This window comes from Sagittula marina (assembly GCF_014196795.1).
GTDB lineage: Bacteria > Pseudomonadota > Alphaproteobacteria > Rhodobacterales > Rhodobacteraceae > Sagittula > Sagittula marina.
In genome coordinates this window covers 111,889-167,207 of sequence record NZ_JACIEJ010000009.1, presented here as the reverse complement: position 1 = coordinate 167,207, position 55,319 = coordinate 111,889, and the positions used below count along the sequence as shown (strand labels likewise).

The following is a 55,319-nucleotide window of genomic DNA, read 5'->3' as shown; positions in this document are numbered from 1 at the left end:
ACGCGAACTTCCGGCCGTGCCAGCGCGATGCCGGAAGGCGAGACCTTGACCAACTTTGCGGCCACCGGCGCGACGCTTGCGATCCATCTGTCGATTCAGAACCTCGAGCGCGTGGTGACCGAGCTGACCCCAGCCTATGGCACCGATTGCCCCGTTGCCGTGGTCTATCGCGCCAGTTGGCCGGATCAGGTCATCCTGCGCGGCCAGTTGTCTACGATAGCAGTGCAAGTGACCGGGGATATCCAGCGCACCGCGTTGATCCTTGTGGGCCCCGCCCTCGCTGGCGAGGGGTTCGACGAAAGCTGCCTGTATGCCGTGGACTATGATCGGCGCTACAGGCCGCAAAGCAGCGACAGCCCTTGGGCCAGCTGGACCGAAGAGACCGAGGCCAACGCATGAAGGGGCTGCTGATCTCTGCGCCGTCTTCGGGCACGGGCAAGACGACGGTGATGTTGGGGTTGTTGCGCGCGCTGAGCGATGATGGTCTCCGCGTCCAACCGTTCAAGTCCGGGCCGGATTATATCGACCCGGCGTTTCACAAGGTGGCCTGTGGCCGCGCGAGCTTCAACCTCGATGGCTGGGCGATGGGGACAGACCTTTGGCAATCCATCGCGGCACGTGGGCGGGACGCCGACATCTGCATCGCCGAAGGGTCGATGGGGTTGTTCGACGGTGTCGCCACGCGTGGTCAACAAGGCTTCGGAAGCAGTGCGGAAACCGCTCAGGCCATGGGCTGGCCTGTAGTTCTGGTGCTGGACGTCAGCGGACAGGCGCAATCGGCAGCCGCCACCGCGCTCGGGTTTCGCAGCTACCTGCCCGATTTGCCATTTGCCGGCGTGATCCTGAACCGCGTGGCCTCGCCGCGCCACGAACGGCTGGCGCGCCTGGGGATGGAGCGCGCAGGCCTGCCGGTGCTTGGCGTTCTGCCACGGCGGGGGGATCTGTCGCTGCCCGAGCGGCATCTGGGATTGATACAAGCCGTTGAGCATCCCGCTCTTGACGCGGCAATCGCCGATTACGCCGCCTTTGTTCGGGAACATCTCGACCTCGATCTGATCCGCGATGCCGCGAATGGGCACGATCTGCCGCATCGCGAGAAAATGCCCCATCGCCCGCCGGCCCAACGCATCGCACTGGCCCAGGACGCCGCGTTTTCCTTCACCTATCCTCATATCCTCGAAGGCTGGAGGGACGCCGGGGCGGAAGTCCTTCCGTTCTCTCCGCTGAACGACGAAGCGCCGGACATAAATGCCGATCTTGCATGGTTGCCCGGCGGCTATCCGGAGCTGCACGCCGGAACACTTGCCGCTGCCGAGACCTTTCGCGACGGGCTGCGCCGATTTGCCGAAGCGCGCCCCGTTCATGGCGAGTGCGGCGGCTACATGGCTTTAGGAGAAGCACTGATCGACGCCTCCGGCACCCGACACCGAATGGCTGGGCTTCTCGGTCTCGTCACCAGCTACGAGAAACGCAAATTTCATCTGGGGTATCGCCGCGCGGTCCTGCAAGCCTCCCTGCCCGGTTTTTCCATCGGTGCCGCGTTGCGTGGGCATGAGTTCCACTATTCCAGCATCATCGAGCAACCGGACGCCGCGCTGGCCGAGGTCCGCGACGCGGACGGGACGCTTGTCCCGGAAACCGGGTCCTGGCGCGGCCATGTATCCGGCACTTTTTTTCACCTCGTCGCGCAGGAGGAACCGGCATGACCGGCTTCGTCAGTTTCGTCAGTTCAGGCCCCGGAGATCCGGAGCTTTTGACGCTCAAGGCGGTGAACCGTCTCGGGCGGGCGGATGCCGTCCTGTTCGACGACCTGTCGTCGGGCCCGATCCTCAGCCATGCGCGGGCGGGGGCCGATCTGGTCGGCGTCGGCAAACGGGCAGGACGCCCCTCCCCTCGTCAGGACCATGTCAGCCGCCTGCTGGTGGAATATGCACAGCTGGATCAACGGGTGGTGCGGCTGAAGTCCGGGGACAGCGGCATCTTTGGTCGGCTCGAAGAGGAAATCACCGCGCTGAAGGCCGCCGGCATCGGTTACGAGATCATTCCCGGTGTGCCATCGGCCTGTGCCGCCGCCGCCGCCGCTGGCATTCCGCTGACCCGGCGGCTGACGGCACGTCGCGTGCAATTCGTCACGGGACACGATGTGTCCGGCCAACTGCCGGAAGACATGAACCTGAGCGCGCTGGCGGACCCGACGGCCTCGACCGTCTTGTTCATGGCCAAACGGACGTTCCCGAAACTTCTCGCCATGCTCAGCGACGCTGGGCTGCCGGGCGATACATCTGCGATCCTCGCAGAGGCGATCAGCACGCCCGAGCAGACCATCCAACGCCACACGGTCACGTCCCTGTCAGAGGCGCTCGAAAAGGGGCTTTCCGACAAACCCGCCCTGATCCTTTACGGACCACTGGCAGAGACATGAAACGAGAACCACGAGAGGAGACCGACACACCGACCGCCTCGTACGGTGTCACGACCCGTGACGAATAGGGAACCGGGTGAAACACCTGGACTGCCCCCGCAACTGTAAGCGGTGAGCGTGAAGGACTGCCACTGGCCCATTGGCTGGGAAGGCCCGGAACGCCGCGACCCGCAAGTCAGGAGACCTGCCGTACTCATTACCCCCCCCGCCAGTCCGGCGGGTATCCCCGCTGCCGGAGGGGCAGCACCATATATGAGGGACTAGACCATGCATATTGAACCCGGCGTCGTGGACGGCGCCAAAATGGCATTTGCCTACGCAACAGCGGCAGGCGCGGCAGGTTACACGGCCAAACTGGTGCGCGATGAACTGCGCGCAAGCAATGTTGTGTCACTGGCCACCCGCACCGTTTTGGCGGCTGTTGGAACCTTCGTCTTTTTTGAAGTCATGCCGCATTTCGCGGTGGGCGTGTCAGAGGTGCATTTCATCCTCGGGACCACCCTGTTGCTGCTTCTCGGCGCGGCCCCGGCGGCGCTTGGCCTCGCGCTCGGCCTGCTGGTGCAGGGGATGTTCTTTGCCCCGACCGACATGCCGATGTATTTCGTCAATGTCACGACCCTGCTGGTGCCGCTCTTTGCGATCACCGAATTGGCGCGTCGGATCATTCCACGACAGACGGCTTACGTCGACCTCGGGTACGGCGAAGTGCTCAAACTCTCCGCCCTCTATCAGGGGGGTGTCGTGGCCTGGGTCGCGTTCTGGGCAATCTACGGCCAAGGCGTCGGTGCCGAAAACCTGAGCTCAGTACTCAGCTTCGGCGCAGCCTATATGCTGGTCGTCATCGTCGAGCCGGTCGCCGACCTTGCCGTATTGGCCGGGGCAAAAGCGCTGCGCAATAAGAACACGTCCGGCATTTTCACGGAACGGCTGTTTAACGCGGCCTGACCCCAACATTCGCTTCCGGGCCGCACCTTCAGCGGTCCGGAGCTTTGTGACCGAAAGACGACCATGATACGCGCACCCAAAGACATCTGGCTGATCGGCATCGGCACCGGCAGCCTGTCGCATATCACGCTGGAGGGGGTGGCCGCCTTGCGGGATGCCGCCCTCATCCTTGTGCCCCGCAAGGGTGCTGGCAAGGACGATCTGGCAGAGGTGCGTCATCAAATCATCGCGGCCAGCGAAACCCGGGCCAAAGTGGTGCATTTCGACTATCCCGAACGCGATCCCGCTTTGCCTTATCAGGAGCGTGTGGCGCTCTGGCATGACGAGATCGCAAACCGCTGGGCGGCTGCGCTGGATACCGCCCAGGTCGAAGGCCCCGTGGCGCTTTTGGTCTGGGGGGACCCGTCGCTGTATGACAGCACGTTGCGTATTGCCGCGCGGCTGACACCCGAACCCAACGTGCGCGTGATCCCCGGCATCACTGCGATACAGGCGCTGACGGCAGCGCACGCGATCCCGCTGAACACCGTCAACGGCGCAGTGCATGTCACCACCGGGCGCCGTTTGCGCACGCACGGGCTGCCTCAGGGCGATACGACAGTGGTGATGCTCGACGGGGAGTGTACCTTTAAGGACCTCCCACCGGATGGGCTACACATCTGGTGGGGCGCCTACCTGGGAACAAGGAACCAGATCCTCATTCACGGCCTGCTCGACGAGGTTTGCGACGAAATCATTCAAACCCGAAGCGACGCTCGCGCTCAATACGGATGGATCATGGACAGCTACCTTTTGCGCCGCACGTCCCGCTGAGAGAGCCAAGGACGCCCAGTCCCAAGGCCCGGCCGCAGTTTGGGGACGTGCAATATGCATCCCTGGCCGGAGGCAGAGGAAGGAACCGGTAAAGTACCCCTCTCGCGACATTGCTGCGCAATACCCTGCCGGGCGAGCGACAAGCGCCGATACAAACGCCGGAACCGCACCTCTCGGGACATCACGTACCGTGATGCCCTGCCGGGCAGCGATACGAGATCATGTTCGGCAGGTTGAAGTATTGGCCCCGTGTGGCAACCCGCTACGGCAGATGCCCGAAGGTCTGCCTGTCAGCCATCGCCCTCGCAGCACGCGTCATCTGCTGGCTATGAGTCCTGACCCCAAGGCATGTCCTTCCCAGGCGAAATGCTGCCCGAACGTGGATGCACGTAAGATCACCCGCGAGGAACATGAAGACGTCCGTCAGGTCGCCCGCGACATTGCCCAAACCGACCAATACGTCATCTCGATGAAGTTGCGAAAGTAGGTCGAGATGCTCTTTGCCCACCTCAAATGGATCCGCTGCCTCAACCGGCTCCCGTTCCTCGGCCCATGCGACGCAAATGACGACTTCCTCCTCGCAGCAACCGCCCGGAACCTCCGCAAGCTGGCCAAGATCCTTCCCGCACCGCAGCAACCGCGAACCACCCGACAGGAAAGCCTCTCCTGCCCAACTCAAGCGACGAAATTCCGTGCTCGCGAACGGGTGTGTTTTCCACGGAACCGGTGAAAATCGGTCATGCGGCGGCGGGCAGCCTTCCAAGCCGGTGTCGTGACGCACGCGGCCCTCTGCGAACCCGCTCCGAGGTGGGGCTCGATGCGGTGCAACTTCGCCGAACCGGGCATCGGTCGCGTCGTGCAGCATGCTCTGGCGGGTCAAGGTCAGCTTTGCGGGAAGAAAGCTGGCGTTCAGCTTACAAGTTCGAACGGCTGCTCTCCTACATTGCGGTCTAATTTCGTCCACTTCGAATCAGTCGAAACTCCGTCTCGGAAACAACAGCCACGCCCTCCATAGAAATCTGATATGTCTCCCATATTTGGTCCAGCAATTCAGTGGCAACACAGTCATTGAAGAAGATCGGTTTCTCACAATTAATTTGCGGACACATCAGAAGCCCAAATCTGGCGTGCGGAAAGTGCATCGCCACACCATGCCGCTTAGTCGACAGTGAACGAAAATAGCTGACTCCATAAGCGCCGTAAGGAGCGCATCCCATCGAAATAGCTGTAGGTTCATTCGCCTTAATGTGGAAAACCTGATTTCCAGTATCCCATTCGCTCTTGATTTCGTAGGTGAACACACTGTCAGGACCGCCGCCAATCAGCCCTGTATTGGCGAAGTGATGCTCCAGATAGACCTCGATATGGAAATGCCCAACTTCAGAAATGACCTCGTCATCAATAACTTCACGGAATGCATGGCGCATTCTCTGATTCAAAGGAAATGAGTCTTCAAGTTCGTGGAATGCTGTCTGATACTTGTTGAAGGCTGGTTGACTCCCAATCCACGCACTCGGCTGATCCTCACGGACACTTCCGCCTTTTATCAAGGTGATGCGTGGTGATCTTTCGACTGACTCACAAAGGATGAAGTCGCACGCCATATCGGATTCATTGTGAACGTTCCAAAGTTCTGAGATTAGGCGAGGCGTGTTCCATTCTCGTATGTTGCTCGCCATAAATCTCTTGAGAAAACTCGTGGCGTGGAGAGAGGCTCCAGCGAAAGAAAGACAAATATGCGGATGAAGTATTACAGTCTTCAGAAGACCATCGAGCATATTGTTCTGACGGAGGGAACGCTCATCCAGAACGCCAAAACAGTCGATGACTTTGGAGTCTGACTGGACGAAGACTTCATGATCTTCCTTTCGACAAACGACAAGCGTCATGCCTGCTCTCCCGCATGGAAAGTTGTGGTGCTTTCATCATGCACCCCACATCAATCGACTCACAAGTTCGAAACCTAAAGCTCCGCAAAAGTTGGTGTCGCTCTTGCAGCTGCGGACCTGCCTTTTATCCAAAGCCGACATTCGCTGTCACGCAGCAATTCGGTAGGGAGGGCTCGAGGACCGGACCTTCGCTGCACGGAAGGGTCAAGCGCTTGATCGCGCCGCTCCCGGCATGTCTGCGAGCAAAACGACCGCTGACCTCGTCGAAATGTCGGGAATGCTGGCAAGATCTCGAAACGATCGGCCAGTCTGAGAACAGAGCGCACGATCGCCTTCACGGCGGCAGCCACTCGCGCCAACTGCGGTTCGATTTGGCCCAATCACTGGATGAGCAGACGTCGCAGCATCGCATGCATTTCGATCTTCGGACGTGTCTTGGCAGCGGTCCGACCCCTGATCACACCGCTGCGCAAAAAAATTAACTCGCGAAGGTTGCCTAGGGCGGCGGAATGCGTTTGCGTGGCCTTGTTACAGGGCGCTTCCCTTTCTCGCCAGCATCTCGATGTCCAGACGATCCACCTTGGCGGCACGGCCCATGGCTTCGGCGCATCATCGCGCCTGCCGTGGATTGACAACATGCGCTTCAAATAAACAGTCAGGAGTCATTCGGTTGGGCAAGAATCCCTCGGATCGTCGCCTTATCCGCCTTACCTTCGAACACGATGAACGCCCGGTCATGGAAACGCGATCGAAGAGTGAAGCCAACCCGTAGGTCGCTTTCACGCCCTGTCGACGCTTGTTTCTTGTCAGACAATACGCATCCAGAGTTGCCTTGGACACGTCGATCCCAATCACATTATGCATGGAACTCCTCTACATTGTCTTGTCATGCCTAACCAACGCCTGTCATTCGGGCGATTGACCTGCCGGATTATTTGCGGGCCCTTTGGAACTTCGTTCAGGATCGAAGAAAGCCCGGGGCACCTCTCGGGCTCTTTTTTACGCAAGACCCTGCCGGTCAGCGGTCCATACTCGGGAGCGGTCCATCCTGACCCAAAGGCGTACAATCCTTGCCCCGCCATCATGCAACAAGAACTGCTAAAATCGTAAAACAAGAGGGATGATCTGCCCGCGCACGGAATGAAATCCGCCTGGTGAGCGGCTTGATCGAGTTCCCGGAACAACGCGTCGAGAGCTTCGGCTTTGGTCAGCGCCGCGCGGAAACCCCACAGGGCATTCGCGCTCACTTCCGGGCAGTGCATGACGCAATGATGTCACGAGAGGGAGGCACGGTGTCCGCGATTTCGAGCCAACAGACCCTCATCCAGCTAAGCCGGTCCCGAACCATGCACTCGGTTGCCTCAAAGCTCAATCCATGCCGGCTCTGCGGCACCGCCATCCGAAACTTCAGCACAATATTCAGAGCGGGGCGGCCCCCTTCAGCCTCACCAGACTGCCCGCCTCACGCTTCAATCCAGACATCGATCTCATTCCCTCCGGTGAGATGCCGTTTTGACCCATATATTAAAGGAGACTGCTATGTCCGCCATCGACAGCCGTTTGCCAGTCACCGTCGTCAGCGGCTTTCTTGGCGCCGGGAGAATCACGCTTCTGAACCGCGTGCTGAACAACCGCTAAGGCCGCCGCGTTGCGGCTATCGTCAATAACATGTCCTAGCCGCTGCCCGTCTCCTCTCCGTGACCTTCGATTTCCGCGACGAGCGGGGCGAGAGCCTGTCCGATGTGGTTATCCGCTGGACGCGGGCTTCGCTATCCAGAGCTGGCGGTCGATGGAGAGCGAAACCGGAGCCGAGTTCATTCAGGGCGATATTGCGCTATGGATGGGCTGGGAGAGCCTCACGGGCCAGACCGGCACGGTGACCAAGAACGATAAGGGCTTTGGCTGCAAACGCGACGATGCGGGGGTGCTGCGCATCATTCTTCGTCAATCCTCGCTGCCCTGTCAGCCTTGATCGGACGACGACACGATGACCCATGCGCCAGCCGCCACGATGGCGTGCCCCGGCCTCGACGACTGCGTGACACAGGGCGACCACCAACGCCTGCCGCAAAATCTGTATCGCCGCGGTGACGGCGCGTTTGGTATGCATCTATGGCGACACCGGCACGCGCAGGCCCAAGGCTCCGCTGTCGGGGCTGCTGCAGCGCTCTCCGCCGATTGCCGATCCCGAGGAAGAAATCGCCGCGGACTACGTGAACCGAGACAGCGCATCCCCGCACCGGGGTCGCCGCCTTATCGCCGCGCCAAAACCTGACCGACAGTCACCGACAGGGCAAAGACTCCAGCCACGACGCAGACGATTGTCGGGCCGGTCGGCGTGTCGAAGACCCAGGCCGCGCGAATGCCTCCCACCACGGAGGCAGAGGCCAGCCCTCCGGCCAACAGGGCCATGGTCTCGGGCGTGCGGGTCAGCGGGCGTGCGGCGGCGGCGGGGATGATCAGCATCGCGGTTATAAGCAAGGCGCCCACTACCTTGATCGCGACGGCCACCACGATAGCCAAGGCCACGTTCAGCACCATCTGCTCGCGCCGGGGATCCACCCCCTCGGCATAGGCCAGATCGGGGTTGAGCGTCGATGTCAGCAGGGCCGACCAACGCCAGATCAGCAGACCAACGACCAGCGCGCCGCCGCCCCAGATCACACCCAGATCGCGCGGCATCACCGCGAGAATGTCGCCGAAAAGATAAGCCATCAGATCGATCCGGATGCCCGACAGAAAGGACGCGGCAACGAGGCCGAAGGCCAGCGCAGAATGCGCCAGCACGCCCAGTATCGTATCCATTGCAAAGCCGCGTCCGCCGAGTGTGGAGACGGTGAAGGCCATCACCAACGCCACCCCCATCACCCCCATGAAGATCGACACGGAAAATGTCAGCGACAGCGCCACGCCAAGGATCGCAGCATGCGCCGTGGCATCGCCGAAATAGGCCATGTGTCGCCAGACCACGAAACACCCCAGAGGCGCCGCTGCGAACGCCAGCCCGATACCGGCGAGAATGGCGCGCAAAACGAAATCGTCGAGTATTGCGTTTGCCCAACTCATTGCGCACCTTCCTTGTGGTCATGCCGGTGGTCATGATGGTGCGAGTAGAGCGCCAGCGCGCCGCCGGTGCCTTCACCAAACAGGGCGCGATACTCCGGGGCGGAGACCACATGCTGCGGCGTGCCTTGGCAGCAGATATGCCCGTTCAGGCAGATCACCCGATCAGAGGCGCTCATGACCACATGAAGATCATGGCTGACCATCAAGATACCGCAGCCATGCTCTTGCCGTACCGCTTCGATCTGACGGTAGAAGGCCGCCACGCCCGGTTGATCCAGGCCTTGGGTTGCCTCATCCAGAACCAGCAGATCGGGTTCACCCAGCAGCGCGCGCGCCAGCATCACGCGCTGCAATTGTCCCCCGGACAAGGCGCTGATCTGGCGGCGCTCAAACCCCGGAACGCCGGCCTCCTGAAGCGCTTGCGCGACCCGCGCGCGGCTCGCGCGCCGTCGCAAGCTCAACAATCGGTCGACAGTCATCGGCAAGGTCGGATCGAGCGCCAGCTTCTGCGGGACATACCCGATGCGAAGACCTGCCTGACAGGTGATCCGCCCGGTGCTCGGCGCGATGGAGCCGATCAACAGCCGCAGCAACGTCGATTTGCCGGAGCCGTTCGGCCCGACGATGGTAACGATTTCGCCTGCGCCCATTTCGAAGGACACGGATTTGAGGATCGCGCTGTCTCCGAAGGACAGCCCAACGCTGCCAAATGTAAAAAGGGTCATGTGTTCCTTTTGGATCCTGCGTCGTCGAGGCAACCGGGGCAGATCCCGACGGCTTTCAATATTGTTGCCGCGACCACGAAGCCAGTCTCCTGCGCCGGCCTTTGCATCGTGTCGCCGGAGGCCGGAGAGGGCGCTTCCGTGGCTTCGTCGTACATCCGGCAGATCCTGAAGGCCGGCGTGTGATGCGCGTGCGGCCGGGTGCAGGCGACATAGGTGTTCAGGTGTTCGTTCTTGTGCGCAAAGCCGAACTCCACGAGGAACTCCCGCGCCCGGTAGGCGACCTGTGTGTGCGGCGCCTTGCCGTCGGTCTTCAGCTGATCGAGGATCTTCGAGGCGCTCATTGCACTGCGCCGCACCGAAAGAGTCTCTAGCACCCGGCGACGGATCGGCGTCAGCCGCTTGCGCTTGCCTTCAAAGAAATGCTCGGCGCGCGCAAAACGGGCAGAGACCGCGCTTTCCGCGGGATGCGGTCCAAATTGATAAGGCTTCATCTGCATGCGTCCGGGCTCATGTCTTCGATTTTTCACTTGATAGGTTATAACATACTTAATACACCTCAGGCAAAATAGATCAAGGAGTTCTCCATGTCCCGCACCCTGCTTTTCGGAACCGTCTCGGTCATCGGCATCGCCACCTCCGCTGCGGCGGATGTTCCGAAAGTCGCTGTCGATATTGCGCCCGTGCACTCGCTTGTCTCGATGGTGATGGGGGATCTAGGCAGCCCAGACCTGCTGGTGCAGCCCGGCGCGTCGCCGCACGGCTATTCCATGCGGCCCTCAGAAGCGAAAGCTCTGGTGGCGGCCAATCTGGTCTTCTGGATCGGCGAGGATCTGGAGCCTTGGCTCGAAGGTCCTCTGGAGGCGCTGGCCTCGGATGCGCATGTCGTCGAGCTGATCGAAGCCGATGGGGTGACCGAACTCGAGGTGCGCGAAGGCGCGACTTTTGAGAAGCACAGCCACGGTGACGAGGATCATGCGGAAGAACACGGGCATGACGAACATGTCGAGGAAGAGCACGCCGAGCCTCATGAGGACCACGATCATGAAAAAGCGCATGACGACGACCACCATCACCACGGTGGCCACGACCCGCACGCCTGGCTCGACCCGGAAAACGCGCGTGTCTGGCTGGACGTGATTGCCGCTGAACTCTCCGAGCTGGACCCGGAGAATTCCGAAACCTACAGCGCGAATGCCGCAAGAGGTCAGCAGCAGGTCGACGCAACGATCAACGATGTGATGGCCCGCCTTGGACCAGTGCGGGGACAGGCCTTCGTTGTCTTCCACGATGCCTACCAGTATTTCGAAAACCGGTTCGACTTTCCGGCGGCGGGCTCGATCCGTGTGGGCGACAGCTCCGACCCCAGCCCGGCCCGCATTCAGGAAATCCACGACAAGGTTCAGGAACTGGGCATCACCTGCGCCTTCTCGGAGCCGCAATACAATGCCAGCATGATCGACACCGTGTTCCGGGGCACCGAGGCAACCGTCGGTGTCCTTGATCCGCTGGGCGCTGATCTGGCACCGGGGGCTGAGCTTTATCCGCAACTGATCCGGAACCTCGGATCAAATCTTGCCGATTGTCTTGGCACGTCCTGAGCGTGACTTGACGGGGGCGCGAAAGCGCCCCCGTCTGGCGTCCATGCGTATCCTCATTACCCTCCTCGCCGCGGTGACCCTCGTGACCAGTCTCCCCTCCAGAACAGAGGCCCATCCGCATGTCTTTGTGGATGTGACCGGCAGCTTCGTCTTGAATGACAGCGGCCAGTTGGAGGCAGTGCGTATCCACTGGCTCTACGATGCCTTCACGACCCTGATGGTCATCCAGAACCTGGGGCTTGATCCCGACCGGGACGGCACCCTCTACGAGGCCGATCTGAACCGCATCATCGAAGGCGAGACGGACTGGGCACCGGATTACGAAGGTGACACATACCTCCACATCGACGGGGAAAAGGTCCGTTTGTCACGTCCGCAGAAGGCCTGGGCGGAGGCACCCGGCGACCAGATCGGCGTTGGCTTCACACTCTCTTTAGGCAAACCCATTGATATGACCGGACGCACTGCGACGCTCGAACTCTACGATCCGATCTACTATTACGCTTACACCGTGACCGATAAAAGCGCGGTCGAGGGTCCGGCAGGCGCGTGTCGCTTTGAGATAATCCACTTCGATCCTGATGAGGAAATCGCCAAGCTGCAAGACCAGCTGCGGGCACTGTCACGAGAAGAAATCCCCGACGACCCCAATGTCGGCGGGCTGTTTGCCGAAACGCTCGAGCTGACATGTCCCTGACACGCATCACCTTGATCTTGCTCGCCGTTGTCGCGGTGACTGTGCTCCTGGCGACGCTGTTGGATACCACGCGGCTGACGTGGTGGGCGGCACAGGCGCAGCGGGAGATCCAGAACACAATGGCCACCGGCGTCCGCGCCGTGCAACGCGGCGAAGCGGGCGCTTTGTTGTCCTTGTGTGGCCTGACGTTTGCTTACGGTGTGGTCCACGCCATAGGCCCTGGGCACGGCAAGATTCTGCTGGGCGGCACGGCGCTGGCCAGCCGTGCGCGGATGCGGCGGCTGACGGTGTTGACCCTGCTGTCGAGCCTGGGACAGTCGCTCACCGCGATCCTGTTGGTGCTGATTGGCATCGGCCTGATCCGCGTGACCAGCGAGCAATTGGTTGGCCTGACCGAGGAGGCACTTGCCCCGCTCAGCTACCTGTTCATCGGGCTGATTGGCCTGTGGCTTGCCTTGCGCGGCGCGCGCGCGCTGTGGCGGCAACGTCCGGTTCAGGCGCATCATGACCATGGCCACGATCATGCCCATGGAGCCTGCGGCTGTGGCCACGCGCATGGCCCGGAAATGTCCGACATCCGCGAGGAAATGAGCCTGCGCGAGATGAGCGCCCTCGTGATCAGCATCGCCATGCGGCCCTGTTCCGGTGCGCTCTTCCTTCTTGTGATCTGCTGGCACTTCGGCATCCTGTCTGCCGGGGTCATCGCGACCTTTGCAATGGGCCTTGGCACTGCGGCCTTCAACCTCGGCGTCGCTGGCGCGGGGCTTGGCCTCGGACGGCTGGCGGTACGCCTCGATCCCAATGGCAAGCTAAGCCTCGCCGCGCCCGTGATGCAGGTGTTTGCCGGTCTGCTGATCGTGACGGCGGTTGCGGCGCTGCTGCGGCCCTTCGTTTAGGCCGGTTCCGAGCCAGCGGTCGCGAAGCGTGCGCGGTAGTCGCGTGGCGACAATGAGAAGCGGCGGCGGAAGGCTTTGCGCATCTGCTCGTCCGACTGGAATCCGGCGCGGAAGGCCACCGTCTTCAAGGGTAAGTCGGTATCAAGCAAAAGCGTCTTGGCCCGGTCACAGCGCAGCCGCTCCAGCGTGGCCATGGGGGAAGCCCCGAACTCGGCAGTGAACCCGCGCGTCAGGCTGCGCACGCTCATACATGCGGCGCGGGCGATGTCTTCGAGGGTCAGCGCCTGATCCAGCCGAGCGCTCATCCACGTTAGCACATCGCCCATGCCCGTCGCCCCGGCAGACTGGCCGGTGAGCAGGGTACTGAACTGCGACTGCCCGCCCGGACGCTTGAGATACATCACCATGTCGCGCGCCACGGCCAGCGCGATATCGCGTCCGTAGTCCTGTTCGACAAAAGCAAGGGCCAGATCAATCGCCGCTGTCACCCCCGCCGATGTCCAGAAATTGCCTGCCTGAACAAAGATCGCATCCGCATCGACACTGACATCGGGAAAACGCAGGCGCATCCGCGCGGCGTAGTTCCAGTGGGTCGCCGCTCTCTGGCCATCGAGCAAGCCCGCCTCTGCCAGAAAAAACGATCCGGTGCAGAGCGCCGCACAGCGCGTTGTCTCGCGCCCGTGTTGGCGACACCACCGCACCACCTCTGGCTCGGCGTCAAGCACCTTTTCGATGCGTGGCGCGCCCGCGATCATCACCGTGTCGCAGGCGCCGAGATCGCGCAGGGCCACCTCCGCCTCCAGCGACATCACCGTATCCGACGGGATCAACCCGGTGCGCGGCGCGGCAATGGTCACTTCGTAACCGCCCTTGTGGCCCGCCGCCTGCAAATGTTGCGAGGCATAGCCCAGCACGCTGATCGGGCCGGTGGCTTCCAGCGTCTTGAAGCCGGGATAGACGATCAGGGTGACCTCGCGCCGGTAATCCGGGGTCATGGGTCCTGCGGTGGGTGTCGGCATCGGGGGTGTCCTTGGCCTGAAAGACAGGGTGCTTGACCCGATCCGCCCGGTAAAGGCGTCACGGATTAATATGTTATACTATTACACACACTCCCGGACACATGACAAGGAGACAGCCATGAAAACCCGTGCCGCCATTGCCTGGGAAGCGAACCGCCCGCTGGAAATCGAAGAGATCGATCTCGACGGTCCCAAAGAGGGCGAAGTCCTCATTCGCATCGTCACCACTAGCCTGTGCCACACCGACATGTTCACCCTGTCCGGTGCTGATCCAGAGGGTCTGTTTCCGGCTGTGCTCGGCCACGAAGCCGTGGGCATCGTCGAGGAGTTGGGGCGCGGCGTGACCTCGCTGAAGCCCGGCGATCACGTGATCCCGCTCTACACGCCTGAAGACCCGAACTGCCCCTACATCAAGTCCGGCAAGACCAACCTCTGCCAGACCATCCGCAAGACCCAAGGCCAAGGCCTGATGCCCGACGGCACCTCGCGGTTCAGCTACAAGGGCCGGATGATCCATCACTACATGGGGACCTCGACCTTCAGCGAATACACCGTGCTGCCCGAAATCGCGCTGGCGAAGATCTCCAAGGAAGCACCGCTGGCGAAGGCCTCCGTCATGGGCTGCGCCATCCCGACAGGCATGGGCGCCGTGCGCAACACTGCCAAGGTGGAACCGGGTGCAACGGTCGCGGCCTTCGGCCTCGGCGCGGTGGGCATGGCGGTGATCCAGGGGGCAAAGATGCAAGGCGCGTCCCGCATCATCGGCATCGACACGAACCCCAACAAGTTCGCGCTGGCGCAGTCACTTGGCGCACATGAGTGCATCAACCCGAAGAATTTCGCGCGACCCATTCAGGATGTCATCGTCGAGATGACGGACGGCGGCGTCGATTATTCCTTTGAATGCATCGGCAACGTCAACGTCATGCGCTCGGCGCTGGAATGCTGTCACAAGGGCTGGGGCGAATGCACCGTGATCGGCGTGGCGGGCGCGGGCGAAGAGATCGCGACGCGGCCCTTTCAGCTGGTGACGGGCCGTGTCTGGCGCGGGTCGGCCTTTGGCGGCGTGCTCGGGCGCAGCCAGCTGCCCGGCATGGTGGATGAATGGCTCCGGGGCGACTTCGACGTCGATCCCTACATCACCCACAACATGACGCATGAGCAGATCAACACCGCCTTCGATCTGCTGCACGCTGGGCAGTCGATCCGCTCGGTCATCCACTTCCAGCCGTCCGAGACGATGCTGGTCAATGACCTGCCCGGGGTGATCGTCCCTGCCTGATCGAAGACGCCCCGGGTTGGCCTGTCTTCACAAAGGACAGGCCGCTTCAGCAGCAGCTACAGGAGACACCGTGCGTGAAATCGAAATCCGCGTCGGTCAGCGGTTCCGTGCCAGAGAAGGCCTCCGGTCGCACACGCAGCGTGTCGGACAGCTTCGTCAGCATGTCCGCGCTCGGCGCGTCCTTCATCGGCAAGGCTCCTTCGAGCCGTGCAAGCTGGCGTTCCGACAGGCCCGACAGCTTTGCCAGCTTCGGGCGACCAAGGCCACGCAGCTTGCGGATTTCGGTCAGTCGTTCGGGGGAAATGGCAGTCATGTCTGCTCCGCGGTCCGTGAAAGCGAGACGACGGGATACCGTAGGTTGCCACTGAAAATCAATCTTGGATCGCATGGCCTTTCGTCCTTGCAATCCACCGCGCGCATGCCTCATCTAGGGGCAGATGGTTCCCGAACGTCCGCGCTCTGCGCTGGCGGCAGGGATGAAAAGGGAACGTGGTGCGGTGCCTGTCAGGGTGCCAAGTCCGCGACTGCCCCCGCAACTGTAAGCGGTGAGCGACCCCGAAAGGCCACTGGACGTCCGCGTCCGGGAAGGTTCGGGAGAGCGTTGACCCGCAAGTCAGGAGACCTGCCATCACCGCCCGTGATCCCACGGGTGGAATTCCAACCCATCAGGCGGGGTGCCTGGTCAGGAGATCATGATGACACAGCGGCTTTTCCCGCAACGACATGGTTTTGCACGCGCCCCCCGCATTCCGGGCGGAGGGCCCCATGGCACCCAGCACAACATTTTCGACACGCCACAGGATCACGGTCTGCACCTCTTGCAAGCACAAGGGCAGCCATTGCCGCCCCGGCTATGAGCTGATCGACAAACTGCGCCGCGCCATCGCGGAGGCAGACGATGCGGTCCCCGAAGACTTCGAGATTTCCGGCGTGGCCTGCATGGCCGGATGCGACCGCCCCTGCACCGTGGCCTATCACGGCACGCGCAAGGCGACCTATCTTTTCGGCGACATCGATCCGGCCACGGACATCGCAGACCTCGTCGCCTTCGCGCGCCAGTACGCATATCTGCAGGACGGATGGTGCTCCTCGGTGGATCGCCCCGGCAAGCTGCGGCGCTCGACACTCGCAAGGGTGCCTGCGGCGATGATGGTGATTGAGGAGAGCGAGGCGCAGGTCTCATGAGCGCCGCTTCCCTGACGGTGGATGGCGTGTCCTGGGCGACGCGCACCGGCAAGACCCTCGTACATCCCCTGAGTTTCGCGCTTGAACCGGGCCGTGTGCTGGGCATCGTTGGCCCGAATGGCGCAGGCAAGACGACGCTGTTGCGGCTGCTTTATCGCTATCATCGCCCGGCAAGCGGGCGCGTTGCGGTGAATGGTGACGACATCTGGCAGCTGTCTGCCCGTGTAGCGGCACAGCGCATCGCCGCCGTTCTGCAGGAGCAGCCCAGTGACTTTGCCCTGACTGTGGGCGAGATCGTGGCGCTGGGACGCACGCCGCATCGCCGGGGCTTCGGCGGCAGCACTGGCGCGCGGGATCAGCAGATCATCACGCAGGTCCTCGACCGGTTGGACCTGCACGGGCTGGCGGACCGGCATTTGAGCGCGCTGTCCGGCGGCGAACGCCAGCGCGTCATGGTCGCCCGCGCGCTCGCTCAGGAGCCGCACCTGCTGATCCTCGACGAGCCGACCAACCATCTCGACATCCGCCACCAGCTCGAAGTGCTGCAACTCATCCGAGACCTGCCGCTGACCATCGCCACCTCGCTGCATGACCTCAACCTCGCAGCGGGGATCTGCGACACGATCCTTATGCTCGACGCGGGCCGCATGGTGGGCTTTGGCGCGCCCCAGACCGTCCTGTCAGAGGTCGCAGTATCGCGCGTGTTCCGGGTCGACGCCCGGCGCGAACGGCTCGCGCCCTCGAACACCGATCACCTTTCCTTTCATCTTCAGACCCAAGGGTACACCTCATGAAGACACTTCTCATCACCTCTGCCCTGGCGCTCACCGCCAGCCTTGCTGCCGCTGGCACCACCGTCGAAAGCTGCAACCGCGAGGTCACCTTCGAGGCCCCGCCGCAGCGCGCCATCTCCAACGATGTGAACCTGACCGAGATGATGCTGGTGCTTGGCCTCGCGGACAAGATGGTCGGATACACCGGCATTTCCGGGTGGAAGACCCTGGACGCGGACATGCGCGCGGGCGTCGAAGAACTGCCAGAGCTTTCCGCCAAATATCCTACCAAGGAGGTACTGCTGGGCGCCGACGCAGATTTCTTCTTTGCCGGGTGGAACTACGGCATGAAAGTTGGCGGCGAGGTCACCCCCGAGACGCTGGCGCCCTTTGGCATCAAGGTCTACGAGCTGACCGAAAGCTGCACCCACATCATGGCCAAGGACAAGGCCAGCATCGAAGACATGTACAACGACCTGCTGAACCTCGGACGCATCTTTGCCGTCGAGGACAAGGCAAACGACCTCGTTGCGGGCTACCGCGCAGACCTGGCGCGTTTTGCCGACGGTCTGGAAACCGGGGAGCCGCTGCGCGTCTTTGTCTACGACAGCGGCGAAGACACGCCCTTTACCGCCGGGCGCTATGCCATGCCTACGGCCCTGATCGAGGCCGCGGGCGGGACCAACATCATGGACGATTTCGAGAAAAGCTGGGCCACCGTCACTTGGGAAGAGGTGGTTGAGCGCAATCCGGAGGTCGTGGTGATCGTCAACTACGGCGAGGTCACCGCCGAGCAAAAGCGCGACTTCATGATGTCCAATCCGGCCTTCGCCGATCTCGACGCGGTGAAGAACGACCGTTTCGTCACGCTGGAATACGTCGAGGCCACGCCGGGACCGCGCAATATCGAAGCGGTCAAGACGCTGGCAAACGCCTTCTGGGGCGAGTGATCCCGTGAGCGAGACGACCCTCAACACCGTGCCGCACCGCCATCGTGTCAAAGGCCCCTTGGTCCTTGTGCTGGGCGGCATGCTGCTGCTCGCCTCGCTCTCATTTGCCATCTCGGTCGGCGCGGTGCGCGTGCCGATCGAAACGGTCTGGGGCGTGCTTGGCAACAAGCTCGTACCCGGGCTGATCGAGCCGCACTGGACGCAGGGCCGCGAGGCCATCGTTTGGGAAATCCGCTTCCCCCGTGCTCTGCTGGCCATGATGGTCGGTGCAGGGTTGGCGCTTGTGGGGGCGAGCCTTCAGGCGGTCACCCGTAACCCGCTGGCCGATCCGCATTTGCTGGGGATCTCCTCTGGCGGTGCCTTTGGCGCGATCCTGGCGCTGTTGCATACCGGACTGTTCATCGGTTTGCTGACGGTGCCTCTGCTGGCCTTCCTCGGCGCGCTGGGGGCGACCCTGATCGTGCTGGCTGTCTCGCGGTTCACCGAGGCCACAAGCGCCGATCGGCTGGTGCTGGCCGGTGTGGCCGTGTCCTTCATCATCATGGCCGGGGCCAATATCTTGATTTTCCTCGGCGATCCCAGGGCCACGCATACAGTGGTCTTCTGGATGCTCGGTGGTCTCGGCCTCGCACAATGGAGCCAGCTTGCCTACCCGCTGGTGATCCTGCTGGGCTGCGGTGCCTGGCTGGTGGCCCGGTCGGATCAATTGAACGCCATGACCGTGGGCGACGAGACCGCCTCGACGCTCGGGATTCCCGTAGCGCGGTTTCGGCTGGCCGTCTTTGTCGTGGGCGCACTGGTGACCGGCATCATGGTTGCCTTCTCCGGCATCATCGGATTCGTCGGGCTGATGGTGCCGCATATCGTGCGGCTCCTGGTGGGCGGAGACTACCGGCGCGTCCTGCCCGCCTCGGCGCTCGTGGGCGCGGTCTTCGTGCTCTGGGCCGACATCGCGGCCCGCACCATCATGGCCCCCGAAGACATGCCCATCGGAATCGTCACCGGCCTTGTTGGCGGCATCTTCTTCGTCTGGCTGCTAAGGGGCAAAGGCTGACACGCTCGGACCGCCGTCCCGTATCGCACCGACGTGACATGCCACCTGCGCTCGGCCCAGCCTCAACACGTGTCCGATTCACTGCGCGTAGCCGCCGGTTGGGCGCGGTGCGGCATCCGAAAGATGGGGTCGTTCCCGACCATCGCTGTGCGGCAGGGCCAAGCGTCTGCTCTCGCTTGCGCGGCGTCACTCGCGACCCTTTGCTGCCGTTGGCGCAAGAGCCGCGCCGTTGCGCCAACGGCCTGCAGGAGCCGTCATTCGCTGCGATTTTATCAATGGACAAGGGGCGGAGGCCGGTGCCAACAAGCGAAGTGGTCATTCTCTTACCGGCTTGACATTCATCCGAAGGCTTCGGTTTTGTGTGCAATTCGAAATACCCTTACACTGTCCCAATGATGCAAAGCATATTGACCAGACCTCGACCGATCTTGTGGTCCTTTCGACGCTGCCCCTATGCAATACGGGCGCGGATGGCAGTATTGAGCGCGGGACTCGAGGTGGAACTGCGCGAGATCAAATTGAAAGACAAGCCGCAGGCGTTTCTCAGTGCCTCACCCTCCGGCACGGTTCCCAACCTGCAAGCGGGCGATCTGAATTTGGATGAGAGTCTCGACATCATGCTCTGGGTGCTTGGGCAAAGTGATCCGCATGGGCTTCTGAAAATGCCAAACATAGGCAAAACCCTGATTGCCCAGAACGATGGCCCCTTCAAAGCCGCGCTTGATCATACAAAATACGCCGTCCGCTATCCTGATCTGGATCCAAAGGCAGAACGCGCGAAAGCCTCTGATTTCATTCAGTCGCTTGAGACACGGCTGGCCGCGCAAGCGTTCCTGACGGGCGACATGCCAACCCTCGCCGACGTTGCGATCTTTCCGTTTGTGAGGCAGTTCGCCCACATTGACCGCGCGTGGTTTGACGCACAGCCTTGGCCCCATGTGATCCTTTGGCTGGACGGCTTCCTTCAAAGTACGGATTTTCAGAAGGCCATGACGAAAGTCCCCGTTTGGAACGGCGGCCAGGACCCCTTTCGTTTTGGCAACGCATCTGAATAATTTGGACACTGGCAGGACAAATCCCTGAACAAGCAGAAACCGGAAGCCCTGTGCGCAGAAAAACGCCTTGAGATGGCAGAAGACGGCCGCGACCGCGCGCTCCGAATTATCCTATCCGACATTGCCGGCGCCCAGGGAGACGTGGATGCGTGGTTGTCGCAGTACAGCGCAGCAACTGACGGATCACACGTTTGCGCAGGATGCTGCGCGACGGAACTTGGCGGCAGACCGGGCCGAAGAGGCTCTGCGGACCATGGAAGCTTGCATCGCCTCCGAGGACCGCAAAGACCGCTTCATTGATGCGCCCGAGGTAGACAGCGCCCATTTCGCGTGTCTCGAAAACTGGGCAAAGAGAACCACCTGCGCCGCGCCATGTGGCACCTCGACCCAAAGCTGCCGTCCAAAGCACCATCGCAATGCTGAGATCACGGCCTTTATTGCTTATGTTCACCGCAAGCGCAGTATCGATTGTGGCGTTCAATGACGCACGACTGATGCAGCATATGTTAAAACCACATTTTCTTAGACGCGTTAAAAACGCCCGTTCTCCACCTTCCAATAGCTCCTTTATCAGCTCCCGGACGTCTTCCTTATCAATAGTACCCCGCAGATTTTGATCGAACTTCGTCCGGTCTACACCGTCTTCTGCGACTGGCGTGGCTTAGCTATTTGGGCGCACGCGGGCAGCGGTCTTGTTGGCGAAGGCCTCGAGCCGTTCGCGCGCAGCCGGCTGGGTGTTGACGATCCCACCCACGAATGCTTCGGCATAGGCCGCATCCATACCGGACATGTTGTTCATGTGGCTGACGGCTGAACAGATTGCAAAGTTCGTCAACGGCAGGTTCTGCGCGACCTTGTCGGCCAGTTCCATCGCCTTGGCAAAGCTGTCCCCCTCTTCGGTGATGTACTGCGCCAGCCCCAGATCGACGGCCTCTTGCCCCTGATACACGCGGCCGGTCAGGATCATGTCGATCATGCGGTACTTGCCGATCATGTCGGAGACCCGGATCGTCGCACCGCCTCCGGTAAAGATGCCGCGCTGGCCTTCGGGCAGGGCGAAGTAGGTGCCGGGGTCGATCACCCGCACATGAGCCGCGCTGGCCAGTTCCAGCCCGCCGCCGACCACCGCCCCCTTAAGCGCGGCAATGATTGGCACGCCGCCATATTCCATCTTGTTGAAGGCCTCGTGCCAGCGCAGGCAAACATGCATGAAGTCGTCGGGGCTGCGGTCTGCCTTCCAGTGTTCGACCAGATCGAGACCCGCGCAGAAATGGTCGCCCGCCCCTTCCAGCAACACCGCCTTGACCCCTGCCAAGCGCGCGCCGCTGAAAAAGCGGATCAGTTCCTCGATGGTGAGTTCATCGAGCGCGTTGCGTTTGTCAGGGCGGTTCAGCGTCAGCACATAAAGGCCGTTGTCGCGCGCGGAAATCGCGAGGCGTTCATAGGTGGCGGGGTTGACGACGTCATTCATGGGCTGGGTCCTTTCGAGGGATCAATCGGGGAAAGCCGCGTCCAGCAGGCTTTGTGAGCCGCACAGGATGCGATTTTGTTCGGTGGCGCATTCGGGCAGGATGTGCTGGGCATAGAACAGCGCGGTGGCGATCTTCTGGGTCCGGAACGCGTTGTCCTGCCCGGTTTGCGCCGCCAGCGCGCCTTTGGCGAGGCTCCACCCGGCGGCCAATGCTCCGGTCAGCATCAGGAAGGGCACGGAGCCGGCGAAGGCTGCGTCGATATCCGTGCGGCTGTTTTCCAGCATCCAGTCCAGTGCAGTTTCGAAAGCGGCGCGCGCCTGTGCGAGGCCTGTGCCGATGGCGCGTGCAGACGCGTCGCCGCTTGCCAGCTTTGCTTCGGTTTCCGCAATTTGAGCGGCGAACAGGCGGGCGGTCGCCCCACCGTCCCGCATCACCTTGCGTCCAAGAAGGTCATTTGCCTGAATGGCTGTGGTGCCCTCGTAAATCGGCAGGATGCGGGCGTCACGGTAGTGCTGTGCGGCGCCGGTTTCTTCGATGAAGCCCATGCCGCCGTGGATTTGCACACCCAGAGAAGCGACCTCGACCGCGCGTTCAGTGCAAAAACCCTTGACCAAGGGAACCATGAATTCGGCCAGCGCGGCAAATTCCGGATTCTCTCGGTGATGCGCGATATCCAGCAACCCCGCGGTCGATGCCGCCATGGCCCGTCCGCCTTCGGTGAGGCTGCGCATCCGCAGGAGCATACGGCGGACATCAGGGTGTTCGATGATCGGAACGGCGTCCTTGATCTGACCGTTCACCGGTCGGCTCTGAACGCGGTCGCGCGCGTAAGCCAAAGCACGCTGATAGGCCCGCTCAGCGATCGCAACCCCTTGGACACCCACCGAGAACCGCGCGGCGTTCATCATGATGAACATGTACTCCAGCCCGCTGTTTTCCTCGCCGATCAGGAATCCGGTAGCGTCATCGTATTCCAGCACGGCCGTCGGGCTGGCGCGTACGCCCAGTTTGTGTTCGATGCTCACGCAGTTGACCGCGTTCGCGGCCCCGAGCGTGCCATCCGGCTCAACCAGTTTCTGCGGCACGATAAAGAGGCTGAGCCCCTTCGGCCCAGCGGGCGCATCCGGAGTACGCGCCAACACCAGGTGGATGATGTTCTCAGTCAGATCATGGGCGCCATAAGTGATGAATATCTTGGTGCCGGTGATGCCATAGCTGCCGTCCGCGCGTTGCACCGCCTTTGTCGCCACCCGGCCCAGATCGCTGCCCGCTTGCGGTTCGGTCAGGTTCATCGTGCCGGACCACCGACCTTCGATCAGCGGCCCAAGGTAAGTGGCCTTCTGCTCGTCCGAACCGGTGAGCAGCAGCGCCTCGATCGCCCCGTCGGTCAGCAGGGGGCACAGACCGAAGCTCATATCGGCAGCATTCAGCATCTCAACCGCCGCCGCGCCAACCGCACGCGGCATCCCGATGCCACCATATTCCACCGGGTGGGTCAGCGCCTGCCAGCCCATTTCGACAAATTGAGCATAGGCCTGCACGTCGCCGTCGGGCATGGTCACACGGCCTTTTTCAAACCGAGCGCCCTGCGTGTCCCCGACCTGTGACAAGGGCGCGATCTGTTCAGCGCAGAACCGGGCATAGCTCTCCAGCACCGCGCCTACGTCCGGCAGCTCGCATTCGGAATACACCTCCAGCGCGGACACCGTTTCCCAATGGGACAAGTGTTCGATGCAGAACATCAAATCCTGCACGGGCGGCTGATAGGACATACCTGACTCTCCGACGGAAATTATGACTTCCCGACATTTATACGCGGTATTTCTTGCCAATAAGCTCATCTTTTGCCAATTTACTATCCGATCACGCCAAGAAGAGGCCTTTGCATGGCTAGTCATGACCCCATCTCACTGACGACCGTTTCAGCAGGTTTCATCCGGGACTGGCTTGAAGCGCTCAAATCTCGATGCACGTCAGAGGAGATGGCCTCGCTGCTGGAGCGTGCTGGCCTGCAAACCAGCCCGATGGCGCCCACTCAGCGCATCACGCTCGAAGAAATCGCCCGGCTGTATCAGCTTGCGGCGCCAGAGATCGGCGACGAGATGATGGGCCTCTGGAGTCGCCCGATCCGGCCCCGCACACTGCAACATCTTGTGACAGTGCAGCGTGAAGCGAAGAGCCTTGTCTCGGCGCTGTATCGGTTCTCGACGTTCTGGAACCTGCTTTTGGATGATTTCCGTCTGGACTTGCGCAACAGCCCAGAGGAAGTGGAGCTGTCGTTGATCCCCTATTCGGACGAAACCCGCCCGCAGCGATTTGGCCACATGTTAATGCTGAAATTGGCGCATGGTCTCCTGTCTTGGCTCGACGGGTCGGAAACGGCCGTGAAAGCAGTTCGCTTTGCCTTCGCTCGTCCGGATTTTGCCGCAGATTACGCGGTTGTCTTTCCTTGTCCGGTAGAATTTGACGCTCCGCACACCAGCATCCTTTTCGATCCACGCCAATTCAACAGTCCGATCAGCCGCAGCCCGGCGGAGGCATCCGTGTTCCTTGAACGCGCGCCGATCGACTGGATTTTCACCAGCTCGCGCGTGCATACAAACAGCCTTCGCGTGCGCGCTTTCCTTTACGGGGAGACTTGGCAAAACTGCCAACTTCCGGATGCGGCCCGCGCGCTGAAAGTCACGCCCCGGACGCTGAATCGCCGGTTGAAAGAAGAAGGGACATCTTTTCAGGAAATAAAGGACGCTTTGCGCCGTGACATCGCCATCGGGGCGCTTCAACAACGCACGGACAGCATCGAAAAGATCGCCTTTGACACCGGCTTTTCTGCACCGTCGAACTTCCACCGAGCTTTTCACAAATGGACCAACCGGACGCCCGGATCATACCGATTATAAGTTCGCGGTTCGAATATCGAAATCTTTTCAAGGATGATCTGGTTCAGCACCTCTGCCACTGCCTCAATACGGCGGGCCAAGCGCAGGCTGTCGTGTGGCACGAACAGGCATTTCCAGGTTGCCCTCCGCCTTCAGAGTGTCCGCACTCGCTGAAACAGCCACTCCAATTCGCGCGCCGCCGCATGACCGGTTCACACCGGTTCCTTGGAACAGCACCCGTTCGCGGGCACAGAATTTCGTCGCTTTGGTTTGGTGGGAGCGCCTTCCCTGTCAGGTATCTCGCGGTTGCTGCAGTGCGGAAAGGATCTTGGCCTGCCGGATGGACTTGGTGGCCTCAACGTCCACGATGACGCCGTGGTCTGTGTCGATCAGATAATTGTCGGGATAACTGAAGAAAGCCGGGCCTTTATGGACCGCGTTTCATTGGCTGGCCGAGTCGGGATGCGATGTGAACTTTGGCTGACCCTCTCTGGCCGCGCTGAAGACGGCCTCGTTCACGGTGTCCAGACACTCACGAACGGCTCGGGGTGCGTCGGCGGGACCGATCTGCGCTGGGTCCCAATCCTCCGTGGGAAACGACGGAAGGCCACCCGGCATGGCTGTAGAAATCGGCGAGGTAGAGGCGGATGCCGGACAAATCCACGAACCGGTCGATGGGACGCAGAAGGTGGTTCTGGGGCACATGAACTTCAAGCGACAGCTCGTAGAACCGCGCCAGTTGCGCCTCCTGCCGCGGTTCCATCATCGCCGATCCTCCCGCCCGTTGCAGGAAATGCATCAGTAGTTCAGGCCACAATCAAACAGGCGTTTTTCACCAGAATACGCTTCTCACGTTGATCGACGTGAACGGCCTCCACCCGCCTACGGTCAGATGTCCAAGTGCTGCATCTCAGCTTCGCGAAGCAGCCGTGCAACATATTGTGCAGCATTTTTGTTGGCGGGAGGGCGGCTCAGCGAAACATTGCGGGCTTTGCTCAATCACCCGAACAGATCATATCTCGGATTTTTGTCGCTTTCTCGAAGTGATCAAGTTCATGGGTCTTGATCCACCACTCCGCGGCTTCCATGAGCAGCTCTGGATCATCATTTTTGTTCGCAAAAAACGCATAGAAAGAAAGACCTACCGTCTCGCCTTTCTTGGCAATCCTGTCGTTACATATTCCGATTGCTTTGGTTCCAAGTGATTAACGCACTGGTAATTCACTTTTTTGGTCTCGTATTTTCTCATAAGAACATATAGGGAACATTTGTGCTCTGCAAGACAGGAAAATCTGTAGCTATGGGCGAAGAGCTGCCTTGCGGCGGTCCGGCAGCACATCTGCAGCAAAATAACGTGTGAAGTTTGGTGGGCCTGACTGGTGACAGCCCTGTGAAGACGTTCGTTCATGGTGCAGCGAGATCAACGCTGCCCGTGCGAAATCCTTACGCCAGCTTCCTGCAAGATGCCGCACCGCACTTCGCTACAGCGCTCGATGAGGCGGCAGACCGCTCCACCGGCAGGGAGCCGCCTTTGCAGACTCAACTACTTTCCGGGTTAAGGTGACTTTTCATGATGCGGTGCCGCATGTGAAACCCGACCACGCAATCTGCCGCAGCTTTTTTCTAGGTTGATCGGGGTTGTGGGGCGCAGAACTGCCCGACACCAACCCCTTAAAAATTGCCCAGATCAAAGCGGGAAAAACACACTGATCGCCAAGGCAGCGGTTATGCCCACGATGAGGTTCATTGGAATGCCGATTTTCAGAAAGTCCGTGAACCTGTAGTTTCCGGCACCGTAGACCAAGGTGTTGGTCTGGTATCCGATGGGCGTTGCAAAACTTGCACTGGCCGAGAACATCACCGCCACGACGAAGGGTCGTGGATCAACCCCCAGCTGCCCGGCCAGCGCGATAACGATGGGTGTGAAGATGACCGCGACGGCGTTGTTCGTCACCACTTCGGTCAGGATCGAGCCGACGGCATAGATCGCGAGCAAGGTCAGGAAAGGCGGCAAGCCCTGCAGCCATGGGGTCAGCACTTTGACGATCAGTTCGACCGCGCCGGTATGTTCCAGCCCGGCACCGACAATCAGCATGGCAAAGATCAGCACAAGGATGGATGCATCAATGGATGCCCAGGCCTCGTCGTTGTCGATGCACCGCAGCACGAGAATGGCCGCAACCCCGACAAGCGCTAGGATACCGATCGGCATGATGTTGAATGCGGCCAGTGCGACGATCCCGACCAGCGTTGCGATGGCGATCGGAGCCTGACGTCGACGGAACGCCCGCCCGTTCGGGGCAGAAACCGAGACAACGTCACCTGAGCGCCGCAACTCGTCGAACCCCTCAACCGTGCCTTCAAGCAGCAGCTTGTCGGCCGGGCGCAAACGCACGCTCGACAGATCCGCTCCGGCGACCGAGTGGCCGGGACGGAATGCACCCAGCACACGCATGCCGGCGCGCCGCCCCAGAGCAAGATCGGCAATGCGGATGCCCGAGCTGCGCCGCGAGGGTGTGACGATTGCTTCAGCGACGCGGACCTGCGCCTCGGGGTCCAGCTCGACCGTGCGCCGCAGTCCGACCCGCAGGCCCGATGCTTCAGCAAATGTCAGCAACTCCGAGGTCGGCGCCAGAACAAGCACCGCATCCCCCTTGCGCAGGACCTGTTCCGGCAAATCCTTGCGAAGGATCTGGGTGCCGCGACGCAACCCGGTGACCCGAATGCCATTGCGCTGGAAGTCGGCGATGTCGGACAGGGGCATACCGATCTGCGGATAATCCGCAAGCACTGTGATTTCGGACAGAAACGCTGTCTCGGCGCTCTCTCCTTCATCGCTCTGAGAAGCACGATCCGGCAGAAGATAATTGCCCAGAAGCAACATTGAGACACCGCCCACGATGGCAACGACGATGCCGACCGGCGCAATTTCGAAAATGGAGAAAGCCTCCAGCCCGGCTTCGCGTGCGACGCCATCGACCAGCAGGTTTGTCGAGGTTCCGATCAGCGTACAGGTCCCCCCAAGGACCGCGGCATAGGACAGCGGGATCAGAAGCCGGGTCGAGGCGACGTTCAGGCTGGCCGCAAGGCGGATGACCACCGGGATCAGCACCAGAACGACCGGGGTGTTGTTCATGAAACCGGACGCGGCGATGGTTGCAAAGATGAAAATGCCGATGGCCAGAACCGGCCGGTTCTTTGCCCGACCGATCACAAGACCGGCGATAGCGTCCAGAACCCCTGTCCGTACCAACGCACCGGAGACGACGAACATTGCAGCGATGGTGATTGGGGCGGAACTGGAGAATACGCTCATGACATCGTTGTTCGGCACCAGTCCGAGCACGATAAACAGGGCTGCCGCACCGGCGGCTGTCACTTCGGGCGGGTATTTTTCGAGGGTGAACGCGATGAAGAGCAATGCAAGAATAACGAGCGCGATGATGGGCGCGTTCGCCCCGATGAATTCACTCATTGCGAAAACCTTTGCGAGAGTTTGCGTGCTGGGGCACCGGTGCCCACCGCGTCGGATGGTGAACAATTCCAGATGCGATCGAGTTCCAACCCCGGCACGGATCTGAAAGGCGGGAATACGGCACAAGGGGATCCGCCCCAGGCTGCCTCAGGACCCACTGTCACCGGCCGCAGCCAGCAATTACGTCTGACACGATCAAGTGTCCGGAGCAGGAGTTTCACGATTCCGACGAAAACAGCACATGGGATACAGCGCCAACCATACGCCATGCACCCGGACGCGATGAACAGGCAGTCTACCTTGTCCTCTGGCACGGTGCTCAGGAGTGGTCGCAGGATCAACACGTCATACCTACCAATCCGCCTCACAGATTCAAGCTGCAATCGAAGCGCATTTGCCAGATGATTTGCGAGGCCGGAATGATGTTGTAGTCTTGGAAGTTTCTCTGCCATCTGAGGTATCCGCCTTAACAAACCCTTAGAATTTGCTTCCTGGTAAAGGTGTGGATGACTGTCCGCTCTGGACGCGAGCGATGGTCTTTCACGCATCTGCAGCGGAGGACCGCAATCGCCGTTGCTGTCGAAAGTGTGACGCGGGAGAGGCGATCCTGATCAGACCTTCGCCAAACTGGCCATTGTTGCGGCGCAGCTTGGCCAAACCGAACTTTCGTGACGCTTTGCAGCATAATCCGACAGTAAGAGATGCACTACAAAGGTAGTTTTAGACCCGTCGTCTTCTAATTCCAATTTACCAACCTCTGGCATCCTTTCTTTTGACGTTGTGCAGCGCAACGAGCAATGACGACACCCAAAGTCGCCATTGCCGCTGGAGAAGTTGAAATCGACAGTTTGTGCTGAAATCAGGTCTTACCAGGTGATCGAGCCTTCGGCCTCGCGGACCCTTTGGATTGTCGGGCGGGCTTCGATCCGATCCATGTAACTGCGGATGCACGGATAGGCATCGAGTGAAAGCCCGGCAGGGAGGGACCAGTTCAGAACGATCAACGCATAGCCGTCGATGACAGAGTAGTCACTGCCGAGGATATAGGGTCGGTCGGTAAGCCGATCTTCGAGCACAGCTAGGCGTCGCGCCACCCGGTCTTCGTAAAATGCGACCAGACGTGCCCGTTCGGCATCCGTTTCACCAAAGCCCTTGTAGATGTATTCGATGATCACGGGATGGAGATCAGAGGCTACGAAGGCCATCCAGCTGTCCGCCTGGGCCCGCGCAAGGGTGCCAGGTTTCGGCAAAAGCGACTTCTCTGGCACAAGATCAGCTATATAGGATAGCGTTGCGGCGTTCTGGGTCAGCACCTCGCCGTCCTCGAGTACGAGGACCGGTGTCATTGCCATCGGGTTCAATTTACGCACCTTCTGCGCAATGGGATCGTCTTCGCGATCAAGATGCACTTCGATGGCCTCGTAGGCGATGCCGGCATCCTCAAGGGCAAAGTGGTTCGAGGTCGAACAAGCGCCCCGGTGGTAATAGAGCGTAATCATATCGGTTTTCCTGATTGCTAAGAAGGGGATGAGGTCCGCTGGGTGCTCCAACGAACCGCTGTTCAGGCCACGGGCAAATTCGGCATGTCGATGCACGCATCCTGTCCGGCCGTGATCAAACTGCGGATTCGAGCGTCATTCAGAACCGTGTACGGAAAGACGTCAGGAATCGCGCTGGCCCGATCAAGACGCCCTATCTGGTCTGCCGACAAATGCAGGTCGGCGGCAGCCAGGTTTTCCGTGAGCTGCGCCATGGTGCGCGGGCCGATGATCGGGAAAATCCCCTTCGACGCGACCCATGCTATGGCCACCTCGCCCGGCGTGACCTCGTGCTCCTTGGCCACTGCAATCACGGTATCCAGGATCGCGGTGCGTTGCGCCGTGTCCTCGGGGTGGAATGCGGCCCCGTTCAAGCCTTCCTCGCGACCGGTTTCGGTCAGCGGCTTGCGATACTTGCCCGTCAGGACGCCCCCACCAAGAGGTGAGAAGGCGGTGATCCCGAGGCCCAGACCGCGCCCTGCCTCGATCAGTTCGGCTTCGGCGGTGCGGGCGACGAGGCTGTGTTCCAATTGCAGACCTGCGACAGGAACTGTCCCGCGCAATTCCGCCAGTGTCGCCGCACGGGACACCCGCCAAGCCGGAAAGTCCGACAGCCCGGCGTAGAGGATCTTGCCTTGCCGCACGAGGTCTTCGAAGCCACGCATGATCTCGTCCATCGGGGTAACGCTGTCTGCAACGTGAACCCAGTAAAGATCAATACGATCCGTTCCCAGACGCTTCAGGCTTGCCTCTACCGAAGCGTGCATCGCTTGTCGGCTGTTCCCTGTTGTCAGCACGTTTGCTGTCTCGTCCGTCGCGACCGCGAACTTCGTGCCCAGCACGAACCGGTCGCGGCGGCCTTGCAGAATGTCACCAAGGAATTCTTCCGACTGGCCGCTTTGGTACCCATTGGAACTGTCGAGGATATTGCCGCCTGCGTCGGCATAAGCATCCAGCATGCGGCGCGCCTCTGCCAGTTCTGTGCCATGCCCCCAGCGCGTGCCGAAATTGGAAGTGCCAAGCACCAATTCCGACACCCTCAGCCCGGTGTGCTCCCCAAAGAGTTTGTATCGCATTCTCATCTCCACTTTCCACGCCAACCCTGCCCGTGTGGGCGGTGTGACCTTTCAAATCCGATGCAGATACGCTACATTCGGATCACTGCTCCGCTTTATATGTGGAGCAGTGATCCGAATGTCAACAGGAAGAGACTGGGGCGCCCGAATGCGTGCAGATGCAAAGAAAAATTACGAAAGCCTCCTCGCCATCGCGCGCGAGGTCATTACCGAACAGGGCGTCGATGCCTCGCTTCGTGACATCGCACGGCGGGCTGGGGTCGGGCTGGCGACACTGTACCGCCACTTTCCGACCCGCGAGGACCTGTTGGAAGCTTTGCTGCACAAGGCGCTCTGCGACTTGATCGCGCGATCCGAAACCCTTTCCCGCGACCATCCGTCGAATACCGCTCTGACGATTTGGTTCACTGAAGCAACCGCATTCGTCCACGTCTTCAAAGGGGTCGTCGACCTGATGGCGAAGGCGCTCGCTGATCCCAGCTCCGCGCTTCACGAAGACTGCAAAAACCTGCGCAAGGCCGGGGCAGTCCTCCTGCGCCGCGCACAGCAAGACGGTGTTGCCCGCACCGATATCGACGGAGAGGACCTTTTTGCCCTCATCGCCGCGGCCGGTTGGATCGGCGATCAGCTCGTCTTCGAAGATCGGGCCGATCGGCTGGTCAACTTTATCGCAGTGGCTGTGATAGGTCAGCCGACGCAGAGCTAGAGCGACAAGCGTTCGGGGGAGCCGGTGTTGTCAAAGCTCGAAAGCCTCGCATACTCCCCCGTCGCCATTCAGGGTCAAATAATTCACCCGTCCGGTTCGTCAGGAACGCGACCGCAAGGGCTCTTTTTGTCCGTTCGAGATCGGGTCAAGACCGGGTTGGCGAAGGTCCATGGTCGGCCCTGTTTCATGGATGGGCCGTCCGTCTGCGTGACAACCGCAGCCCATCCCGCATGTTAAGTATCAGCAAGGTTATATTGGCCGCACCCGCAAGCAACTCAATCACCTGCACCACATAAAAAGCCATATCGAACGCCCCCGCCTGCGCCTTGAAAGACAGGTACAGTGCGCAGGGGATCAGGATCAGGATGCCGTTGGCCGCGATGAACGGCATCCGCTTTTTCTTGGCGTTGACCACAGGACCGCGCATTTTCCTGCCCAGCCTGAACCCCGAGCCGCCTGCTGCCATCAGGGCAGGAAGCAGAACGAGGAAGCCATAGGGAACCCAAGTCTTGACCGTCGTAACAGCCTGTTCTCCGGCAAAAATCTCGGACCAAGTAGTGGAAAGCCAGAAACTTAAAATCGTAATCAGAGCTATCGTTCCGGCTATAGGATGAATGGTTTTCGACATGACGAAACTCCTTGTCGCAGTGAATTTTATATAGCTAGCTATATAAAACTTGTATAGCGAGCTATGCAAGTGCTAAGACGTCCCCATGAATTTTTCGAAGGATCAATCGGCGGGATACCTCGCGAACCACATGGCGCGCATCTTCGCGCAAGGCCTGACCTCGCGGATCAAGCCTCTGGGCCTAACCACCGGCACGTTTCCCGCACTTCTGGAGCTTTGGGACACGGATGGTCTGAGCCAGAAGCAGCTCACGGAGCGGCTCGACATCGAACAGGCGACAATGGCCAATACGTTGGCGCGCATGGAGCGAGACGGCCTGATTGTGCGCAAGAAGGATGCAAACGATGGGCGGGCTCAACGCGTCTGGCTGACCGACCGCGCCCGCGACCTTCGCGACCCCGCCATCACGGCGGCCCAGGAAGAGAACGCGATGCGACTGGCCGGTCTCGACGAAGATGAAAAGCGCCAATTCATCGCACTGATCCAGAAGGTCATTAAAACCAAGATGTCGGGATAACGCGGAAATTATCGAAACGCTGTCTGCGCAAAATCGACGTAAACGCCACACCGGTCGCTTCTGTGGTTTGTTCCGCTATGCGGATATGCAGGGGAAAGCTCGATGTTGGACAGCCCTGAGTGTCAGCCTAAAGTTTTGCCTGACGGCCGGATTGCCACCACAGCGAACAACGGCTCTCCGCCCGTCGTGTAGAGTGTCGCTTTCGCCCAAACCTTCCGTTCGCCAAGAAGGCGCTTGTTGCAGCGCGGCTTCTCCGGACCGGGCGCTTCGCAGCGTGGGGCAGCGTCGTGCGGCAGCTTGAGGTCCACACTGCAGGACCTTCTGCCATGCGATAGAATGGCGAAGGTTGCCGTTCTGTGGGGCAGTGCTCCCTCCGCGGCGTCACTCTACCGGCTTCTCGCGCTATGGGATCGTTTCTATGCGGAGGACGGTCAAATGGTCCTCCTGTGGCTGACACGGCTCAACGCTTGGGCGCCTGCGGACGAAGAGGCTTGGGAGGATCTGGATTCCGACGCACGTCGCCTTCGACATGATGGATACGAACGCCCAGTATCGAGGGTCTAACGGTTAGACCGGCGGTATCTCGGCATGATCGATGCGCGCGCCGGTCAGACCTTCTGCAACAACAGCATTCCAGGCTTCCTGGCGCAGCAGAAAGACCGGGAAACTTTCGATCAGTGCGTCGCCAAGCCAGCCCTCGACCCGGTAATGCACTTTGGACACCACGGGCGGATGGCTCGACCGATCCAGAACCGTACCCTCGGCAAGCCCACCCGCAACCTCGGGTTCCACGTTGAAGAACTGCCGCTCGCTCATCATCATCCGACCTCCCTGCCCTGCGCCGCCGGGCGCGCTGGCTCCTGCCACGGGACAGCGCCATCCGGCATCATTCAGTCAGCAACACTTACTATATCCGGAGGTTCCAAGGGTCTGTAAACCGTCGTTGAAGACGGCCCCGCATTTGACCTACGCCAATGTCGGATCAGTGCCTGCCCCGATCCCTCTTTGCTCATGCCGGGAACGTTTGCCGGAAATGATCGACATGGAGTTTCAAGCGTCATTCGACGTTGGGAGTTGCGGTTCAAGATGCCCATCCGCGATGGTTGCACGGCTGACCGGGCAGTCTCGCAATACCACCAGGAGGTATCTGGGCGGGCACCATTGACCCCAAGGTCCGTACAGCATCAGGGCAGAGAAAACTGGCTTCGAATGCCCCGAAGCTGACAGTCTGGCGAGTGACGGAACAGCGCAAGTCGCGCAAGGACCAGCGCACCGCGACGCAGATGTCAGCTGAATTGGTCCAGCTTGGCTATGACAGCTCGTATGAGCGGGTCGCAGCCTTCGTGCGGGTTTGGAAGGATGGGCGGCAACGCCCGCAGCATACGACCGATCGCGGAACATTCGTGCCGCTGGTGGTCCACCCGGACAAGGCGTTCCAGTTCGTCTGGAGCGAGGCAGAGGATACCAAGATGACCACTGCGCTCCTCGAACCCCTCACCCATCGCTGCCACATCCTTGAAACCGGATACGACAGTTATCGGCTCAAAATCAGCTCCGAGACAGCAAAAAATAGGAGGAGACAGTGGCACTGACCCAATCAGGACACGTAACGAACGGGCGGGCCAGATCTCGGCAACAATGGCAGGTCAGTTCTCAGTGGCATTTAACATCGTGATCAACTCTCGTGCCCGAAGAGCACATTGGTGGTGTTGATGCCGATTTCCTCGACGGCATATCCGCCCTCCATCAGGTAAACGCTGGGTTTGCCAAGTGCCGCGATCCTTCGGCCATAGTCGACGAAATCGTCATGCGTCAGCTTGAAGAAACTGATCGGGTCGCTTTCGAATGTATCGACGCCAAGCGAAACAATCACCAGATCCGGGTCATAGGCTTCAATTCGCGCCAGCGCGTCTTGCAGTTTCGCCAGCCACATCTGGTAGCTGGCACCCGGCGGCAATGGGTAATTATGGTTGAAACCTGCTCCGGCGCCTCGGCCCGTCTCGCCAGCATGGCCAAGGAAATGCGGGAAGGTGTGCATGGGGTCGCCGTGCAGCGACAGGAACAGGACATCGTCGCGATCGTAAAAGATCTCCTGCGTGCCGTTGCCATGGTGGAAATCCACATCCAGGATGGCCACTTTGGCGCAGCCCGTGTTCAACGCATGCTGGGCCGAAACCGCGGCATTGTTGAAAAAGCAGTAGCCGCCGAACTGGTCCGTCGCCGCGTGATGGCCCGGCGGGCGACACAGCCCGAAGGCCACGTTTTCCTTGCCATCCAGCACGAGATCCGTCGCAGTGAGCGCGACATCCTTGCTGGACATCGCCGCCTCCCAAGTTCCGGGCGACATCACCGTATCGGTGCTGAGCGCGTAATACCCAAGCCGACCTTCGACGTGGAGCGGGATCTGCGACGCGGTCATCGACCGGCTCGGCCAACAGGGGGCGAGTGCTTCGCCCTTGAAGCCAGCGGCCTCCCATTCGTCCTCGAACGTTCTCAGGAACTCGACAAAGCCTTCGTCATGCACCGCCAAGACCGGATCCAGGCCATAGTCCTCGGGCGCCAGCACTTCGCCAAGGCCGCGGCTGCGCACCGCGTCGATGATGATCTCGGCCCGGCGCGGACATTCGAACGGCGCAACGAATTCTCCTTGATAGAGTTCGCCCTTGGCGTCGCGCAGTTTGTGCTTTTCGGAGAATACGGTCTTCATGGTCATTCCTTGCAAATGGCACCGCGCCGACCATGCGGCACGGTGCCCGTTGAAACGGTCTTACTTCAGCAGCGCGGTCCAGACCCGGTTCTGAAGCTCAACGGCCTTGGGCGAACAGCTTTCGATGAACTTGAGCGGCGTGCCTTCGGGGGGCGACAGCTCGGCGGCGTCCTTGAGGCCCTCGTCCATGAAGGCTTCACTGCCCGTCACGCCATTGGCATAGCCGGAGGAGTTCGACTGGATGGCGATATTTTCCGGCTCCAGCATGAACTCGATGAAGGTGATCGCATTGTCGTAGTTCGGTGCGCCCTTGGGCACCACCAGGCTATCCGCCCAGGCGACCACGCCCTCTTCGGGGAAGGCATATTGCAGCGACGGCTTTTCCTTGCGCGCAAGCAGCGAATAGCCGTTCCAGTTCTGGTGCACGGAGACGTCGCCGGACACCAGCCGTTCCAGGATCCCGTCGGAATTGTAGGTCTTCACATGCGGCTTCTGCCCCATCAGCAGGTCGAGCACCTGCTGCATTTCGTTCGGGTCCTCGCTGCAGAACGGCAGGCCCAGAGCGACCTGCGCCATGGTGATGACCTCGTCGGGGGATTTGAACATCGCGATCTGCCCCGCCAGTTCTTCGGGCGGATTGAAGATCACGTCGTAGTCGTCGACGTCGCCGGAATAGACGGCGGTGTCGACGGTGAACGAGGTGGTGCCCCAGTGCCATGGGATCGAATAGACATTGCCTTCGTCCCACCAGGGGCTGGCCAGGTTGGGCACGATCCGGTCGTAGCCTTCGAGCTCGGACGCGTTGATCGGCTGGACCAGACCTTCGGAGATCAGGATCGGAACGAAGTTGTGGGTCGGGATCGCGATATCATAACCAGCCGCGCCGGACTGAAGCTTCGCCAGCAGCGTCTCACCGGAATCGTAGGTGTCCACGGTGACCGAGATGCCGGTTTCCGTCTCGAATTTCTCGATAAGCTCCGGCGAGGTATAGTCGGTCCAGTTGTAAAGCTGCAGCTCGCCGTCGGCGGAGGCGATGGTTGCGGTCAGGCCCAGACCCGCGCTGGCAAGGCCAAGAAGTGTCTTGCGGTTGAAGGACATGTTTTCTCCTGTTGATTGGTTTTTTATTGTTTCTTTGCGAACCACTGCGACATCAGAACGGCGATGACGGAGATCCCCAGCAATACCGTCGAGACGGCGTTGACTTCGGGCGTGACGCCAGTGCGCACAAGGCCGTAGATGTAGATCGGCAGCGTGGTCGACCCGGCTTCGGCGACCATCATCGTGATGATGAAATCGTCGAGCGAGATGATGAAGGCCAGCATTGCACCGGAAAAGATGCCCGGCGCCAGCAGCGGCAAAGTGATCAGCCGCAGCGTCGTCTTGCGATCCGAATAGAGATCGCGCGCCGCCGTCTCGAGGCTTGCATCCAACCCCCGAAGCCGCGCCTGGATGGGCAGGTAGGCGAACGGAATGCAGAACACCGTGTGGGCGATGATGATGTTGCCGATCCCCCAAGACAGGTTGATCGCCGTGAAAAAGGTCAGCGTGGCGACAGCCGTCACGATCTCGGGGATCATCAGCGGCAACAGCAACAATCCACCGAACGCAGTCTTGTGCTTGATCTCGCGGTTTCGACCCAGAGCGATGGCCGCCATCGTGGCAAAGACCGTCGAAAAGAGCGTCGAGACCGCCGCGATGATCAGGCTGTTCTTCGCCGCGCTCTGGATGTCGTCGTTCGAGAATGCCTTGGCATACCACTGAAGGCTGAAACCCTCCCAGACGGTGGCCGAGCGTGTGGCATTGAAGGAAAAGATCACCAGGATGATCAGCGGCAGATAGAGGAACAGGAAAAAGCACAGCGTGATCCAGTTGAACCCCGGAAGCCAGCGGATGTCCCTATCGGAAGAGCGTATCAATGTTGGAACCCTCCTTCGTTGCGACGCTGGTTCACCGCGAAGAGAAGCAGGCAGATCAGCACCACGGACATGATCACCATGGTCAGGGCCGATCCGAACGGCCAGTCGCGCGCGGCAGAGAACTGCAGTTGAACGAGGCTCCCCAGCATGAGTTTCTTGCCGCCCCCCAGCAGGTCCGGGGCGATGAACGCCCCCAGCGCCGGGATGAAGACAAGGATCGCGCCCGCCACGATCCCCGGAGACGCCAGCGGCAACGTCACGTGCCGCAGCGTGGTCCAGCGATTGGCATAAAGATCGCGGGAGGCTTCGATCAGTCGCTTGTCGAGCCGTTCGAGCGCCGCGTAGATCGGCAGCACCATGAAGGGAACATAGGTATAGACCAGCCCCAGCGCGATCGCGCCCTCTGTATAGAGCATGGTGATCGGCTCGTCCGTCAGGCCAAGCCCGATCAGCAGGTTGTTGATCAACCCGGTGTCGCGCAGGACCAGGATCCAGCAATAGGTGCGGATCAGCAGATTGGTCCAGAACGGAATGGTGATGAGCAAGAGAAGGGTGTTGCGCCGGCTCTCGGGTTGCTGTGCGATGTAGTAGGCCGCCGGAAAGCCCAGGGCCAGCGACCCCAACACCGCAACCGTGGCAACCCAGATCGACCGGAAGGCGATCGTGAGGTAGGATGTGTCGAACTCGACCTCGTCAAAGAGGTTCTTCTGAAACAGAAGCTGTGTGTACGCTTCTGTCGAGAATTCGAATTTCACCCCGCCGTAATCGCCGGGTGTCAGGAAGGAATAGACAAAGATGATCGTCAGCGGCGCCAGCATGAATACGACGATCATGAATGTCGCGGGAAGCACACCGATATAGTGCCGCAATCGTTCCAGAAGATCGCTCATGCCACCAGCACCCGGATGGCTTCGGGGTCGACCTCGACCGTGGCCCGGGACCCTACATCGGCGAGCGCGCTGCCGTCCTGGCGGTTTTCGCTGCGCACTGCGACGCTCAAGCCGTCATCAAGCGTGACCCGGTATTCCGTCTGGTTGCCGAGATACTCGATGTCGCTGATTGTGCCGCCAAGGCCGCCGTCGGCGCGCCCGGGCACGATGCGCGCCTTTTCGGGCCGGAACATCACCGTCACCTTGCCGCCATTCGCCTTGGCGGGCATGGCGGGACCGGCAAACCGGATGCTGTCGGAAACGTGGTAGGTGGCGGCGCTGTCGCCGCTCGCACGCGGCGTGGCCTCGAAGAAGTTCGCATCCCCGATGAACTCTGCCACAAATCGCGTGGCCGGGTATTCGTAGATTTCCGCAGGCTTGGCTACCTGCTGGATTTCACCCTGCGACATGACCGCGATCCGGTCACTCATCGACAGCGCTTCTTCCTGATCATGCGTCACGAAGACAAAGGTGATCCCGGTCTCGCGCTGGAGACGCTTCAATTCCGCGCGCATGGACTGGCGCAACTTGAGGTCCAGCGCGGACAGCGGTTCATCAAGAAGCAGAACACGCGGATGCGGGGCAAGGGCACGGGCCAGGGCCACGCGCTGCTGCTGCCCGCCCGATAGTTGCGAGGGGCGGCGCTTGGCGAACTCTCCCAGGTGGACGAGGTCGAGCATCTCCTGCGCCGTGCGCCGGGCATCGGGTTTGCCCTGACGAAGCAGCCCGTAGGCCACGTTTTCAAGCACGTTCATGTGCGGAAACAGGGAGTAGTGCTGAAACACCGTGTTCACGGGTCGCTTTTCGGGCGGCAGCTTTGAAATGTTCTCGCCAAAGAGCTTCAGCGTGCCGTCGGTCGGCACTTCGAAGCCGGCGATGAGGCGCAGCAAGGTCGTCTTGCCGCATCCCGACGGCCCCAGCAGAGTGAAGAATTCATTGTCCCGGATGCTCAGATCCGAACCTTTCAAAGCCCGCACCGGCGGTGTCCCCGGATAGGACTTTGTCAGCCCGTTGATTGTGATCGCGTCCTGCATTCCTGTCCCCTGTTCGATTTTGCCCGGGGGGCGAACCGGTGGTCCGCCGCCCCGTTCGGTCGTCGCAACGACATCAGTCCTCGACTTGCATGGCCCGCGTGATGCCCTCACGCAGCTTGGCCACCATGTCGTCGATTTCGGCCTTGGTGATGGTCAAGGGCGGCGACATCACGCACGCGTTATAGGTCGGGCGGACCAGCAGACCGAGCTCCTGGCAGATCGCATCCACCTTCGCCGTAAAGCCCGTGTCGCGGTTCTCATCCGGTGTGCCCGCGTCCAGCTCGCACTCGACGGCCGCCATCATGCCCTGCACCCGCACGTCCGTGACCACGGGCAGATCGCTCAGGGATTTCAGCGCGTTGGCAAAATACGGGCTGATCTCGCGCACATGTTCGAGCAGCTTGTCGTTTTCAAAAATATCGAGATTGGCCTGCGCCGCCGCGACCGACACCGGATGCCCGGAATAGGTGAAACCGCTGAAAAAGCTCCGCGGCTCGTTGCTGACGGACTTGATCTCTTCGATCAGCCGGTCCGAGATGAACAACGCCCCGAGCGGCAGATAGCCAGAGGTCAGCCCCTTTGCGGTGGTCAGCAGGTCCGGCGTCACGCCAAAGACATCCTCGGAGGCGAAGTAGTATCCGAGGCGTCCAAAGGCCGTCACCACCTCGTCCGCGATGAAAAGAACGTCGTGTTTCTTGCAGATCTCGTGGCAGCGCTTGTAGTAGCCTTCGGGCGGGATGATCACGCCGCCCGATGCCATGACCGGTTCTGCGATGAAGGCCGCAACCTTGTCCGCGCCGAGCTCCAGGATCTTGTTCTCCAGATCCGCCACTTTCTCGTCGCAGAACGCCTCGACCGACATGTCGGCGGCGCGGTCCTTGGGCTTTGGGCATGGCAGGAAATGGATCGTGTCTTCGATCATGTCCATCTGCGCTTTCTCGCGCATCTTTCCCGAACAGCTTGCCGTCAGATAAGTGCTGCCGTGATAGGCGTTCACGCGCGAGATGATGTGCTTCTTTTCCGGGCGCCCGAGGCAGTTGTTGTAGAAAAAGACAAATCGCAGCGCGGAATCCACGGCGGTCGACCCGCCAGTGGTGAAAAAGACGGTGTTGAGATCGCCGGGCGTCATGGCGGTCAGCCGTTGGGCAAGCTCCGACGACGCCGTGGAAGCCATCGACCAAGGCGAGAAATAGCTGAGTTTGCGCATCTGGTCGGCGACCGCCTCCACGATCTCTTCGCGGCCGTGGCCAACGTTGACGCACCACATGCCGCCCGGCCCGTCGATCAGCTGATTGCCGTTGGAATCGCGCACATAGATCCCGCCGCTGGCTTCGAGATGGGTCCATTCATCGCGGTCCATCGCGGTGACGTCCTGCCAGGGATGCAGGAAGTGGTCGTCGGTTTTCCAAGTCTCGTCCGCTGCTTGTACAACGCCTGACATGATTTATCCTCCTCAAGCTGGCCGGGTCCGAAACTTCGTCACGAAGTTCGGTCGCGTCAGAGAAATTATAGTGAACTTCAATTTGGTAGTTGGGTTCAAACTTGTAGTCAGATAAAAATTGAGTCAAGGTGCAAACATGAGTTTACGCGAAAAACACAAATCCGAACGCATGCAGCGCCTCTTGGACGCGGCCACGTGCCTGTTTCTTGAGCACGGATTTGATGCCGTTAAAGCGGAGCGCATCGCGGAAATGGCCGATGTCTCCGTCGGGACGCTCTACAATTATTTCGGTGGTAAAAACGAAATCCTGCTGACCCTTACGTCCATCGAAAACGAACGTCTGGCAGAGCTTGGCGCGAATTTCGAACCCAGCGCTGAAGCCTCGGTGGAGGATAATTTCTGCACCCTGGTCGGCATGCATTTCAACGCGCAGCACATGGTCCTTCAGCGTGATCTCTGGCGGCAGGGCTTTGCCTTTGCCTTCGCGGCGCCCGCTACGGCCGAGGCGCGCAGGCTGCGCCAGTCGGACCGGGTGCTGCGCCAGCAGATCATTGATCTGACAGTGGCCCTGCAAGCCCAAGGCCGCCTGTCGTCCGATCTGGATTGCGAGGCGTTCGGCGCCACGATCTTCAACAACGCCAACATGCTCTTTTTCGAATTCACCTGGTCGGAAAGATCGACCTACGACGATCTCAACAAGGTGATCATGGACATGACCAGGACGATCGCCGCGCTCGCCCTGCCTCGGAACGCATCTGCGTAGACAGGCCCGACCCTCACACCCCCGATCTGCGGGGGCATCAACACCGCCAAATCACGCCGCCTCAAGGGATGAACACATGTCCACCATCGATCTTTCGCAATTCTACATCAATGGCCGGTGGGTGGCCCCATCCGGGCGCGACACACTCGACATGATCAACCCTGCGACCGAAGAAACCGTCGCGGTGCTGGCCATGGGCGACGCGTCCGATGTCGATGCCGCTGTTGCCGCCGCCAAGGCAGCCCGGCCTGCCTTCGCGGCCACCACCAAGCTCGAGCGGCGCGCGCTTCTGGAGCGTATCCTCGAAGTCTACTCCCGCCGCATCGACGAAATGGCGCAGGCCATCAGCATCGAAATGGGCTCTCCGATCTCCTTCGCGCGCGAACAGCAGGCTCAGGTCGGCGTCGACATCCTGACCGCCATGGTCGCAGATCTCGAGGCGTTTGCCTTTGAACACACCCTGCTTAACGGCGATCTGATCGTGATGGAGCCCGTCGGTGTCTGCGGGCTGATCACGCCCTGGAACTGGCCGGTCAACCAGATGATGCTCAAGATCGCGCCGTGCCTTGCGGCAGGCTGCACCATGGTGCTGAAACCGTCGGAACTCACTCCGCTTTCGGCCAACCTGCTGGCCGAGATCATGGACGAGGCCGGCGTCCCGGCCGGGGTCTTCAACCTCGTACACGGCGCGGGCCCCACCGTTGGCTCGTCGATGTCGCGCCATCCCGACATCGCCATGATGTCCTTCACCGGATCGACGCGGGCGGGCACCTCGATCCTCAAGGAAAGCGCCGACACGGTGAAACGCGTGACGCTGGAGCTTGGTGGCAAATCGCCCAACCTCGTCTTTGCCGATTGCGACCTCGAGCGCGCCATCGACGAAGGCATCGACGCCTGTTTCATCAATTCAGGCCAAAGCTGCGATGCTGCCACGCGGATGCTGGTCGAGCGCCCGGTCTATGATCGCGCGGTCGAATTGGCCGCGGTGAAGTGCGCCCGCGTCAAGATCGGCGATCCGTCGCAGCCCGGCGATCATCTGGGGCCGCTGGTCAGCCAGATGCAATACGACCGGGTGCAGAAGATGATCCAGGTCGGCCTCGACGAAAACACGCGGCTGGTCTGCGGCGGGCTGGGCAAACCCGAGGGGTTCGAGACCGGCTATTACGCCAAGCCCACGGTATTTGCCGACGTCTCCAACGACATGCGGATCGCGCAGGAAGAGATCTTTGGCCCGGTGCTGGTGATGATCCCCTTCGACGACGAAGAGGATGGCATCCGGCTGGCGAACGACACGCCCTACGGTCTTGGTGCCTACGTGCAAAGCGGCGATCCCGCGCGTGCGCTTCGCGTCGCCAAGGCGCTGCAATCGGGCACTGTCAATGTGAACGGGGCCTACCTGGCGGCGGGCTCTCCCTTCGGCGGGTACAAATCGTCCGGAAACGGGCGCGAAGGCGGGGCCGAAGGTATGCGCGACTTTCTCGAGGTGAAAGCCATCGCACTTCCAGAGTAGCGATGTGCAGGCTGCGGCCTGGTCACCGACCTCTCAAACCGGTTGTTCAATGGCCGTCCGCACCAGACCGTCACTTCGGTGCGGAAAGGCTATTGAGCGAGGGGCGCGTCAAAAAGATCGTGGCGATCTTTCGCACAAAACGCTGTATCGATCAATTCGGTGGAAATCTGTACCTTCGCCGCAGCTGCTCCCCGGAAACTGCCTCATCCCAGTCCGGAAAGTGCGCTATCTGACGATTGCCTATTTTTGGTTTGGGGGTACCCGCGAGGGTCCTCAAACCGCTGACTATGTTGAAAAACACCCGTTCGCGAGCGCCAAAATTGACGGCCGCTAAACGCGCGCGCGCCTTCCCCATCGGGCTTTTCGCGCTTACTGCGGTGCGGGAAAGATCTTTGCCAGTTTCCGGAGGTTCTGGGCGGTGGCCGCGAGGAGGAATTTCTCGTTCGTGCCGCATGGATGGGCCGCGTAATCGGAGCCTACCGAGGCCGAGAATGCGCTCGAGGTGGGCGAACAGCATCTCGACCTTCTTTCGGAGGCTGGATGAGACCGCGTCTTGCTCGGTCTGCCGGAAGTCCCGCGCATCTTGGTGCTCTTCGCGGGTAATCTTTCGAGCGTCGCTGTTCGGGCAGTGTTGATTGTCTCGAACGACCTGGTGCATCGGCGCAAAATGACCGCCCGGACCCTTGCGCAGCGGCTTGGTTATACGCCCTCCGACCTGTCGCCCCTTCTACCGACACACACGACAAGTCTATACCGGCTCGCCGCGTCTTGAGCATCCACACGCTCAAAGCGCAGCTCGGGTTCGCGTATTCCCGGAATACTCTCTCCAAGAAAATTTTGCCAAGCGTTCGCTGCCCGCCATGCGCGACGTCCTATCAGAGGACATCCCCTCCAAAACAGAAATTCTCCGCAAATCCGGGCCGTTATCCACCTTTTTCAAGCGTGTTCGGGGACTACCTCATCCCCGCAGGCCCTAATCCCCACTAAACTGCCAAGACGACTTCACGCAGGACAGCCGCCGGAAAGGAAGGGCACACATGTCCAGACGCCCCCTTTCTGGCCGTCACCCGGTCGAAGGCCAATGAACGCGTGGCCGTCCTCTCGATTCTCATGCGCCACGCCATTGACCTCGAATGGATCGACCGCAACCCGGTCGTGGACGTCGAGAAACTGACGGGCGGCGAATATGAGCCATGGCCCGAGGACAAGCTGAAAGCGTTTGAGGCAGAGTGCGAGGAAGCCAGCGTGGAGCGCATTGTTTATGAGCTGGCGATCGGCACGGGCCAGCGGCTTGGAGACTGCATCTCGATGAAATGGGATGACTTTGATGGCGAGTATATGAAAGTCGTTCAGGAGAAGACCTCAGCCAAGATTCAGGTATACTGCCCCACGCGCCTGCAGCGCTTCTTGGAAACCGTTCCTCGGAGCGGGACCCATATTCTCGCGAAGAACCCCACGCAGCATATGGGCAAACGTAAGGTGCAGAAGAAGGTTGAGGCTATCCGGGAAGCCATCGGCGTACTGTCCGGGACAAACCGTCTCGTGCCGCACGGATGGCGGTACACCGCCGCAACACAGCTGGCTGACGCCAGCGTCGATATGCGCGACATTCAGGCCGTGACCGGCCACAAGACGCTCTCGATGGTTCAGAAATATACCGCCCAGGCTAACCAGACAGCCGCTTCCAGAAGGGCGCAGACGGCACGCGAACAGAGCAGAAACGAAACCGGAAAGCGGTAACAAAGTGCCAAACTCGGGCGCTCGATCTGAGCGCAACGTTTCCACTTCAGCAACTTTTCCTTTGAAATCAAGATGGTGCGGGTGAAGGGACTCGAACCCCCACGCCAAAGGCGCCAGAACCTAAATCTGGTGCGTCTACCAATTCCGCCACACCCGCACATTCGGCGTTAGATAGCAAAGCCTGTCGCGGGGTGCGAGAGGAAAAACGCCTCAGATCGTCAAGATCTTTGACAGCCTTGGAACCGGCAAATGTGCTTCGTTGCGTTTATGAACCCGCCTTGTTGTGGCAGCGTCAGCGTAGGGGAGGCGCATTGCTCTGCCTTCGTTCCGCAACACGCGCCAACCCCGCTCGCCAGAAGTCAACGCGCACCCAGCTTGGCAAGACGCCCGCTCAAATCTGAACCCATTTATCAATGAGTACATGTATCAACGAAAGCGTCACCATCCCACCCGGCCGCATCGCAATGTGCCGGATTGAGGTGGACCTGCTTCACCTTTGTTTTGGTTTTCCAACAGCAACGCACGCCAAACAAAGGACCGGCAAAGGCACCCAGACGCGGTGACGATTTTCGACGCCAAGCGGTTGGGAGCGCGACAAAACCTTGCCCTTTGCCGACGTCGTAGCCTGAGCCAGACACTTTCTGCCGCCCGTTCAGCCCGCGCACGAAAGTCCTGCCTAGCGCGCCCCTCCTGCGAGTTTCTGTGCCTCGGGGCGGCCACGAAGAGTAAGCATTGCCCACGTGCCAATGACCGGTCCCGGCACCAGGAACAAAAAGGCCCACTGCCATCCGCCGATCCACTGTGCAAAGATGGGCAGCGCCCAGATCGAAACGACCGTCAGGCCAAAGCCGATCCCCATCTGGAGTGCGAGCGCTGTACCAACGAAGGCACTGTCGGCGAGCTCTGTCACGGCTGCCGAGAACTGTGCACTGTCGCCGATGACTGTCACGCCCCACAGGAGCGCCAGCAGCACAAGCAGAAGTGGCGGCCCGTCGAAGAAGACACCGATCAGCATCGCGCAGGCACCCGACACGATCATCATGCCCGCGCAGGTCAGGCAGCGCCCGATCCGATCCGAAAGCCAGCCTCCGGCAAGGCACCCGATCACCCCGGATGCGACCACAACGAAGCTCAGCATCGAAGGAGAGCCGAAGGGGAACGGGTGCACCCCCGCTTGGGCCGCGGCGGCAAAGGCGAGGAACCAGGCCCACATGGCGTAAAGCTCCCACATATGGCCAAAGTAGCCGATGTTGGCGAGCAGAAGTGGCCGATCGGTAAAGACGGTAAGGGACTGGCGCGGGTTGAAGGTGGCTCTGCCAAATGGATTTGGTCCCTCACGTACAAAGAGGCCAAATATCAACGCGCCACCTAGGGCAGAGGCCGAAGTGGCCCAGACCACCGAATGCCAATCGACGCCATCGGCCACTGCACGCACAAGATGGGGCATGGAGGAGCCAAAGGTCAGCGCCCCGATCAGAAACCCGAGCGCGAGGCCCCTGCCCTTTACGAACCAGGTCGCCATGAGCTTGAGCGCCGGCGGATAGACCCCGGCCAGCGCAACGCCCGTCACGAATCGGGCAATCACCGCGGTGTCCGGGCCGACCACAAGCAGCGCAGCATTCGACGACGCCGCCAGAAGCGCCGCGCCGGTCATCAGGCGGTGCATGGGCAGGATGTCTGGCAGGTTGACGAGAGACGCGCCCACGGCGCCCACGACAAACCCCAATTGCACGGCATTCGTCAGCCACGCCGCCTGCCCCGGAGAAAGCTGCCAGACACGGATCAGCTCGGGCACGATGGCCGTCGCCGAGAACCAGGTCGCAAGCACACCGACAACGCCGACGCAAATGATCGCCAGCATCCGCCAGCGCCCCGTGGCGTGCGGCATCACCGAAGCGTCAATCATTGGCATTCCCTCCAGGTATGCTTGCTCGGGTCGGACGCAAGGCAGATTGCCCCCGCCGATGGTCGTCGGGGCCCATGGTGTGCCCGCCAGCATGTCGGGCTTTTGCACCGGCTCGACAAGCCTCAATGTGTGGAGGCCGCGGGGTCAAAGCCGCCCCATTGGCCCCGTTCATCATGATGCCCCCAAGGTCCGAACTCAACCACCCGCATGAACAGGCCGAAGCCCCCCCGGCGGGGACAGCCCCGCGTCTTTCAATGCCGATGCAACCATGATCGTGCAGCGCTCGAAAAGCACAAAGAGCGACGTTTGTTCAATGCCTTCCCCTCGTGCCCGATGGTCCGTTCCGTCGAGGGTTTCAGCATCTTTGATGCCGGGACGCACCGACCGACAGCCCGAAACGTGACACTGCATTCCGCGCTCGACCGCAAGACGGCCCTCCGCCCCGTTGACGATTGCGAGGGACGCCCCTGCCCGCGCTTACCCTCGAAAAAACTGCGCACGACGATCGCGGTAAAACGACCGAAGGTCAGCCAACAGCCCGCGCCCCGGTGGTCCCTGCGAGACGTACCTATCGACATTCCAAAAGACATGTGCAATCCAAAGCGCACAACAGGGGCATCCGGCATCCGCCGGGTTGAGAAGCACCCTTTGAACCTGAACCGGCTCATACCGGCGGAGGAAGTTGTATGACGGTCGCCTTGTGCGGTCCTCTCTGCATCTCCGCCCAATAGGAAAGAGATGCGATGACCGATCCCTCCCGTTCCCTTTTGGCGATGCGCACCACGGCGCCGCTGATCCAGAACATCACCAATTATGTCGCCATGAATATCGCGGCCAATGTCATGTTGGCGGGGGGCGCATCGCCCGCCATGGTCCATGCCAAAGAAGAAGCCAGTGAGTTCGCGGGCCTTGCGCAGGGCTTGACCGTGAACATCGGGACGCTCGATGCGGAATGGGCGGAGTGCATGGTCCTGGCGGCGCGCGCGGCGCAGGATCATGGCACGCCCTGGGTGCTCGACCCGGTGGCCGTCGGCGCGACGGGCATGCGCCGTGCGCTTGGCCAGCGGCTGCTCGCGCTGAAGCCGACAGTGATCCGTGGCAATGCCTCAGAGATCCTCGCGCTGGCGGGCGCTGACACGCGCGGACGGGGCGCGGATGCCGCTGATGGGGTCGAGGCTGCCGAGCAGGCCGCGCACGCCCTTGCGACACAGACCGGCGGCGTTGTGGCGGTCACCGGGGCCATCGACTTTGTCACGGACGGGACCCGCACCGCCAGAGTGGCCAATGGCGACCCGATCATGACACGCGTCACCGCATTGGGCTGTGCGCTGACAGGCGTGGTGGGCGCCTTCATCACCTCCGGGCCGATTTTTGACAGCACGGTCGCGGCGCTGGCCTACTACGGTCTCGCCGGAGAAGTCGCCGCAAAGACCACACAGGGACCCGGCAGTTTCCAGCCTGCCTTTCTGGATGCGCTCTACGCCATGACAGGGCCGGATCTGGATGAGGGCGCACGGATCAGCACGACATGATCCCGCCCCTCTGCTTTGTCACTGATGCCGAGGCGCCCTGGTCCATGCTGGAGCAGGCCGAGCGCGCGGCGCGCGGCGGTGCGCTTTGGGTGCAGTTGCGGCACAAGACCCTTGCCGATGCGGCGTTTGCCGATATGGCGCGCGAGATGATGGACCGGCTGTCACCGCTTGGCGCGAAACTGATCGTCAACGACCGGACAGAGATCGCGCGCGCCATTGGCGCAGCGGGTCTGCACATTGGCCAGTCCGATGGCGATCCACGTGCCGCCCGCGCCCGCATCGGGCCACAGGCCATTCTTGGTCTGTCGATAGAAAGCGCCGAGCAGGCAGCCGCCGTGCCGCCGGGGTGCGTCGATTACCTGGGTGTCGGGCCGGTCCGGGCCACGGCGTCCAAACCGGATCACGCGCCACCGCTGGGGTGGACAGGGTTGGCAGACATCGTGTCCCGCACGGCCCTGCCCTGCATGGCCATCGGCGGACTGGGGCCAGACGATGCGGCACAGGTGCGCCGTGCGGGCTGCGCCGGGATGGCCGTGGTCTCTGCCATCTCCCGGGCCACGAACCCTGAGGCTGCCGCGCAAACCTTTGTGCAAAACTGGAACGAACCATGATCCCCAATATACTATCCATCGCGGGGTCCGACCCCTCTGGCGGCGCTGGTGTCCAGGCCGACATCAAGGCCATATCGGCCAACGGCGGCTATGCCATGGCGGTCATTACGGGGCTGACCGCGCAGAACACGCGCGGCGTTCAGGCAGTCGACATGATACCGCCCGCGATGATCCGCGCCCAGATCGCCGCCCTCCGCGACGACATTCGCATTGATGCGGTGAAGATCGGCATGCTTGGCGACGCCGCCACCGTGGCCGTGGTGGCCGAGGCATTGGACGGCCTCGACGTTCCCGTGGTCCTTGATCCGGTGATGGTCGCCAAGGGTGGCGATCGGTTGCTGGCTGCCGAAGCCGTCAATGCCTTGCGTGATCTGCTGCTTCCACGTGCAACGGTCCTGACCCCCAATCTGCCGGAAGCGGCGGATTTGTTGGGCACCACGCCGGCAAAGACGTTGGAGGAAATGGCCGCACATGGTCAGCGTCTGCGAGAGTTCGGATGCACTGCGGTCCTGGTGAAGGGCGGCCACCTCTCCGACAGTGACGCCACCGACGTACTGGTCACGGCCAAGGGCAGCCAGCGCCTCGCCGCACCACGCGCGGCGACCCGGAACACCCATGGGACAGGCTGCACCTTGTCCTCTGCGCTGGCGGCGCACCTGGGCGCGGGCCACGCGCTGGCAGAGGCGACACAGCGCGCCAAGAGCTACATCTCCGCCGCTATTGCCGCCGCCGATCACCTGACGGTGGGCCGCGGTCACGGCCCGGTTCACCACTTCTACAGCCTCGATGGAGGGATAGCATGACATTCACCGACACGCTTTGGACGGACACCTCAGATCTTCAGAACGTCATTGCCACAATGCCGTTCAACACCGAATTGGCGGACGGAACTTTGCCACCGGAGACTTTCCGCCGCTATATCATTCAGGATGCGCATTACCTGGAGGGGTTTGCCCGCGCTTTGGCCCTGTCCGCCGCCCGCGCGCCGGATGCCGACGCCGTTGCGCAACTGGCAGGGTCAGCCAAAGGGGCCATCGTCGTGGAACGTCTGCTGCACGCGGACTACATGGACCGGTTCGATGTCTCCGCCGAGGACTTTGCCGCCACGCCGCCATCGCGCGCCTGCGACCACTACGTCAGCTTTCTGATCCGGTCGGCCGCCGTCGAGCCGTTTCCGGTGGCGGTCGTGTCCCTGCTGCCGTGCTTTTGGATCTACCATAAGATCGGAGTGATGATCCACGCCCGCGCCAAGCCCGACAATCCGTTTTCCGCCTGGATCGACACCTACGCCAGCCCCGATTTCGAGGACGCCGTGACGGCCATGCTGGACCTTACGAACCGACTGGCCGCACAGGCCGATGAGGAGACCCGCAAAGCGATGACCGCCGCGTTTACACGCGCGTCGTGGCACGAGTGGATGTTCTGGGAAAGTGCCTATCGCGGCGAAGCGTGGGACACACCGGCCTGATAAAGGCACTGTCCGCCGGTATTGGCGACAGGCGCGCAGTCTGTGCGCCTGTCGCCGTTTCGCAATCCCGATCAGAACGGGCTGTCGGGGAAGTAGAACTGTTCCGCATTCTCGGGCGTGATGCGCTGGCTGCCGATGATGAACCGACCCGAGACCGGCGTTGCCGACACAAGGCCAAGCGCCGTCAGCTCGATCGCCGTTGCAATCTGCGCCGGAGGATACGTCACGTTAACCGGAATCTGCGGGTCGCCTTCCATGATCCGCGCGATGATTTCCTTCATGCCTGCACCGCCGACAACCCACATGTCGTCTTCGCGCCCGGCCTGGGCAATGGCCTCCAGAACGCCAATCGCCATGTCATCATCTGCCGCCCAGACAGCGTCGATGTCGTCATATTTCGACAGGAAATCCTGCATCACGTTGAACGCATCGTCGCGGTTCCAGTTGCCATGCTGCATGTCGAGCACGTTGATGCCGGACCCTTCGATTGCAGCCTCGAACGCCTCCACACGTTCGTTATCGAGCGTTGTCGGAATGCCGCGCAGCACAACGATGTTGTCGCCTTCGCCCAGGGTTTCGGCGAAATATTCGCCGGCCACGCGGCCAAAGCCCGTGTTGTCGCCCGCGACATAGAGGTCCTCGATCCCTTCCACGGCGAGGCCGCGATCAACCACCGTCACCCAGATGCCCTGCTCTTTCACGGCCTGCACCGGCGAGGTCAGCGGCTCGGACTCAAAGGGCAGGACAACGAGCGCATCAATGCCGCGTGTGGCGACCATGTCCTCGATATCGTTCACCATTTTCCCGGCGTCCCCGGCGGTGGTAAGAACGAATTCGATCTGGGGGTAGGTCTCCTCCAACCGTGCGATCGACGCCTGCGCGTGATAATTCAGCCCGCCCATGAAGCCATGAGTGGCCGAGGGGATGGCGACGCCGATGGTGTAGCTGTCCTCTTGGGCCAGTGCGGGGCCTGCTGCAAGCGCGAGGCTCAGCGCCGCCCCCTTCAGGATATGTCTGCGTTTCATGTGGTTCCTCCCTTATGTGCCGTTCAGTCGGCAGATTTTCCTTGCCGTTGTAAAACCACGGCCAGGATAACGATGACGCCTTGGATCGTGCCGTTGAGATAGGGTGAGACAATCGAGGCGAGATTCAGAATGTTGTCGATCAGGCTCAGGATCAGCACGCCGATCACGGTGCCCCAGACGCGGCCAAAGCCCCCCTTCAGCACGGTGCCCCCGATGATGACGGCGGCAATCGCCTCCAGCTCCCACAGCGTTCCGGTGGACCCGGAGGCGGAGCCAAGGCGCGGCACGTACATGATTGTGGCAAGGCCAACGAGGCCACCAAGCAACACGTAGGTCGACATGCGCACCGCATCGACGCGGACAGCGGAATAGCGCGCCACCTGCTCATTCGCCCCCAGCGCCGCACAATGGCGGCCGTAGGCGGTCTTGCGCATGGCGATCTCACCGACGATGGCGACAACGGCAAAGACAATGATCGGCCACGGCACACCCAGAAGGCCGTCGTAATAAACCGGGCGATAAAAGCTGCGCGCGTCAAAGTTCAGTGACAGCGTGCCGCCATCCGCCAGCCATGTGGTCAACGACCGGTACACCCCCATCGCGCCAAGCGTCACGATGAACGCCTCGATGCCCACCTTGGCAATCAGGACGCCGTTCAGCAGCCCGGCGGCAAGCCCGGTCAAGAGCGCCACGGCCATACCTGCCGCAACCAGGGGCACGCCAATCCCAAGCACGGGAATAAGCGCGTTCATCGTCATGATCATGACGCCTGCCACAAAGGCCGCCATCGACCCCACGGACAGGTCGATCCCGCCGCCGGTGATCACGAAGGTCATGCCGATGGCGATGATGCCGATAAAGGCAGACCGCGCCAGCACGTTGGTCACGTTGGCATAGCCAAGGAAATTGGAATTCAGCGACGCACCAAGGATGATCAGCGCGATCAACGCCAGAACCGGACCAATGGTTTGCAGGCGAAGGGCGCCTCGGCGCGGCGTGGCATCGCTTTCTACGGTCGTGTCAGTCATGCGGGTTCTCCGGTCGTTTCGCTGACGCCCATGGCGCGGCGCAGGATGGCATCTTCGGTGATTTCGGCACCGCTCAGTTCAGCGGCGATGTGCCCCCGTCCCATCACGCACACGCGCGAGGACAGCCCGATCACCTCGGGCAATTCCGAAGACACGACGATCACGCTTTTCCCCTGTGCGGCCAGCGCGGCGATGAACTCATAGATCTGTTGCTTGGTGCCGATGTCGATGCCGCGTGTCGGCTCGTCGATGATGACGATCTGAGGCTTGGCCAGCATCGTCTTGGCCATAAGCAGCTTTTGCTGGTTACCGCCCGACAGGCTGCCAGCCAGCAGCTTGCGATCCTTCACACGGATGTCGAATTCCTCGATCGCCTGATCCAGCGCCTGATCCTCGGCCTGCGGGTCGATGAACACGCCGCCGAACGTGTCGAGCGCCAGCAGCGTCAGGTTCTCGGTCAGCGCCTTGCCCAGCAGCAGCCCCTTGTCCTTGCGATCCTCGGTCAGATAGACCAGCCCGGCCTCACGCGCGGCCCGCACTGACCCGGGTTTCAGCGGCGTGCCGTTGACCCGCACCGTGCCCTGCGCGGGGCGCAGGCCGACGATCCCTTCCATCAGTTCCGTGCGCCCGGCCCCGACCAGCCCGGCAAAGCCCAGAACCTCGCCCCGGCGCAGCGTGAACGACGCATCGCGCACATAGCCGGGCACGGTCAGCCCCTCGACCTCCAGCACAACGTCGGCACCGGGCTTTGCCTTGGCCGGAAACAGGTCCGACAATTCGCGCCCCACCATTGCTTCGGCCATCGCATGTTCGGTAAACCCCTCGGCCGGGCGGGTGGTGATATGCGTGCCATCGCGCAGAACCGTAACACGGTCTGCGATGCGGGCGATCTCGTCCAGCTTGTGACTGGTGTACAGGATCGCGGTGCCTTGGGCCTTCAGCCGTTCGATCTGCTCCAGCAGCACATCCGTCTCGCGCCCCGTCAAAACGGCCGTCGGTTCGTCCATGATAAGGACGCGCGCCTGTCGCCCAAGCGCGCGGGCGATCTCGACCATCTGGCGATTGGGCACCGACAGATCCTGAATGCGCCTGCGCGGATCCACATGGCAATCAAGCCGCGCCAAAAGCGTGCGAGCCTCCTCCCGCATGGCCCGCCCGTCCAGAAAAGGCCCGCGCCGTTTTTCCCGGCCAAGGAAGAGGTTCTCCTCGACTGTAAGCTGGAGCGCGAGATTGAATTCCTGGTGGATCATGAGGATGCCAGCGGCTTCGGCTGCCCGCTGATCGGCAAAACTGACCTGCTTGCCATCAAGCATCAGCGCGCCGGTCGTCGGTGCCAGATAGCCGCCGAGGATCTTCATCATCGTCGACTTGCCCGCGCCGTTTTCTCCGATCAGGGCGTGTATCTCGCCGGGGACCAGTGAAAAATCGACGCCGTGCAGGACTTCGATCGGTCCAAAGGACCGGGTGACACCACGGGCCTCAAGAATGGCGGTCATAGCGAAACCCACGCGGCGTTGCGTTTGGACGAGCGCACGCAAGCCTCGACAAAGGCCACGCCCTCCACCCCGTCCGCGATAGAAGGAAAGGTCACGCCCTCCGGCAAGGGCGCATCGGTGCGCGCCGCGCGGATGGCCTGCGCCGCTTCGCCGTAAATGTTTGCAAAGGCTTCGAAAAACCCCTCCGGATGTCCGGGCGGAATACGCGTCAGTCGCCGTGAGCCTGCGGTGGTCGCCGCCGAGGCGCGCGTGATGATCTCGGTGCTGCCGCCAAGCGGTGTGATCTGCAAGGCGTTGGGGTTTTCCTGCCGCCACTCCAGCCCTGCACGCGTGCCAAAGATGCGCAGGCGCAGATCATTCTCCCGCCCCGCCGCAACCTGACTGCACCACAGCGTGCCGCGTGCGCCGCCTTCAAACCGCAACATCACATGGCCGTTGTCATCCAGCGTGCGTCCCGGCACGAAACTCTGCAAGTCGGCGGCGATGGCCTCCGGTGCCAGCCCGGTGACAAACCGCAGCAGGTTCCAGGCATGGGTGCCGATGTCACCAGTGGCGCCGCCCGCACCGCTTTTGGCCGGATCCGTGCGCCACGCGGCCTGTTTGTTGTCGGCGTCCGGCGCTTCGGCAAGCCAGTCTTGTGCATATTCCACCTGCACCAGCCGGATATCGCCCAGATCCCCGCGTGCAACCCGCGCCTGCGCCTCACGGACCAGCGGATACCCTGTATAATTATGCGTGAGGATAAACAGAGCATCGGATTTCTCCGCGGCTGTCTTCAGCCGCTTTGCATCCGACAGCGTCCCGGTCAGCGGCTTGTCACAAATGACGTGAATGCCACGCTTCAGGAATTCACGCGCCACAGGCAGGTGCATGTGATTGGGCACCACGATCGACACGGCCTCGACGCCATCTTTCAAGCGCGCCTCGCGTTTGGCCATCTCGATATAGTCGATGTAGGTCCGATCTTCGGCGATACCGACCTCCTCCGCAGAGGCCCGCGCCTTGTCTTCGGTCGACGACAGCGCCCCCGCCACCAGCTGAAACGCGCCATCCAATCGGGCGGCCACCCGATGAACGCCGCCAATCATCGCGCCCTGCCCGCCGCCGACCATGCCCAGCCGGATCGGCCCGCTGCGGCCCTCGAACCGGTTCATTGCGACAGCCCCAGCATCTTGCGGTTGGCGGCCTCATCCGCGCCACCATCGGCGAAATCGTCAAACGCATGCGGCGTCACCCGGATGATGTGATCGCGCACAAAGGCCGCCCCCTCCCGCGCGCCATCTTCGGGGTGTTTCAGCGCGCATTCCCATTCGACCACGGCCCAGCCGTCGAAATCCATCGCCGCGAGCTTGGCAAAGATCGCGCCGAAATCCACCTGCCCGTCGCCCAGACTGCGGAACCGTCCGGCGCGATTGACCCAGGATTGATATCCGCCGTAGACGCCTTGGCGACCCGTTGGATTGAACTCCGCATCCTTGACGTGAAACGCGCCGATCCGGTCGGCGTAGATGTCGAGGTTCGCTTTGTAATCAAGACATTGCAGAAGGTAATGG

Annotated in this window: 52 protein-coding genes, 1 tRNA gene, 7 pseudogenes and 3 riboswitches (2 of these 63 only partly in view); of the genes and pseudogenes, 31 read left to right on the top strand and 29 right to left on the bottom strand. The window is 61.3% G+C overall.

Going from position 1 to position 55,319, the window contains the following annotated elements; all coding sequences use genetic code 11:
- The 7 genes and pseudogenes from cobM to GGQ68_RS17385 all read left to right on the top strand — a co-directional run.
- Window positions 1-399, top strand: the 3' portion of a protein-coding gene (cobM, locus tag GGQ68_RS17415) for a precorrin-4 C(11)-methyltransferase (protein WP_183968251.1). Its footprint begins 405 nt before the window's first position; 399 of the gene's 804 nt are visible here — the last part of the coding sequence; the start codon falls outside the window, past its left edge; the stop codon is at window positions 397-399.
- Complete coding sequence (locus GGQ68_RS17410; RefSeq protein ID WP_183968249.1) at window positions 396-1,706, top strand: cobyrinic acid a,c-diamide synthase CobB; 1,311 nt, start codon at window positions 396-398, stop codon at window positions 1,704-1,706. The genes cobM and GGQ68_RS17410 overlap by 4 nt, the downstream gene beginning before the upstream one ends.
- Window positions 1,703-2,422, top strand: coding sequence for a uroporphyrinogen-III C-methyltransferase (gene cobA / locus GGQ68_RS17405; protein ID WP_183968247.1), 720 nt, complete (start codon window positions 1,703-1,705; stop codon window positions 2,420-2,422). The genes GGQ68_RS17410 and cobA overlap by 4 nt, the downstream gene beginning before the upstream one ends.
- A gap of 26 nt (window positions 2,423-2,448) precedes the next feature.
- Window positions 2,449-2,628, top strand: a riboswitch (cobalamin riboswitch).
- 61 nt (window positions 2,629-2,689) lie between these two features.
- Window positions 2,690-3,367, top strand: coding sequence for an energy-coupling factor ABC transporter permease (locus GGQ68_RS17400; RefSeq protein ID WP_183968246.1), 678 nt, complete (start codon window positions 2,690-2,692; stop codon window positions 3,365-3,367).
- 63 nt (window positions 3,368-3,430) lie between these two features.
- Complete coding sequence (cobF, locus tag GGQ68_RS17395) at window positions 3,431-4,180, top strand: precorrin-6A synthase (deacetylating) (protein ID WP_183968245.1); 750 nt, start codon at window positions 3,431-3,433, stop codon at window positions 4,178-4,180.
- Window positions 4,181-4,235: 55 nt separating this feature from the next.
- Window positions 4,236-4,512, top strand: a pseudogene (locus GGQ68_RS17390) (hypothetical protein); the annotation flags it as partial.
- 11 nt (window positions 4,513-4,523) lie between these two features.
- Window positions 4,524-4,826, top strand: a pseudogene (locus GGQ68_RS17385) (transposase); the annotation flags it as partial.
- Between the two features lie 304 nt (window positions 4,827-5,130).
- Here GGQ68_RS17385 and GGQ68_RS17380 read toward each other — a convergent pair.
- A complete protein-coding gene (locus GGQ68_RS17380) occupies window positions 5,131-6,069 on the bottom strand; it encodes a hypothetical protein (protein ID WP_183968244.1) in 939 nt (312 codons plus the stop codon).
- A 1,243-nt stretch (window positions 6,070-7,312) separates the two neighbouring features.
- Window positions 7,313-7,498 (bottom strand): annotated as a pseudogene (locus GGQ68_RS24895) (transposase); the annotation flags it as partial.
- Between the two features lie 110 nt (window positions 7,499-7,608).
- Between GGQ68_RS24895 and GGQ68_RS24890 the strand changes: the two are divergent.
- A pseudogene (locus tag GGQ68_RS24890) lies at window positions 7,609-7,704 on the top strand (GTP-binding protein); the annotation flags it as partial.
- Window positions 7,705-7,858: 154 nt separating this feature from the next.
- Window positions 7,859-8,041, top strand: coding sequence for a hypothetical protein (locus tag GGQ68_RS17365; RefSeq protein ID WP_183968383.1), 183 nt, complete (start codon window positions 7,859-7,861; stop codon window positions 8,039-8,041).
- Between the two features lie 281 nt (window positions 8,042-8,322).
- Here the strand turns inward: GGQ68_RS17365 and GGQ68_RS17360 are convergent, their stop codons facing one another.
- Genes GGQ68_RS17360 through GGQ68_RS17350 form a run of 3 tightly spaced genes read right to left on the bottom strand, consistent with a single transcriptional unit; the run spans window position 8,323 to window position 10,357 of the window.
- Complete coding sequence (locus tag GGQ68_RS17360; protein WP_221235622.1) at window positions 8,323-9,135, bottom strand: metal ABC transporter permease; 813 nt, start codon at window positions 9,133-9,135, stop codon at window positions 8,323-8,325.
- A complete protein-coding gene (locus GGQ68_RS17355) occupies window positions 9,132-9,860 on the bottom strand; it encodes a metal ABC transporter ATP-binding protein (RefSeq protein ID WP_183968242.1) in 729 nt (242 codons plus the stop codon). The genes GGQ68_RS17360 and GGQ68_RS17355 overlap by 4 nt, the downstream gene beginning before the upstream one ends.
- Window positions 9,857-10,357, bottom strand: coding sequence for a helix-turn-helix domain-containing protein (locus GGQ68_RS17350; RefSeq protein ID WP_183968241.1), 501 nt, complete (start codon window positions 10,355-10,357; stop codon window positions 9,857-9,859). Before GGQ68_RS17350 ends, GGQ68_RS17355 begins: the two co-directional genes overlap by 4 nt.
- Window positions 10,358-10,444: 87 nt before the next feature.
- Here GGQ68_RS17350 and GGQ68_RS17345 point away from each other — a divergent pair, with 87 nt between their 5' ends.
- Genes GGQ68_RS17345 through GGQ68_RS17335 form a run of 3 tightly spaced genes read left to right on the top strand, consistent with a single transcriptional unit; the run spans window position 10,445 to window position 13,051 of the window.
- On the top strand, window positions 10,445-11,458 hold the full coding sequence (locus GGQ68_RS17345; protein WP_183968238.1) for a zinc ABC transporter substrate-binding protein: 1,014 nt from the start codon (window positions 10,445-10,447) through the stop codon (window positions 11,456-11,458).
- Entirely contained in the window at window positions 11,433-12,155 is a 723-nt protein-coding gene (locus GGQ68_RS17340) for a DUF1007 family protein (RefSeq protein ID WP_183968236.1), read from the top strand. The genes GGQ68_RS17345 and GGQ68_RS17340 overlap by 26 nt, the downstream gene beginning before the upstream one ends.
- A complete protein-coding gene (locus GGQ68_RS17335; protein WP_183968234.1) occupies window positions 12,146-13,051 on the top strand; it encodes a nickel/cobalt transporter in 906 nt (301 codons plus the stop codon). The genes GGQ68_RS17340 and GGQ68_RS17335 overlap by 10 nt, the downstream gene beginning before the upstream one ends.
- On the opposite strand, the gene GGQ68_RS17330 is transcribed toward GGQ68_RS17335, so the two are convergent.
- Window positions 13,048-14,070: a GlxA family transcriptional regulator gene (locus tag GGQ68_RS17330; protein WP_183968232.1), complete on the bottom strand. Its 1,023-nt coding sequence runs from the start codon at window positions 14,068-14,070 to the stop codon at window positions 13,048-13,050. The two genes, GGQ68_RS17335 and GGQ68_RS17330, sit on opposite strands and share 4 nt — an antisense overlap.
- 118 nt (window positions 14,071-14,188) lie before the next feature.
- On the opposite strand from GGQ68_RS17330, the gene GGQ68_RS17325 reads away from it, so the two are divergent.
- On the top strand, window positions 14,189-15,352 hold the full coding sequence (locus tag GGQ68_RS17325; protein WP_183968230.1) for an S-(hydroxymethyl)glutathione dehydrogenase/class III alcohol dehydrogenase: 1,164 nt from the start codon (window positions 14,189-14,191) through the stop codon (window positions 15,350-15,352).
- Between the two features lie 46 nt (window positions 15,353-15,398).
- Here the strand turns inward: GGQ68_RS17325 and GGQ68_RS17320 are convergent, their stop codons facing one another.
- A complete protein-coding gene (locus GGQ68_RS17320; protein WP_183968228.1) occupies window positions 15,399-15,665 on the bottom strand; it encodes a helix-turn-helix domain-containing protein in 267 nt (88 codons plus the stop codon).
- 110 nt (window positions 15,666-15,775) lie between these two features.
- Window positions 15,776-15,996: riboswitch (cobalamin riboswitch) on the top strand.
- 121 nt (window positions 15,997-16,117) lie between these two features.
- Here GGQ68_RS17320 and GGQ68_RS17315 point away from each other — a divergent pair.
- The 6 genes and pseudogenes from GGQ68_RS17315 (at window position 16,118) to GGQ68_RS24885 (ending at window position 20,853) form a co-directional block, all read left to right on the top strand.
- On the top strand, window positions 16,118-16,537 hold the full coding sequence (locus GGQ68_RS17315; protein WP_183968226.1) for a DUF1636 family protein: 420 nt from the start codon (window positions 16,118-16,120) through the stop codon (window positions 16,535-16,537).
- Entirely contained in the window at window positions 16,534-17,331 is a 798-nt protein-coding gene (locus GGQ68_RS17310; protein ID WP_183968224.1) for an ABC transporter ATP-binding protein, read from the top strand. The genes GGQ68_RS17315 and GGQ68_RS17310 overlap by 4 nt, the downstream gene beginning before the upstream one ends.
- Window positions 17,328-18,260, top strand: coding sequence for an ABC transporter substrate-binding protein (locus GGQ68_RS17305; protein ID WP_183968222.1), 933 nt, complete (start codon window positions 17,328-17,330; stop codon window positions 18,258-18,260). Before GGQ68_RS17310 ends, GGQ68_RS17305 begins: the two co-directional genes overlap by 4 nt.
- A 28-nt stretch (window positions 18,261-18,288) precedes the next feature.
- On the top strand, window positions 18,289-19,314 hold the full coding sequence (locus tag GGQ68_RS17300; protein ID WP_343055979.1) for a FecCD family ABC transporter permease: 1,026 nt from the start codon (window positions 18,289-18,291) through the stop codon (window positions 19,312-19,314).
- A 392-nt stretch (window positions 19,315-19,706) separates the two neighbouring features.
- Window positions 19,707-20,369 (top strand): glutathione S-transferase, encoded by a 663-nt coding sequence (locus GGQ68_RS17295; RefSeq protein ID WP_183968220.1) that lies wholly within the window; start codon window positions 19,707-19,709, stop codon window positions 20,367-20,369.
- Between the two features lie 72 nt (window positions 20,370-20,441).
- Window positions 20,442-20,853, top strand: a pseudogene (locus GGQ68_RS24885) (DUF6880 family protein).
- Window positions 20,854-21,030: 177 nt separating this feature from the next.
- Here GGQ68_RS24885 and dmdD read toward each other — a convergent pair.
- Both dmdD and GGQ68_RS17285 read right to left on the bottom strand, forming a co-directional pair.
- Window positions 21,031-21,840, bottom strand: a complete 810-nt coding sequence (dmdD, locus tag GGQ68_RS17290) for a methylthioacryloyl-CoA hydratase (protein ID WP_183968218.1) — start codon at window positions 21,838-21,840, stop codon at window positions 21,031-21,033.
- Between the two features lie 21 nt (window positions 21,841-21,861).
- Window positions 21,862-23,613, bottom strand: a complete 1,752-nt coding sequence (locus GGQ68_RS17285; RefSeq protein ID WP_183968216.1) for an acyl-CoA dehydrogenase family protein — start codon at window positions 23,611-23,613, stop codon at window positions 21,862-21,864.
- A gap of 114 nt (window positions 23,614-23,727) precedes the next feature.
- Between GGQ68_RS17285 and GGQ68_RS17280 the strand changes: the two genes are divergently transcribed.
- A complete protein-coding gene (locus GGQ68_RS17280; protein ID WP_183968214.1) occupies window positions 23,728-24,741 on the top strand; it encodes an AraC family transcriptional regulator in 1,014 nt (337 codons plus the stop codon).
- A 303-nt stretch (window positions 24,742-25,044) separates the two neighbouring features.
- Here the strand turns inward: GGQ68_RS17280 and GGQ68_RS17275 are convergent.
- Window positions 25,045-25,486 (bottom strand): annotated as a pseudogene (locus GGQ68_RS17275) (IS5/IS1182 family transposase); the annotation flags it as partial.
- Window positions 25,487-25,574: 88 nt separating this feature from the next.
- On the opposite strand from GGQ68_RS17275, the gene GGQ68_RS24880 reads away from it, so the two are divergent.
- The gene (locus GGQ68_RS24880; protein ID WP_183968212.1) at window positions 25,575-25,925 is read left to right on the top strand and encodes a hypothetical protein; all 351 of its coding nucleotides are present in this window, start codon (window positions 25,575-25,577) and stop codon (window positions 25,923-25,925) included.
- A gap of 482 nt (window positions 25,926-26,407) precedes the next feature.
- Here the strand turns inward: GGQ68_RS24880 and GGQ68_RS17265 are convergent, their stop codons facing one another.
- From GGQ68_RS17265 to GGQ68_RS17255, 3 genes are all read right to left on the bottom strand, one after another.
- Window positions 26,408-28,195, bottom strand: coding sequence for an SLC13 family permease (locus tag GGQ68_RS17265; RefSeq protein WP_183968210.1), 1,788 nt, complete (start codon window positions 28,193-28,195; stop codon window positions 26,408-26,410).
- An 866-nt stretch (window positions 28,196-29,061) separates the two neighbouring features.
- Window positions 29,062-29,694, bottom strand: coding sequence for a glutathione S-transferase family protein (locus GGQ68_RS17260; RefSeq protein ID WP_183968208.1), 633 nt, complete (start codon window positions 29,692-29,694; stop codon window positions 29,062-29,064).
- Between the two features lie 62 nt (window positions 29,695-29,756).
- On the bottom strand, window positions 29,757-30,809 hold the full coding sequence (locus GGQ68_RS17255; RefSeq protein WP_183968206.1) for an aldo/keto reductase: 1,053 nt from the start codon (window positions 30,807-30,809) through the stop codon (window positions 29,757-29,759).
- A 148-nt stretch (window positions 30,810-30,957) separates the two neighbouring features.
- Here GGQ68_RS17255 and GGQ68_RS17250 point away from each other — a divergent pair, with 148 nt between their 5' ends.
- Window positions 30,958-31,515 (top strand): TetR/AcrR family transcriptional regulator, encoded by a 558-nt coding sequence (locus GGQ68_RS17250; RefSeq protein WP_183968204.1) that lies wholly within the window; start codon window positions 30,958-30,960, stop codon window positions 31,513-31,515.
- Window positions 31,516-31,699: 184 nt separating this feature from the next.
- Here GGQ68_RS17250 and GGQ68_RS17245 read toward each other — a convergent pair whose 3' ends face one another.
- A complete protein-coding gene (locus GGQ68_RS17245) occupies window positions 31,700-32,143 on the bottom strand; it encodes a hypothetical protein (protein ID WP_183968202.1) in 444 nt (147 codons plus the stop codon).
- Between the two features lie 85 nt (window positions 32,144-32,228).
- On the opposite strand from GGQ68_RS17245, the gene GGQ68_RS17240 reads away from it, so the two are divergent.
- Window positions 32,229-32,660 carry a MarR family winged helix-turn-helix transcriptional regulator gene (locus GGQ68_RS17240; RefSeq protein ID WP_183968200.1) on the top strand — a complete coding sequence of 144 codons (432 nt, stop codon included), beginning with the start codon at window positions 32,229-32,231 and terminating at the stop codon, window positions 32,658-32,660.
- Window positions 32,661-33,227: 567 nt separating this feature from the next.
- On the opposite strand, the gene GGQ68_RS17235 is transcribed toward GGQ68_RS17240, so the two are convergent.
- Complete coding sequence (locus GGQ68_RS17235; protein WP_183968199.1) at window positions 33,228-33,482, bottom strand: hypothetical protein; 255 nt, start codon at window positions 33,480-33,482, stop codon at window positions 33,228-33,230.
- A gap of 461 nt (window positions 33,483-33,943) precedes the next feature.
- Between GGQ68_RS17235 and GGQ68_RS24625 the strand changes: the two genes are divergently transcribed.
- Entirely contained in the window at window positions 33,944-34,252 is a 309-nt protein-coding gene (locus tag GGQ68_RS24625; protein WP_221235630.1) for an ATP-binding protein, read from the top strand.
- Window positions 34,253-34,335: 83 nt separating this feature from the next.
- Here GGQ68_RS24625 and GGQ68_RS17225 read toward each other — a convergent pair whose 3' ends face one another.
- The 6 genes from GGQ68_RS17225 to GGQ68_RS17200 form a co-directional block, all read right to left on the bottom strand.
- Complete coding sequence (locus GGQ68_RS17225; RefSeq protein WP_183968197.1) at window positions 34,336-35,367, bottom strand: histone deacetylase family protein; 1,032 nt, start codon at window positions 35,365-35,367, stop codon at window positions 34,336-34,338.
- 60 nt (window positions 35,368-35,427) lie between these two features.
- A complete protein-coding gene (locus GGQ68_RS17220; RefSeq protein WP_183968196.1) occupies window positions 35,428-36,465 on the bottom strand; it encodes an ABC transporter substrate-binding protein in 1,038 nt (345 codons plus the stop codon).
- 23 nt (window positions 36,466-36,488) lie between these two features.
- Window positions 36,489-37,283 (bottom strand): ABC transporter permease, encoded by a 795-nt coding sequence (locus tag GGQ68_RS17215; RefSeq protein ID WP_183968195.1) that lies wholly within the window; start codon window positions 37,281-37,283, stop codon window positions 36,489-36,491.
- Window positions 37,280-38,173 carry an ABC transporter permease gene (locus tag GGQ68_RS17210; protein WP_183968194.1) on the bottom strand — a complete coding sequence of 298 codons (894 nt, stop codon included), beginning with the start codon at window positions 38,171-38,173 and terminating at the stop codon, window positions 37,280-37,282. Before GGQ68_RS17210 ends, GGQ68_RS17215 begins: the two co-directional genes overlap by 4 nt.
- Complete coding sequence (locus GGQ68_RS17205; protein WP_183968192.1) at window positions 38,170-39,246, bottom strand: ABC transporter ATP-binding protein; 1,077 nt, start codon at window positions 39,244-39,246, stop codon at window positions 38,170-38,172. The genes GGQ68_RS17210 and GGQ68_RS17205 overlap by 4 nt, the downstream gene beginning before the upstream one ends.
- 73 nt (window positions 39,247-39,319) lie before the next feature.
- Window positions 39,320-40,687, bottom strand: a complete 1,368-nt coding sequence (locus tag GGQ68_RS17200; RefSeq protein ID WP_183968190.1) for an aminotransferase — start codon at window positions 40,685-40,687, stop codon at window positions 39,320-39,322.
- 136 nt (window positions 40,688-40,823) lie between these two features.
- Between GGQ68_RS17200 and GGQ68_RS17195 the strand changes: the two genes are divergently transcribed.
- A complete protein-coding gene (locus GGQ68_RS17195; protein WP_183968188.1) occupies window positions 40,824-41,450 on the top strand; it encodes a TetR/AcrR family transcriptional regulator in 627 nt (208 codons plus the stop codon).
- A gap of 76 nt (window positions 41,451-41,526) precedes the next feature.
- Window positions 41,527-42,960, top strand: coding sequence for an aldehyde dehydrogenase family protein (locus GGQ68_RS17190; RefSeq protein WP_183968185.1), 1,434 nt, complete (start codon window positions 41,527-41,529; stop codon window positions 42,958-42,960).
- Window positions 42,961-43,329: 369 nt separating this feature from the next.
- Here GGQ68_RS17190 and GGQ68_RS17185 read toward each other — a convergent pair.
- A pseudogene (locus GGQ68_RS17185) lies at window positions 43,330-43,588 on the bottom strand (transposase); the annotation flags it as partial.
- Window positions 43,589-44,049: 461 nt separating this feature from the next.
- On the opposite strand from GGQ68_RS17185, the gene GGQ68_RS17180 reads away from it, so the two are divergent.
- Window positions 44,050-44,700: a tyrosine-type recombinase/integrase gene (locus tag GGQ68_RS17180; RefSeq protein WP_343055972.1), complete on the top strand. Its 651-nt coding sequence runs from the start codon at window positions 44,050-44,052 to the stop codon at window positions 44,698-44,700.
- A gap of 73 nt (window positions 44,701-44,773) precedes the next feature.
- On the opposite strand, the gene GGQ68_RS17175 is transcribed toward GGQ68_RS17180, so the two are convergent.
- Together GGQ68_RS17175 and GGQ68_RS17170 are read right to left on the bottom strand one after the other, a co-directional pair.
- A tRNA-Leu gene (locus GGQ68_RS17175) sits at window positions 44,774-44,857 on the bottom strand.
- Between the two features lie 519 nt (window positions 44,858-45,376).
- Window positions 45,377-46,606, bottom strand: coding sequence for an MFS transporter (locus GGQ68_RS17170; RefSeq protein WP_183968183.1), 1,230 nt, complete (start codon window positions 46,604-46,606; stop codon window positions 45,377-45,379).
- A 601-nt stretch (window positions 46,607-47,207) separates the two neighbouring features.
- Window positions 47,208-47,304, top strand: a riboswitch (TPP riboswitch).
- A gap of 45 nt (window positions 47,305-47,349) precedes the next feature.
- On the opposite strand from GGQ68_RS17170, the gene thiM reads away from it, so the two are divergent.
- Genes thiM through GGQ68_RS17150 form a run of 4 tightly spaced genes read left to right on the top strand, consistent with a single transcriptional unit; the run spans window position 47,350 to window position 50,217 of the window.
- Window positions 47,350-48,138: a hydroxyethylthiazole kinase gene (thiM, locus tag GGQ68_RS17165; protein WP_183968181.1), complete on the top strand. Its 789-nt coding sequence runs from the start codon at window positions 47,350-47,352 to the stop codon at window positions 48,136-48,138.
- Window positions 48,135-48,749, top strand: coding sequence for a thiamine phosphate synthase (gene thiE / locus GGQ68_RS17160; RefSeq protein WP_183968179.1), 615 nt, complete (start codon window positions 48,135-48,137; stop codon window positions 48,747-48,749). Before thiM ends, thiE begins: the two co-directional genes overlap by 4 nt.
- The gene (thiD, locus tag GGQ68_RS17155) at window positions 48,746-49,552 is read left to right on the top strand and encodes a bifunctional hydroxymethylpyrimidine kinase/phosphomethylpyrimidine kinase (protein WP_183968177.1); all 807 of its coding nucleotides are present in this window, start codon (window positions 48,746-48,748) and stop codon (window positions 49,550-49,552) included. Before thiE ends, thiD begins: the two co-directional genes overlap by 4 nt.
- Window positions 49,549-50,217 carry a TenA family protein gene (locus tag GGQ68_RS17150; protein WP_183968175.1) on the top strand — a complete coding sequence of 223 codons (669 nt, stop codon included), beginning with the start codon at window positions 49,549-49,551 and terminating at the stop codon, window positions 50,215-50,217. Before thiD ends, GGQ68_RS17150 begins: the two co-directional genes overlap by 4 nt.
- A gap of 71 nt (window positions 50,218-50,288) precedes the next feature.
- On the opposite strand, the gene GGQ68_RS17145 is transcribed toward GGQ68_RS17150, so the two are convergent.
- The 5 genes in view from GGQ68_RS17145 to GGQ68_RS17125 are tightly spaced (at most 23 nt apart) and all read right to left on the bottom strand, a layout consistent with a single transcriptional unit that may run on beyond the window.
- Window positions 50,289-51,242, bottom strand: coding sequence for an ABC transporter substrate-binding protein (locus GGQ68_RS17145; RefSeq protein WP_183968173.1), 954 nt, complete (start codon window positions 51,240-51,242; stop codon window positions 50,289-50,291).
- Window positions 51,243-51,265: 23 nt separating this feature from the next.
- Window positions 51,266-52,270 carry an ABC transporter permease gene (locus tag GGQ68_RS17140; RefSeq protein WP_183968171.1) on the bottom strand — a complete coding sequence of 335 codons (1,005 nt, stop codon included), beginning with the start codon at window positions 52,268-52,270 and terminating at the stop codon, window positions 51,266-51,268.
- Window positions 52,267-53,766 (bottom strand): sugar ABC transporter ATP-binding protein, encoded by a 1,500-nt coding sequence (locus GGQ68_RS17135; RefSeq protein WP_183968169.1) that lies wholly within the window; start codon window positions 53,764-53,766, stop codon window positions 52,267-52,269. The genes GGQ68_RS17140 and GGQ68_RS17135 overlap by 4 nt, the downstream gene beginning before the upstream one ends.
- Window positions 53,763-54,920, bottom strand: a complete 1,158-nt coding sequence (locus tag GGQ68_RS17130) for a Gfo/Idh/MocA family protein (RefSeq protein ID WP_183968167.1) — start codon at window positions 54,918-54,920, stop codon at window positions 53,763-53,765. The genes GGQ68_RS17135 and GGQ68_RS17130 overlap by 4 nt, the downstream gene beginning before the upstream one ends.
- Window positions 54,917-55,319, bottom strand: the final stretch of a protein-coding gene (locus GGQ68_RS17125) for a sugar phosphate isomerase/epimerase family protein (RefSeq protein WP_183968165.1). Its footprint extends 656 nt past the window's final position; only the last 403 of its 1,059 coding nucleotides appear in the window; its start codon lies off the right edge, out of view — the gene reads right to left on this strand; it ends in the stop codon at window positions 54,917-54,919. The genes GGQ68_RS17130 and GGQ68_RS17125 overlap by 4 nt, the downstream gene beginning before the upstream one ends.

Bases quoted from the DNA above. Each gene is read 5' to 3' on its own strand.
- GGQ68_RS17410 (WP_183968249.1), top strand. From the start codon at position 396: ATGAAGGGGCTGCTGATCTCTGCGCCGTCTTCGGGCACGGGCAAGACG.
- cobA (WP_183968247.1), top strand. From the start codon at position 1,703: ATGACCGGCTTCGTCAGTTTCGTCAGTTCAGGCCCCGGAGATCCGGAG.
- GGQ68_RS17400 (WP_183968246.1), top strand. From the start codon at position 2,690: ATGCATATTGAACCCGGCGTCGTGGACGGCGCCAAAATGGCATTTGCC.
- cobF (WP_183968245.1), top strand. From the start codon at position 3,431: ATGATACGCGCACCCAAAGACATCTGGCTGATCGGCATCGGCACCGGC.
- GGQ68_RS17380 (WP_183968244.1), bottom strand. From the start codon at position 6,069: ATGACGCTTGTCGTTTGTCGAAAGGAAGATCATGAAGTCTTCGTCCAG.
- GGQ68_RS17365 (WP_183968383.1), top strand. From the start codon at position 7,859: ATGGAGAGCGAAACCGGAGCCGAGTTCATTCAGGGCGATATTGCGCTA.
- GGQ68_RS17360 (WP_221235622.1), bottom strand. From the start codon at position 9,135: ATGAGTTGGGCAAACGCAATACTCGACGATTTCGTTTTGCGCGCCATT.
- GGQ68_RS17355 (WP_183968242.1), bottom strand. From the start codon at position 9,860: ATGACCCTTTTTACATTTGGCAGCGTTGGGCTGTCCTTCGGAGACAGC.
- GGQ68_RS17350 (WP_183968241.1), bottom strand. From the start codon at position 10,357: ATGCAGATGAAGCCTTATCAATTTGGACCGCATCCCGCGGAAAGCGCG.
- GGQ68_RS17345 (WP_183968238.1), top strand. From the start codon at position 10,445: ATGTCCCGCACCCTGCTTTTCGGAACCGTCTCGGTCATCGGCATCGCC.
- GGQ68_RS17335 (WP_183968234.1), top strand. From the start codon at position 12,146: ATGTCCCTGACACGCATCACCTTGATCTTGCTCGCCGTTGTCGCGGTG.
- GGQ68_RS17330 (WP_183968232.1), bottom strand. From the start codon at position 14,070: ATGCCGACACCCACCGCAGGACCCATGACCCCGGATTACCGGCGCGAG.
- GGQ68_RS17325 (WP_183968230.1), top strand. From the start codon at position 14,189: ATGAAAACCCGTGCCGCCATTGCCTGGGAAGCGAACCGCCCGCTGGAA.
- GGQ68_RS17320 (WP_183968228.1), bottom strand. From the start codon at position 15,665: ATGACTGCCATTTCCCCCGAACGACTGACCGAAATCCGCAAGCTGCGT.
- GGQ68_RS17315 (WP_183968226.1), top strand. From the start codon at position 16,118: ATGGCACCCAGCACAACATTTTCGACACGCCACAGGATCACGGTCTGC.
- GGQ68_RS17310 (WP_183968224.1), top strand. From the start codon at position 16,534: ATGAGCGCCGCTTCCCTGACGGTGGATGGCGTGTCCTGGGCGACGCGC.
- GGQ68_RS17305 (WP_183968222.1), top strand. From the start codon at position 17,328: ATGAAGACACTTCTCATCACCTCTGCCCTGGCGCTCACCGCCAGCCTT.
- GGQ68_RS17295 (WP_183968220.1), top strand. From the start codon at position 19,707: ATGATGCAAAGCATATTGACCAGACCTCGACCGATCTTGTGGTCCTTT.
- dmdD (WP_183968218.1), bottom strand. From the start codon at position 21,840: ATGAATGACGTCGTCAACCCCGCCACCTATGAACGCCTCGCGATTTCC.
- GGQ68_RS17285 (WP_183968216.1), bottom strand. From the start codon at position 23,613: ATGTCCTATCAGCCGCCCGTGCAGGATTTGATGTTCTGCATCGAACAC.
- GGQ68_RS17280 (WP_183968214.1), top strand. From the start codon at position 23,728: ATGGCTAGTCATGACCCCATCTCACTGACGACCGTTTCAGCAGGTTTC.
- GGQ68_RS17265 (WP_183968210.1), bottom strand. From the start codon at position 28,195: ATGAGTGAATTCATCGGGGCGAACGCGCCCATCATCGCGCTCGTTATT.
- GGQ68_RS17260 (WP_183968208.1), bottom strand. From the start codon at position 29,694: ATGATTACGCTCTATTACCACCGGGGCGCTTGTTCGACCTCGAACCAC.
- GGQ68_RS17255 (WP_183968206.1), bottom strand. From the start codon at position 30,809: ATGCGATACAAACTCTTTGGGGAGCACACCGGGCTGAGGGTGTCGGAA.
- GGQ68_RS17250 (WP_183968204.1), top strand. From the start codon at position 30,958: ATGCGTGCAGATGCAAAGAAAAATTACGAAAGCCTCCTCGCCATCGCG.
- GGQ68_RS17245 (WP_183968202.1), bottom strand. From the start codon at position 32,143: ATGTCGAAAACCATTCATCCTATAGCCGGAACGATAGCTCTGATTACG.
- GGQ68_RS17240 (WP_183968200.1), top strand. From the start codon at position 32,229: ATGAATTTTTCGAAGGATCAATCGGCGGGATACCTCGCGAACCACATG.
- GGQ68_RS17235 (WP_183968199.1), bottom strand. From the start codon at position 33,482: ATGATGATGAGCGAGCGGCAGTTCTTCAACGTGGAACCCGAGGTTGCG.
- GGQ68_RS24625 (WP_221235630.1), top strand. From the start codon at position 33,944: ATGTCAGCTGAATTGGTCCAGCTTGGCTATGACAGCTCGTATGAGCGG.
- GGQ68_RS17225 (WP_183968197.1), bottom strand. From the start codon at position 35,367: ATGAAGACCGTATTCTCCGAAAAGCACAAACTGCGCGACGCCAAGGGC.
- GGQ68_RS17220 (WP_183968196.1), bottom strand. From the start codon at position 36,465: ATGTCCTTCAACCGCAAGACACTTCTTGGCCTTGCCAGCGCGGGTCTG.
- GGQ68_RS17210 (WP_183968194.1), bottom strand. From the start codon at position 38,173: ATGAGCGATCTTCTGGAACGATTGCGGCACTATATCGGTGTGCTTCCC.
- GGQ68_RS17205 (WP_183968192.1), bottom strand. From the start codon at position 39,246: ATGCAGGACGCGATCACAATCAACGGGCTGACAAAGTCCTATCCGGGG.
- GGQ68_RS17200 (WP_183968190.1), bottom strand. From the start codon at position 40,687: ATGTCAGGCGTTGTACAAGCAGCGGACGAGACTTGGAAAACCGACGAC.
- GGQ68_RS17195 (WP_183968188.1), top strand. From the start codon at position 40,824: ATGAGTTTACGCGAAAAACACAAATCCGAACGCATGCAGCGCCTCTTG.
- GGQ68_RS17190 (WP_183968185.1), top strand. From the start codon at position 41,527: ATGTCCACCATCGATCTTTCGCAATTCTACATCAATGGCCGGTGGGTG.
- GGQ68_RS17170 (WP_183968183.1), bottom strand. From the start codon at position 46,606: ATGATTGACGCTTCGGTGATGCCGCACGCCACGGGGCGCTGGCGGATG.
- thiM (WP_183968181.1), top strand. From the start codon at position 47,350: ATGACCGATCCCTCCCGTTCCCTTTTGGCGATGCGCACCACGGCGCCG.
- thiE (WP_183968179.1), top strand. From the start codon at position 48,135: ATGATCCCGCCCCTCTGCTTTGTCACTGATGCCGAGGCGCCCTGGTCC.
- thiD (WP_183968177.1), top strand. From the start codon at position 48,746: ATGATCCCCAATATACTATCCATCGCGGGGTCCGACCCCTCTGGCGGC.
- GGQ68_RS17150 (WP_183968175.1), top strand. From the start codon at position 49,549: ATGACATTCACCGACACGCTTTGGACGGACACCTCAGATCTTCAGAAC.
- GGQ68_RS17145 (WP_183968173.1), bottom strand. From the start codon at position 51,242: ATGAAACGCAGACATATCCTGAAGGGGGCGGCGCTGAGCCTCGCGCTT.
- GGQ68_RS17140 (WP_183968171.1), bottom strand. From the start codon at position 52,270: ATGACTGACACGACCGTAGAAAGCGATGCCACGCCGCGCCGAGGCGCC.
- GGQ68_RS17135 (WP_183968169.1), bottom strand. From the start codon at position 53,766: ATGACCGCCATTCTTGAGGCCCGTGGTGTCACCCGGTCCTTTGGACCG.
- GGQ68_RS17130 (WP_183968167.1), bottom strand. From the start codon at position 54,920: ATGAACCGGTTCGAGGGCCGCAGCGGGCCGATCCGGCTGGGCATGGTC.